The organism is Pseudonocardia sp. GCM10023141, from assembly GCF_042653605.1.
Window position 1 is genome coordinate 1 of the sequence record NZ_JBHSIR010000003.1, and the last position, 41,309, is coordinate 41,309.

Consider the following 41,309-nt stretch of genomic DNA (forward strand, 5'->3'; position numbering starts at 1 on the left):
TCCACCTCAAGATCATTCAGATCGTGTCGTCACACGACCTCAACCAACGTCTCCGGTCAGTACAACTAGCTACGCACACCCTCAGGGGGTCCCGCACACCGTCCACGGTGTGCGCCGGCACCTCGCGATGTGCGTGAGCGGGTCAGTGACCCGCGAGACCCGTCGAGAACTCCGCCCAGCGCTGCAGGAGCGTCTGGGCGGCGCCGGAGTCGATCGCTGCCGCCGCCCGTTCCAGCGCCGCGGGGAAGGCCGCAGCCAGCTGCTCCGGCGCGCCGTCGAACGCGATGAGCGCACCCGCCGCATTCAGCAGCACCGCGTCGCGCACGGGACCCTTGTCGCCTGCCACCAGCCGCCGGAACACCTCGGCGTTGACCTCGGGCGAGCCGCCGCGCAGGTCCTCCCGGGTGGCGCGGGCGATCCCGAACGCCGCCGGGTCGATGCTCTCCTGCCGCACCTCGCCGCCTGCCACCACCCATGCGGTGCTGGTGCCGGTGGTGGTGAGCTCGTCGAGGCCGTCGTCGCCGCGCACCACGAGCGCCGAGCTGCCGCGTCCCGCGAACACCTCGGCGAGCACCGGCGCGATCCGGGCGTCGGCGCACCCGACGAGCGCGGCCGCCGGCTGTGCCGGGTTGGTGAGCGGGCCCAGCACGTTCATCGCCGTGGGCACGCCCAGCTCGCGGCGCGGGCCGGAGGTGTGGCGGAACGACGGGTGGAACACGGGAGCGAAGCAGAACCCGATGCCGACCTCGGTGACGCACGACTCGACGCCTGCGGGCGGCAGGTCGATGGCGATGCCGAGTGCCTCCAGCACGTCGGCCGCCCCGCTGGCCGAGGAGGCCGCGCGGTTGCCGTGCTTGACCACCGGCGCTCCCGCGGCCGCGACGACGACAGCGGTCATGGAGGAGATGTTGACGGTGTGGGCCTGGTCACCCCCGGTGCCGACGACGTCCATGGCCCGGCCCGCGACGGTGACGCGGCGCGCGTGGCGCAGCATCGTGGCGGCGAGGCCCGCGATCTCCGCGGAGGTCTCGCCCTTGGCCCGCAGCGCGATGAGGAACCCGGCCAGCTGGGCGGAGGTGGCCTCCGCGTTGAGCACGCGGTCCATCACCCACGCCGTGTCGGACGTCTCGAGGTCCTCGCGGCGCAGCAGCCGCCCGATGAGCCCGGACCAGGTCAGCGCGCCGGCGTCGGCCACGGTGTCAGCTCCGGACGGCGGGGAGATCGCCCGCACGCGAGCGGCGCAGCACGTCGGCGACCGTCTCGGCTGCGGTGAGCGGGTCGAGCGGGTGCACGAGGACCGCGTCGGCCTGCGACCACGTGGCCAGCCAGCGGTCATCGCGGCGGCGGACCGTCACGACGATCGGCGGGCAGTCGTCGATCTCGTTCTTCAGCTGCCGGGACAGGCCCATGCCGCCGGTGGGCTGCGCCTCACCGTCGAGGATGCACAGATCGATCTCGCCGGCGTCGAGCGCCACGAGGACGTCGGCGATGGCCCCGGTCTCGTGGAACTTGATCCGGCCGAGGTCCGGCGCGGGCCGGCGACCGATGGCCATCGTGATGGCTTCCCGGACCTCCGGACGGTGGCTGAACACCAGCACGGTCAGTGTCTCGCTCGCGACAGGGCTGCTCATCGCTCTCCCTCGCTGCGCTCGGTCGGCGCTGCGCGCAGGCGCTGTGACTCTGATTCGCTCGCAAGCTCGCTCACGATGCGAACTCTAGTGGGGACTCCAGCGGAACTCGACGGGGCGCCCATCCGTTCTGTGACCGGGTCGTGTCCACCAACCGGGTAGCCCGACAGGCTGTAGAAGTTGGCCGGGGGTCATAATGCCCGGGTGACGACAGCCGCTCCCAACATCAGTGCGCGGATCCATTCGCTGAACCGCCCCAACCTGGTCAGCATCGGCACCATCGTCTGGCTGTCCAGCGAGCTGATGTTCTTTGCCGGGCTGTTCGCGATCTACTTCACCGCGCGGGCGCAGAATCCGCCCACCAGCACCTGGCCCCCCGAGCCCACCGAGCTGAACGTTCCCTACGCGCTCGTGGTGACGATCATCCTCGTGGCGTCCTCGTTCACCTGCCAGTTCGGCGTCTTCGCCGCCGAACGTGGCGACGTGTTCGGGCTGCGCCGGTGGTACCTCCTGACGCTGGTCATGGGCGCAGCCTTCGTGCTGGGCCAGGCCAACGAGTACCGCGTGCTGGTCACCGAGCACGCCACCACGCTCTCCTCGAGCGCGTACGGCACGGTCTTCTACCTCGCCACCGGCTTCCACGCCCTGCACGTCACCGGCGGCCTGATCGCGTTCGTCTTCCTGCTCATCCGCACCAAGCTCAGCAAGTTCACCCCACAGCAGGCCACCGCGGCGATCGTCGTGTCGTACTACTGGCACTTCGTCGACGTCGTGTGGGTGGGGCTGTTCGCCGTCATCTACTTCATCCGCTGACCCGCTCATGTTCCCGTTCGTGACGCTGCCGACCGCAAGGGCAGGAAGACGCAGACGATGACCACCACACTCCCGTCGGGCAAGGCGCCGCAACCCGCGCCGTCGACACAGAAGGCGCGGGGTCCGCGCACCCGGTTCCGTCGCAGGGTGGCGGGATTCGCCGCACTGGGCATCGGTCTGGTGACCGCAGGCGGCCTCTACACCGCGTTCACCCCGGCGCCCCAGGTCGCCACGGCGCAGGGCAACAGCGCGCTCGTCGCCAAGGGCCAGCAGCTCTACAACAACACCTGCGTCACGTGCCACGGCGCAAACCTGCAGGGTGTTGCCGAGCACGGCCCCAGCCTGATCGGTGTCGGCGACGCCGCCGCCTACTTCCAGGTGTCGTCGGGCCGCATGCCGCTGGCGCGCCAGGAGGCGCAGGCCACCCGCAAGCCCCCGATGCCGCAGTTCGACCCCGCCACCGAGGAGGGTCGGGCCAACCTCGACGCACTCGGCGCCTTCATCCAGGCCAACGGAGGCGGCCCGCAGGTTCCGGACAAGACCGGCGAGGAGCTGCGCGGCAACGACCCCGCCCGCGGCGGCGAGCTGTTCCGGCTCAACTGCGCGTCGTGCCACAACTTCACCGGCCGCGGCGGCGCGCTGTCCTCGGGCAAGTTCGCCCCGGACCTCGACCCCGCGTCCGAGACGCAGATCTACACGGCGATGCTCACGGGCCCGCAGAACATGCCCAAGTTCTCCGACCGGCAGCTCGGGCCGGAGGAGAAGGAGGACATCATCGCCTACGTCAAGTCGGTGACCAACGGTAACAACAACCCCGGCGGCAACGCGCTCGGCGGCATCGGACCGGTGTCCGAGGGGCTCGTCGCGTTCATCGTCGGACTGGCCGCCCTGATCGGGTTCACCCTGTGGCTGGGAGCGAAGCAGTGACCACATCGCACCAGGGCCCCCGCGTGCCCACGGCCGCCGAGGTCGACGACATGACGCAGGAGGAGCGGGCCCGGCTCGCCTCGGAGCTCGACGACGTCGAGATCCTGCACAACCGCCGCCCGTGGCCGGTACCCGGAACCCGCGCCGAGAAGCGTGCCGAACGTTCGGTCGCCTTCTGGTTCGCGCTGTCGGCCGTTGCCGGCCTCGCGTTCCTCGGGTCGTTCCTGTTCTGGCCGTACGAGTACAAGGCACCGTCGGACCCGGGGCACGGCATCTACGCGCTCTACACCCCGATCGTCGGCACGTCGTTCGGCCTCATGGTGCTGGCGCTGGGCATCGGCGTCATCGCCTACGTCAAGAAGTTCTTCCCCGCCGAGGTCTCGGTGCAGCAGCGCCACGACGGCGCGTCCGACGAGGTCGCCCGCAAGGCGATCGTCGCCCAGCTGGCCGCCGCCGGTCAGGACACCGGCATCGCCCGCCGCTCGCTGATCAAGCGCTCGGCAGGCGCGGCAGCGGGCCTGCTCGGCCTGGGCATCGGCATCGCCGCCATCGCGCCGCTGGTGCGCAACCCCTGGAAGGGCGGCAACGACGCCGCGCTGTGGACCACGGGCTGGAAGCCGGTCAACGGCGAGAAGGTCTACCTGCGCCGCGACACCGGCGACGCCCACGAGATCGCGCTGGTCCGTCCGGAGGACCAGGACGCCGGCTCCATGGAGACGGTGTTCCCCTTCCGCGAGTCCGAACGGGGCAACGAGGAGGCGCTCGCCGCCGCGCTGCGCCGCTCCGACAACCCGGTGATGCTGATCAGGCTGCGCCCCGCCCAGAACGTCATCCAGCGCCCTGGCCAGGAGAACTACCACTACGGCGACTACTACGCCTACTCCAAGATCTGCACGCACCTGGGCTGCCCGACGTCGCTGTACGAGGCGCAGACGCAGCGGATCCTGTGCCCGTGCCACCAGTCGCAGTTCCTGGCAACCGAGTACGGTCGGCCGGTTTTCGGTCCCGCCACCAGGTCACTTCCCCAACTTCCGATTACCGTGGACGAACGCGGTTATCTCGTGGCCACGGGCGACTTCCGTGAGCCGATCGGCCCGGCCTTCTGGGAGCGGAGGAACGTATGAGCGCGATTACCACGCCAACGTCGTCGTCGGCGGGTGCGGCCAAGGTCGCCTCCGCCCTCGACGAGCTCGATCAGCGGTACCACCCCGCGGCGGGCATGCGGAAGCAGTTCAACAAGGTCTTCCCCACGCACTGGTCGTTCATGCTGGGCGAGATCGCGCTCTACAGCTTCCTGGTCCTCCTGCTCTCCGGTGTCTACCTCGCGCTGTTCTTCGATCCCTCCATGGTCGAGGTCACCTACAACGGCGTGTTCACCAACCTGCGCGGCATCGAGATGTCGCAGGCCTACAAGACCTCGCTGGATCTCTCCTTCGACGTCCGTGGTGGCCTGTTCGTCCGCCAGCTGCACCACTGGGCCGCGCTGCTGTTCCTGGCCGCGATGGTCGCCCACATGATCCGCACGTTCTTCACCGGCGCGTTCCGCAAGCCACGTGAGGCCAACTGGATCATCGGCGTGCTGCTGCTGTTCCTCGGCTTCTTCGCCGGGTTCACCGGCTACTCGCTGCCTGATGACCTGCTGTCCGGCACGGGCCTGCGCATCGCCTCGGGCTTCATCCTGTCGGTCCCGGTGATCGGCACGTGGACGCACTGGGCGATCTTCGGCGGCGAGTTCCCCGGCACCGAGATCATCCCCCGCGTCTACATCGCGCACGTGCTGCTGATCCCGGGCATCCTGCTCGCGCTCATCGCCGTGCACGTCGGGCTGGTCTGGTACCAGAAGCACACGCAGTTCCCCGGCCCCGGCCGCACCGAGGGCAACGTCGTCGGCGTCCGGATCCTGCCCACGTTCGCGGCCAAGGGCGGCGCGTTCTTCGCCGTCACCGTCGGCGTGCTGGGCCTGATGGCCGGGCTCTTCCAGATCAACCCGATCTGGAACTTCGGGCCGTACAACCCGGCGCACATCTCGGCGGGGTCGCAGCCCGACTGGTACGTGCTGTTCACGGAGGGGATGCTGCGCATCTTCCCGCCGTGGGACATCTACATCGGCAACTACAACCTGCCGCCGGCGTTCTGGGCGAGCCCCGCGTTCCTGCCGATCCTCTACACGATCGCCGGCGCGTACCCGTTCATCGAGCGGAAGTTCACGAAGGACAACGCGCTGCACAACCTGCTGCAGCGCCCGCGGGACGTGCCGGTGCGCACCTCGCTCGGCGTCATGGGCATCGCGTTCTACGCGGTGCTGGTGCTCTCGGGCAGCAACGACATCATCGCGTACTTCTTCGACATCTCCCTCAACGCCACCACGTGGGCCGGCCGCATCGGCGTCCTGATCGTCCCGCCGATCGCCTACTACGTGACCTACCGGTTCTGCATCGGCCTGCAGCGCGGTGACCGCGCCGTCCTCGAGCACGGCATCGAGACCGGCATCATCAAGCGGCTCCCGCACGGCGAGTTCATCGAGGTCCACCAGCCACTGGGCGGCGTCGACGAGCACGGCCACGCCATCCCCCTGGCCTACCAGGGTGCCGCGGTGCCGAAGCGGATGAACCAGCTCGGCATGGGCGGGGCGCCGGTCTCCGGCTCGCTGCTCAAGCCGGACCCCGTGGAGCAGACCGCAGCGCTCGAGCAGGCCAGGGCCGATGACGCCGTGGCCGAGCACGAGTCCGTCGAGCAGCGCCGCGAGGTGCTCTCGGGACGGCCCAAGGACCTGGTCGACTAGATCGCACGCAGCACACGTCGAAGGCCCCGCCGATCGGCGGGGCCTTCTGCGTTGCGGGTACCTCTCACGGATGGCAGGAAAGCCACTTTCCCGCAACGTCGTTGCGGGAAAGTGGCTTTCCTGCAACCACCGCACCCACAGCCCCACGCCGGGCCCTCCTGTGCGCCTCGGCTCGCGCACGCCGGTGGTTGTTGTGCCCTCCCGCCGACCTGGCGCAGCCCGATCATGCGCCCGCCCCACGCGCAGCCCGGCGAGGGCGCACTGAAGCCGGGCACGCCCCCAACCGCAAGCGCCGATTCATGGCGGGCGTTCTTGCAACGCGATCAGCGAGTGGCCGCCACCCTGCGCACACTCCACCCCGCCACCACCAGCGTCACCACGAACAGCCCCAGGTAGGCGTCGGGCAACAGCGAGATCAGCCCGGTGCGTGGGATCGGCCCCACCCCCGGCCCGGGCAGCGCCGTGATCACCGCGGCCGTCACCACCAGCAGCCCGGCCAGCAGCACCACCGGCCGCCAACCACCCCGCACGACCGCCTGGTGGCCCACCAGCACGAGCAGCGGCACCGTCCACACCCAGTGGTGCGACCACGCGAACGGCGCCACAGCGGCCGTACCGAGCCCGCACAGCGTCACGGCGAGCAACTCCTGGTCCCGCCGGTGCGCCCGCAGGGCGACCCAGGCCGTGGCGGCGACGAGTACGAGTGCGCCCAGCAGGTACGCCCACGTCGTCTCGCCGAAGGCTCGCGCGATCAGGCCGTTGAACGAGTGGTTGGTGGTGGCGGCCGGTGGCGAGATCCGGTCGGCCGCCGCGAACCGGCCCTGCAGCCAGTACGCCACGGAGTCGGCGGGCGCGAGCACGAACCCGAGCGCGACGGTGGCGGCGAACACGCCCAGTGCGACACACGCCGCCCGGATCCGCCCGACCAGCAGCAGGTACCCGACGAACAGCAGCGGCGTCAGCTTCAACGCGGCCGCCAGCCCGACACCCACACCGCGCCAGCGGCTGTCGCGGCGGCCCAGCACGTCGCCGACGACGAGCGCGAGCAGCAGCAGGTTGATCTGGCCCAGGTACAGCGTGGTCCGCACCGGGTCCAGCCAGGTGGCGACCGCGACCAGCGCGACGGCGGCCGCGGTCAGCGCCGGCCCGGGCGGCACGCCGAGGGTGCGCAGGCAGCGCCGCACGGCGTAGGCCAGCAGCAGCAGCGACGCCGCCGTCCACGCGATCTTGAGCAGGGGCAGCGGGAGGACGGCGAGCGGCGCGAACAGCAGCGCGGCCGCTGGTGGGTAGACGAACGGGAGCGTCAGCAGCACACCGCCGTCGTAGAGCGGCTGCCCGTCCAGGACGTGCCGGCCACCGGCCTGGTAGACCTGCAGATCGATCAGGAGCAGGTGCGCGTCGGGCCAGACGGCGAGCACCACGGCGTGCCCCAAGAGCGCGAGCAGCACCACGAGCGGCGACCACCGCCGCACCCGCTCGGCCGCTGTCGGGCGGGTGGCGACGGTCCCCCGCGCTTCGGTCGGCACGGCAGAACGCTACCGGCGCCTGCTTCCCGATCCGCGCCGCGTCGGCGATGATCCGGGAAAGGCCGGAGCGGACGCACTCGTCAGGAGAGATCCATGCAGGTCGACGCCATGTCTCGCGGCAACGGGCTCGCGGAGATCGCCGCGGATGCACGCGAGCGCGAAGCGGCGGGGTTCAACGGGCTGTGGTCGGTGGAGACGGCGCACGACCCGTTCCTGGCGCTGCTGCCCGTGGCCGAGCACACCGAGAGCATCGCGATGGGCACCGCCATCGCCGTCGCGTTCGCGCGCAACCCGATGAGCACGGCCTACGTCGCCAACGACCTGCAGCTGTACTCGAAGGGCCGGTTCCTGCTCGGGCTCGGCAGCCAGGTCAAGCCGCACATCGAGCGCCGCTTCAACATGCCGTGGAGCCACCCGGCGCCGCGGATGCGCGAGTACGTGCAGGCGCTGCGCGCCATCTGGGACGCGTGGAACACCGGCGAGCGGCTCAACTTCCGCGGCGACTTCTACTCCCACACCCTGATGACACCGTTCTTCGATCCGGGTCCCAACCCGTACGGACCGCCCAAGGTCTACATCGCGGCCGTCGGCGACCACATGACGCGCACCGCGGGCGAGGTCTGCGACGGGATCCAGCCGCACGCGTTCACCACCGACCGGTACCTGCGCGAGCGCACGATCCCGCTGCTCAAGGAGGGGCTCGCGACGTCGGGCCGCACCCTGGAGGACTTCTCGATCGCGTTCTCCGCGTTCGTCGTCACGGGCGACACGGAGGAGCAGATGGCCGCGGCCGCCGCCGGGGTGCGCCAGCAGATCGCGTTCTACGGCAGCACCCCGAGCTACCGCGGCGTGCTCGAACTGCACGGCTGGGAGGAGGCGGGCGTCGAGCTCAACAAGCTCTCCCGCGGCACCGACGACGACCGCTGGGTGAAGATGGCCGACCTGATCGACGACGAGATGCTCGCTACGTTCGCGGTGGTGGCCGAGCCCGACCGGCTGGGGTCGGCGCTGCTCACCCGTTTCGGCGACTTCGTGGACCGCTTCCAGTTCTACGCGCCCTACGCGCATGCCGATGAGCTGTTCGCGCCGGCGATCGAGGTGCTGCGGGCGGCCTGAGCTCGCCTACCGGTCCATCGGTACCGGCACCCCCTCGATGCCGAAGTCCGACTCGGCCTGCTGGAGGACGGACTGGCGGGCGGCCCGCTCGGCGGCAGAGGCCGCGACCAACGGGCCGACGGACAGCTCGGCAAGGGTGATCGAGCTGATGACCGGCTCGTCGGGCAGGCCCTTCTCGGACCGCAGGGTCGGCAACGCGATCACCGTGCCAGCAGGGAGGTTGCGCTCAGCCGCGGTCTCGGCAGCGGTCGCAGCTCGGCGACCGGGCGTCCGTCCCGGGTGACGACCAGCGTCTCACCGCTCTCGACCCGGTTCAACACATCACCGCCGTGGTTGCGGAGGTCCCGGACGGTCACGTCGTCGGCACTCATGGCTGGATCGGATGACCGGTGAGACGCTTGCTACCCCCGCCAGCTGTGCTCCGGCTCGTAGCCCAGCACCCGGCGCGCCTTGTCGATCGACAGCATCGTCTCGTGCTCGCCCAGCTCCCGGGTGACGGGCACACCCGGGAACACCTCGGCCGCCAGCTCCGCGCTCGGGCGCGACATCACGGTGTCGGCGTTGGCGACGATGAACACCTCGGTGCCGGTCATCGGGTGCTCGAGCGCCTTGCGCACAGCCTGGGCGCCGTCTCGCCCGTCGATGTAGGCCCACAGGTTCCACTTCCGCGCCTGCGCATCGGCGTCGAAGGCGGGGAAGCGGGCGTAGTCGGCCACGTCCATGACGTTGGAGAAGCGCAGGCCGATCGCCTTGAGCTCGGGCACCCAGCGGCAGAACTGGCGGGCCAGCTCCTCCTCCAGCGTCTTGACCAGCGAATACGTGCTCTCCGGCCGCGGCGGGTAGGCCTCGTCCACCGGGATGTAGGGCGGCGGGGTGTCGAAGGGCAGACCCAGGACCGTCTCGCTGGAGGCCCAGACGAGGTTACGGATCCCCGCGGCGCGCACCGCGGCGAACACGTTGTAGGTGGCCGGCATGTTGTTGGCGAACGTCGCCGCATTGGTGGTCAGGCCGGGAGCCGGGATCGCGGCGAGGTGCACCACCGCATCGACGCCGGCATGGCGGTCGTCGACACCGGTGAGGGCCTCCAGGACCTGGCCGTAGTCGGTCAGGTCGACCCGCACGAACGCCGCCGCGACCGAGTCCGGGTCGGGGACCCGGTCGATCGCCACCACCCGGTATCCGTGGTCGGTCAGGTCCAGCACCACGTGCCGGCCGAGCTTGCCGCTGCTTCCCGTCACCGCAACCGTCGTCGTCATACCCGGCAGCTTCCCCGATCGTGACCGACGCGCAACGCGCGGCCCGCTGGCCTCCTCCGGATCGGCTTGCTACGGTGTCGCACATGCGCTCCCTCGCTCTTGCCCTCGACGCGGCCGTACGGCCGCGCGTCGGCTGAGCCAGGTCGTCGACGCGCGTTCCTCCTCCTCACCGAGGCCTGGCTCGGGTCACCCACCACTGTGGAACCCCTGGAGCCGATCATGACCGTTCTGGACGAATCCCCGCGCACCACCTACATCCCGCGCCAGCACCGCCGCCACGAGATCGTCACCACCGACGGCATGGCCGGCATCCTGTGCATCGGCTCGGCGCTCGCCACCTGCGGTTACCCGGTGCGCGACTTCGCGGCCGACGTTCGCGAGGGCGTCCCGTACAGCAGCATCACCTGCACGGTCTCGCTCACGGGCGCCGAGCTGGAGCGCTTCACCGCCCAGCTGCTCGCGCTGCCGGCCGTCGTCGCCGTCGACCCCTGCTGATCATCACGACCGGGGTGTTCCCCGGGACTCCACAAGATCCGGACGTTAGGGTCGCGGGGTGTCGATGCCACCCATGCCGGGCGTTCCCGGACAGGCACCGCAGTGGGGGCCGTCCCACCCGGTCCGGCCCTCTCCGATACAGCCCTATCCCGGTCCGATCCAGCAGTGGGGACCACCGCCCGCGGGGCTGGGCTACCCGCCGCTGGGTCCGCAGCCACGGCCGACGGTCAACGGGCTCGCCGTCGCCGCGCTGGTCGTCGCGATCATCAGCCTGTTCCCGATCGCGGCCGTTCTCGCGTTCGTCAGCCTGGGCCAGATCCGCCGCAACGGGCAGACCGGACGCGCGTTCGCGATCGCGGCGCTCGTGGTGTCGGCCGTCTGGGTCGTGGTCTGGGCACTGATCGTCGCGCTGATCACGATGCTGCCCGCGAGCGGCGCCACCGTGACGACGTCGGGCTACCACGCCGGTGACTGCGTCAACCGCAACAGCGGGAGCGGCAGCGGCACGTTGCCGTGCGCCCAGCCGCACGACGCCGAGGTCTTCGCCGTCTTCTCCCTGCCCGCCGGCACCTATCCCGGCGACCCGGCCGTCGAGGACACGGTCGAGAACGCGTGCAACGAGCGGCTCGACGCCTACGCGCCCTCCGCGGGCACCGACACCGCGATCGGCCTCGCCGCGATCAGCCCGGACGCCGCGAGCTGGCGCCGCAACGACCGTGAGGTGGTCTGCCTGGCCACCGCCCGCAACGGCAAGGTGACGGGCTCCATCCGCGGGCGCTAGAGGATGCCCGGCTCGACGTCGAGCGTGGTGCGGTCCAGGCTCTCCAGCAGCGCGAACTGCGGCCCGGTGCGGGGCAGCTCGTAGCGGAAGAAGTACCGGGCGGCGGCGCGCTTGCCGGCATGGAAGTCGCTGTCGTGGCTCCCGACGGCCAGCAGTTGCTCCAGCCAGATCCACGCCATGACGACGTGCCCGACGGCCTCCAGGTAGATCGACGAGTTCGCCAGCGCCACCGCGGGGTCGCCGGCGGCCCACAGCGTGCGGGTGACCTCGGCGATGCGCTCGGCCGCGGCCGCGAGCGCGTCGGCCTCCTCGGTGTGACCGGCCGCGCGGGCCCGCGTTGCCGTCGCACCGATCGTCTCCAGCAGCAGGGCGAGCCCGGCGCCGCCGTCCATCACGACCTTGCGACCGAGCAGGTCAAGGCCCTGGATGCCGTGGGTGCCCTCGTGGATCGGGTTGAGCCGGTTGTCGCGGTAGAGCTGCTCGACGGCGTACTCGCGCGTGTAGCCGTAGCCGCCGTGCACCTGGATCGCCAGCGCGTTGGCCTCCAGGCACCACTGCGACGGCCAGCTCTTCGCGATCGGGGTGAGCACGTCGAGCAGCAGGTGGGCCCGCGCCCGCTCGGCGTCGGTGGCCGCGGTGCGCTCCTCGTCGAGGAGCCGGGCGCAGTAGAGGATCAGCCCGACGGCGCCCTCCACGTAGGACTTCTGCGCCAGCAGCATCCGGGCCACGTCGGGATGGGAGATGATCGGGACCTGCGGCGCCGACGGGTCCTTCGCCCCCGCCGGACGGCCCTGCGTGCGGGTGCGCGCGTAGTCGAGCGCGTGCAGGTAGCCGGTGTAACCCAGCGCCGCAGCGCCCGCCCCGACGCCGACGCGGGCCTCGTTCATCATGTGGAACATGTAGGTGAGGCCGCGGTTCTCCTGCCCCACCAGGTGGCCGACGGCCCCCGGCTCCCCGCCGGGGAGGAACCGACCCTCGCCGAAGTTCAGCAGCGTGTTGACGGTGCCCCGGTTGCCCATCTTGTGGTTGACACCCGCGAGCACCACGTCGTTGCGGCCGCCGTCGGGCAGGACCCGCGGCACGAGGAAGAGCGAGATCCCCTTCACCCCCGGCGGTCCGCCCGGCACCTTGGCGAGCACGAGGTGCACGATGTTCTCGCTCAGCTCGTGGTCGCCCGCGGAGATCCACATCTTGTTGCCGAACAGCCGGTAGGAGCCGTCGTCACGGGGCTCGGCACGGGTCGTGATGTCGGCGAGCGACGAGCCGGCCTGCGGCTCGGAGAGGCACATCGTGCCGAAGAACCGGCCCGCGACCATCGGCTCGACGTACGTCGCGATCTGCTCGGCGGATCCGTGCGCGAGCAGCAGGTTGGCATTGGCGACCGTCAGGAACGGGTAGGCCGCGGTGCTGATGTTGGCGGCCTGGAACCACAGGAAGCACGCCTGCGTCACGGCCTGCGGCAGCTGCATGCCCCCGACCTCGGCGTCCATCCCGGCACCGACGATCCCGGCCTCGCCGAACACCCGCAGCGCGCGGGCGACCTCGGGGATCATGTGCACCCGCTCGCCGTCGAAGCGCGGCTCGTCGTTGTCGGCGGCACGGTTGTGCGGGGCGAAGTGGTCGGTGGCGATCTGCTCGGCGAGCTCCAGCACCGCGTCGAACGTCTCGCGGGAGTGCTCGGCGTAGCGGGACCGCTTCGTCAGCGACTCGACCTCGAGCCAGTCGTGGAGCAGGAAGTCAAGGTCCCGACGCGACAGCAGCAATGAGCGCACCGGGCAAGACTAGGTCGTGTTCCCGAGCCATCCCAGCACCGTCTGTGCGCCCTCCCGCACGGTTTCGTCGGTGTCGGTGCCGGCCAGTCTGGTGAGGAGCGGGCGCAGCGACTCGTCCAGGCCGGGTCGGACCACGCCCGCGAGCGCTGCCGCGCGAACGTCCTCGTGTGGGTCCGTGGTGGCGAGCTCGACGAACAGCGCCCGGTCGCGGCCATCAGGCTGCTGGCGCAGCAGGATCTCGATCGCCTTCTCCCGGACGGCCGCGTCCGGGTCGTTGCCGACCCGCCCGATCACCAGCTCCCTGGTGCGGTCGCCCCACCAGTTCCAGGCCAAGGCGTCGAGCGCCGTCACCCGCTCCGCCGCGCCGGTGCCGGCCACGACGCGCAGCGCGAGCAGAGCGCGCGTCCGGTCATCGGGCCAGATCCGGGCGACGCTCGCCAGCGCCGCCTCGCGCACCACCTCGTCGGGGTCGGACTCAACCCGTTCGACGAGCGTGACCCGGGTCGGTGTGTCCGGCCACTGCCTGGCGAGAACCTCGACGGCCGCGCGCCGCACCTCCGCACCGAGATCCTGCTGCACCCGATCGACGACGAGTGCGCGGGTGCGCTCGTCCGCCCACACCCGACCCAGTTCGATGAGCGCTGCCGCACGCACATCCGGTTCCGGGTCGTGGACGGTGCGCTCGTGCAGGAGCGCCCGGGTCCGCTCGTCCGCCCAGACCTGGACGAGCAGCTCGCACGCACGCTGTCGAACCTCAGCCGGCTGGACGGCGGGCGCGGTGGCCTCGACGAGCATCGCCCGGGTCTGCTCGTCGGGCCAGAGGTACGCCGCCGCCCCCAGGATCTCGCCGCGCGTGTTCTCGTCGGGCTCGGTCGTGGCACTCGCCGTGAAGAGGTCCCGGAGCCCGTCGTACTTCGATCGGAGCAAGCCCTCGAACGCCCGCTCCCGGACGGTCCCGTCGGGGTCTGCCGTCGCGCGGTCGAGCAGCATCGCGCGCACCGCGGTGTCGTGCCCGGCCGGATGGAGCAGCTCAACGGCCTTCGTTCGCGCATCCTCGTGGGGATCGGCAACGGCGCGCTCCGCCAGCAGGACCGCCGTCCGATCGTCCGGCCACCTCCACCGGAGCAGGTCCATCGCTTCCACCCGGACCTCGACGTCCGGATCATCGACGACACCCGCGGCAACCGTCTCACGAGATCGCGCGTCGGGCCACTGCCGCGCCAGCTCGTCCAGCACCGCCTGCCGGACCTCGGGGTCGGGATCCGCGTGCGCGGCCGCGACCACCGCACGGGTCTGCTCGTCGGGCCAGAACCGCACGACGACGTCCACGGCCTTCCGCCGGACGTCGGCATGCGGGTCGGTCGTGACGAGCGCGACCGCTCGGTCGCGGGTCGTCCGGTCGGGCCACGTACGAGCCAGCACCTCGAGCGCCGCAGCGCGGACGTCCTCGTCCACGTCGGCGACGACGCGGTCGGCGAGCAGTGCGCGGCTCTCGTCGTCGGGCCACTGCCAACCCAGCACACCCAACGCCGTGCGCCGGACGTACCCGGCGTCGTCCGTCGTGGCCGCCGAGCCCAGCAGCGCGCGGCCCCTTTCGGGGGTCCCGAGTCGGAACACCTCGATGAGTGCGCGCATCCGGACGTCCTCGTGCGGATCGGCGGCGACCCGATCCATCAACATCGCCCAGGTCCCGGCGCTCGGCGGATCCGCGGTCGTCAGCAGCAGGTCGATCCCTCGTTCCCGAACCTTCTCGTGGGGATCCGTCGCGATCCGGGCTGCCAAGACGGCTCGGGACCCGGGGTCCGGCCACTGCTGGGCGAGTAGCTCCAGCGCCGCGATCCGGACATCCTCGTGCCGGTCGGCGCCGGCCCGTTCGGTGACCACCGTGCGGGTCCGCTCGTCGGGCCAGCTCCCGAACAACTCCTGCAGCCCGCGGACGCGGACGTCCTCGTGCAGGTCGTCGACGGTCCGCGCGAGGATCAGCCCTCGGGTCGCCGCATCGGGCCGGGCCCAGGCGAGGATCGCCAGTGCATCCTTGCGGACGGCCTCGGCCCCGTCGGAGGTGGCGACGGCCGCGAGCCACGAGCAGTCCGCTGCGGTGAGTCCCGGCAGAGCAAGGAGCTCCAGACCGCGCACGCGGATGTCCTCGTCCGGGTCCGCCGTCACACGCGACGCGATGAGCGTCCGGGTCCGCTCGTCCGCCCAGCCCTGCGCCAGCAGTTCCAGCGCCGTGTTGCGAACGTCCTCGGCCGGGTCGGTCACCGCCCGGTCCTCGAGCAGCTCGCGGGTCGGCCGATCGGGCCATGCACCGGCGAGCGTCTCGAGAGCACTGCCCCGCACGCCCTCCCCCGGATCCACCGCCGCACGGTCACGGAGCACCGCGCACGTCGCGCCGTCCGGCCGGAGCCGGGTGAGGGCGGCGAGCGCGGTCTGCCGGACCTCGTCGTCCGGGTCGGCGGTCACCCGGGACGTGACCATGGCGAGCGTTCGCTCGTCGGGCCAGATCCGGGCCGCGATGTCCAACCCGGCCGACCGAACGGACTCGGCGGGGTCTGCCCGGACGAGATCCGCGACGTCGGAGCGTGTCGGCTCGTCCGGCCACGCGTGGGCGAGGGCCTCGGCCGCCGCCCGGCGGACGGTCGGATCGGAGTCAGCCCTCGAACGGTCCTGCGCAAGGGCTCGGGATCGGTCGTCCGGCCAGCTCCCGACGACGACCACCAGCGCCGCGGATCGGTTGTTCTCGTCCGGGTCCTCGGCGGCGCACGTGGTCAGCAGCGCGCGGGTCTGCTCGTCGCGCCATCCCCGCATGAGCCCGTCCATGGCGCATCGCCGGTCGTACTCGTCCGCATCGGCGCGCGCCCGCGTCACCAGGAGCGCCCGAGTTCGATCATCGGGCCATCGCAGTACCAACTCGTCGAGCGCCTCCGCACGGACGACCTCGTCGCGATCCGTGGTGGCGCGCGCTGTGAGATGCGCCCGAGTTCGATCATCGGGCCAGTGCCGGCCCAGCGCCACCAGCGCAGCGGAGCGGACCGACCAGTCCTCATCACGCGTGGACGCCGACGCGATGCGCGCCCAGGAGTCCGCGTCCGGCCAGGCGGCCGCGAGCACCTCGACGGCCGACGCACGCACCTCCGCATCCGGGTCGGCCGACAGGGATGCGGTCACCAGTGCCCGGGTCCGGTCGTCGGGCCAGCCGCCTGCCAGTGCGAGCACGATGGTGCGGCGGACCATCTCGTCCGGCTCGCTGCGCATCCCCGCCAGCAGGAACTGATGCGTCGTCGCGTCCGGCCAGGTCTGCACGACGGCGTCGACTGCCGCCAACCGGACCGACCAGTGCGGATCGGCGGTGGCTCGCGACAGGAGAAGGGCACGGGTGCGGTCGTCCGGCCAGACCCGTGCGACGACCTCGACCGCTCCTTTCCGGACGTCCTCGTGGATGTCCGTCGCTGCGCGCGACTCGATCAGGTCGCGGCAACCGTCATCGGACCATCCGGTTCCGAGGGCCGCGACCGCCGCCGCACGGACCAGCTCGTGGGGATCCGCGGTGGCCCGCACCACCAGCAGGTCTCGGGTGCGGTGGTCCGGCCAGCGCTGGGCGAGCTCCTCGGCGGCGGCCTTCCGCACATCGTCGTCGTGGTCGGTGGTGGCGCTGCGGACGAGCACGTCACGGGTTTCGGCATCCGGCCATCCCGCCGCCAGCTGCGCCAGGGCGAGCTGCCGGATCGCCCAATCCGGGTCGGAGCCGGCACTGGTGTGCAGGAGGGCCCGCGTCCGGGCATCGGGCCACGCCGACACCATGGCATGGATCGCGGCCCGCCGGACCCTCCCGTCGTGCCCGGTGGCGAAGCAGCGTGTCACGACAGCGCGGGTGCGGGCGTCCGGCCACCGGCCGGCGAGTGCCTCCACCGACGCCGCGGCGACATCAGGACGAACGTCCCTGCTGGCCCGCTCCATCAGCAGCGTCCGCGTGGATTCGTCGGCCCAGCCCGCGGTCAGCTCATCGATCGCGGCCTCGCGCACGTGCACGTCCGGGTCGTCGATCCGGCCGACGAGCAGCGCCCGCAGGTCCGGATCGCCCGGGAACAGCGCACAGGCGATCTCGGTGGTCGTCCTCGCGAACCGCCACCGCTCCGCGTTGTCATAGGTCTCGGGAGGCACCGGGCAACCGCGGAACCAGTCGAGGTAGCGGTTGCGGGCGGGCAGCTGCGGCCCGATGTCCTGCACCACGATCACCACGGCGCGGAGCGCGTAGTGCAGGCCGAGCGTGTTCCAGGTCCTCCTGGTCACGATCGTCGTCCGGATCACGGTCAGGTTCTCGATCAGGCCGTCGACGATGCGCTCCGACTGCGCCTGCAGCATCGCGGCGCTGCGGGCCTCGGCAAGGCAGCGCGCCGCGAGGATCCAGTGCCGGCCGACGGTGTCGGGATCGACCCGGACGCCGGGCGCGTTCCCCAGCTCCAACAGGTGGTCGATGATCTTGGCGAGGAACCGCTCGTGGATCATCCCGGCGATGAGCAGGAGCACCTCCTGCCAGGCCGGATCACCTGCGTGGCCGCCGAACACGACCGTGACGAGCTCCTCGGTCGGCAGGTCCCGCGACTCCTTGAACCGGTAGACGATCTCGTCGGCGCAGCAGTACTCGAGGAAGGCCCGGTGCACGAACCCGTAGGTGCCGGGGCCGAACCGCGACAGGATGAAGTTGCGATCGCGGAACTGCTCCAGCATGGCCTTGGCCACGATCTTCGCCTGATCCAGCGGCTGCTGGTACCGCTCCTGCAGGTAGTCGCGGAACTCCGCGAGCAGGTCGTCGCGATGGATGTGGTTGCCGGCGATGCCGCCGCGGCCCTCCTGCATGCGGCGCGCGATCCGGCGCAACAGCTCGCGCTTGTCCTCCTCGTCGATGTAGTCCATGGCGACCCTCGTATCGCGCACCGCGCGGTTGAGGTCCCAGTGCTGGGTCAGTACCTCCACCGCGTGGCGATAGACCCGATGGCGTTCCTTCGGCAGCTCGCGGCGCCTGCCGATCACGGCGAGGATCGTCAGCAGCATCGGGTTCCCGGCCAGATCCGCCGCCGAGGGTGAGCGGTCGATCGACGTGCGGAGCCGCGCCGATCGGCTGTCGGCTTCCACCTGGTTGCCGCGGGAGGCGAGGCGGTACCACTGATCGATGAAGGTGCCGATCTGCTCGGCGTCGAGATCCTCGAGCTGGTGCAGCCGGAAGCCGGCGCCGTCGAGCACCCCGCGGCGGTAGCCGATCACCCGTGATGTCACGACGACCCGCACCCGGGGGAACCGTCGGGAGAAGGCGGCGATCCGCTGCGCGGTCTCCTCGCGCTGGGCGGCGTCGAACAGCTCGTCGAGGCCGTCGAACATCACGACGGCCCGGCCGTCGGACGAGAGGTACTGCTCCAGAACCTGCCGGGGCAGCCCCAGCCCCTCGTTGGCGTGCTGATGGTCGAGGAAGTCCAGCAGCGTCCCGTCCGCCCAGCGCCCGACCCGCCATCCCGGCCCCGCGTAGGAGCGCAGCTCGACGATCACCGGGAGCCACCCGGCCAGCCCGGAGAGCTCGTCGGGGACCTGCTCGCCCGACAGGGCCAACGCGAGGTAGCGCAGCAGCGACGACTTGCCCGCTCCGGGATCACCGAGCAGCGCGACGAGGCGCTGCGCGGGATCGCTCAACAACTGGGTGATCGCGCGCGGGACCTGGGCGGCGTGCGACGCGCGAGCCCTGGCCAGCAGCTCGCGATCGAGGTGCTCCATCTCGTCGGGGAGCTCGGCCGAGCCGACATCACCGGTTTCGACGAGACGTCGCCACAGGTCCCGGGGCAGCTCGACCGGCGCCGGATCGGCCCGGACCGTCTGCGGCACGAACACCTGTCGCAGCAGGACCGGGAGGTGCTCGTCCTCGCTCTCCGGTGTCAGCGCCGAGAGGTCCAGCACCCGGTAGCGCGCGGTGACGGCTGCCAGGTACCCCGCTCGGTCCTGCGGGGTCAGCGGGGCCGGCCGTTCGGTGGCACCGCCGAAGACGACCGTGAAGTCCCCGCCGACGTAGACGTCGTCCAGCGCGACGTTGCCGCCGCTGCGCGGCACCGGCGCGCGCGGATCGCCCTCCAGCGACGCGGTGGGAGCGGGCCGCCCTACCGCGCCGAGGGGTCCGGCGACTCTCCCGCCCGGACGCCCTCGATGGTGATGCCGCCGCTGAACGTGGCACCGTCGACCTTCACACCGGTTCCGCTCGCGGACACCGAACTGATCTTGAGGAACTCCGCCTGCACGTCGTGCAGGTCGATGCCGATCGCCGGGGCCGCGCCGGCATCGTTCGCGGCGACCGCGTCGGTGACCCGCCGGGCCGCGGCGAGCAGCTCGTCGTCGGGCACGTCGGGCACGTCGGCGAGGTTCTCCTCCAGCGCGCTCCGTTGCGCAGCCGAGTCGGGGCGACGCTCGACCCCGGACACGTCGACCCGGCGCCGACCCAGCAGCGCCTTGAGCGCGGCGTAGGCGTCCTTGACCGCTGACGCGGCGGTGTCCTTCAAGCCGGCTGATGCACCCAGTGCTACGGCCGTCACGATCAGTGTCACCGGATCCACGCGCCGAATCCTGTCCGGATCGGGAGAATCGGTCAACCGCCCCGCTCAGCGGAGCTGCTCAGGTGCCGTGGGCCATCTCCAGCATCTCGGCCAGGTCGGCCACCTTGACGCGCTCGGCCTCCCGCATGCCGCCGCGGCGGATCTCCTCGGCGTCCAGGCGCAGCCAGCCCGTCCAGTCGACGGGGCGGATGCCCGCAGCGGCCAGCGCCTCCCGCAGCTGTGCGGGCTCGGGACGGGTGGGGGGCGGGAGGCCGGGGAGGTCGGCCAGCAGCGCTGCCACGGTCTCGTTGGCGTCGCCCTTGTTGGTGCCGATCACGCCGGTGGGCCCGCGCTTGATCCAGCCCGTGACGTACTCGCCGGGCACCGGCACGCCGTCGGCGAGCACGCGGCCGCCGTCGTTGGGCACGGTGCCGGTGGCCGCGTCGAACGGCAGGCCGGGGATCGGCTCGGCGGCGTAGCCGATGGCCCGCACGACGAGGCCGACGGCGAGCGTCTCCTCCTCGCCGGTGCCGACGACGCGCCCGTCCTCGTCGATGCGGTTGCGCTCCACGACGATGCTGCTGACGCGCCCGTTCTCCCCGTTGAGCCGCACCGGGCTGCGCAGGAAGCGCAGGTGCACCCGCCGGGGAGCGGTGCCGCCCGCCCCGCCCGCCCACTCCGTCAGCATGGCGAGGTTCTGCTTCTGGCGCCGGTCCTCGGGCTCCGCGACGCCCGCGGCGAGCAGCCCGTCGTCGTGCACGATGACGTCGGCGTCGGCGAGGTCACCGATCTGGCGCAGCTCGGCCGGGGTGAACCGCACGTGCTGCGGGCCGCGGCGGATCAGGATGTGGACGTCGCGCACGGCGCTGCCGCGCAGCGCGTCGAGCACGCGGTCCGGCACGTCGGTGGCGGCCATCTCCGCCGCCGAGCGGGCCAGCACCCTGGCCACGTCCAGCGCGACGTTGCCGGCGCCGACGACGGCGACGCCGGGGTGGTCGAGCGGTGGGTCCAGCTTCACGAAGTCGGGATGGCCGCAGTACCAGCTGACGAACTCACCGGACCCGTAGGAGCCGGCCAGCTCCTCCCCCGGCACGCCGAGCCCCCGGTCGACGGCGCTGCCCGTGGCGTGGACGACGGCGTGGAAGTGCTGGCGCAGCACGTCCAGGCCGATGCCGCCGGTGCCGACCCGGACCCCGCCGAGGAACTCGACGAGCGCCGGGTCGAACGGCTTCTGCAGGACCCGGATCACCGACTTCATCTTGACGTGGTCCGGTGCGACGCCGTAGCGCACCAGGCCGTAGGGCGCCGGGAGGCGGTCGAGCACCTCGACGCTCACCGGCACCTCGGACGTGAGCAGCGCCGCTGCGGCGTAGAGGCCGGACGGCCCGGCTCCGATCACGGCGACGCGCGCCGGGTCCTGAGACATATGGCGGTCAACTCCTGCGTGGTGGTGAGCCGATCCTGCCGCGTGGAGCGCCCGTTCGCGAGCGAGTGTGCTGTGTTCGGAGCGGCGTGTCCCGGCCGCGCGCTCAGTCCAGCTTCGCCGTGGCCGTTCCCGTGAGCACCGTGGCGCCCTCCGCGTTCACCGTGACGAGCGTGAACGCCGCCGTGCCGTCGGTGACCCCCGCGACGGTGACGGTGGTGGTCAGCGTGTCGCCGGGCCACACCTGCGCGGTGAAGCGCACGCCGTAGTCCAGCAGGCGTTCCTCGCCCCCGACCCAGTCGGTGACGGCGCGGCCGGCCAGCCCCATCGTCAGCATGCCGTGGGCGAAGACGCCGGGATAGCCGGCCACCTGCGTGGCGAACGGCTCGTCGGTGTGCAGCGGGTTGTAGTCGCCGGACGCGCCCGCGTACTGGACGATCCGCGTTCGCGTCAGGTCGGCGACCACCACCGTCTCGCGGGTGTCACCGACCGCGATCGGCTGCCCGTTCACGCTGCTCATGAGCTCTCCTTCAGCACGCCGATGCCGCGGGCGGTCACGACGAGCTCGCCGCTCTCGTCGTGGTACTCGGTGATCGTCTCGAAGAACTTCAACGTGCCGGAGCGGCCGACCTTCTCCCAGCGCTCGCCCTCGCGGACCGTGGCGTGCAGGACGTCACCGACGCGCACCGGCCGGTGGTAGGTGTAGTGCTGTTCGGCGTGCAGGCCGCCACCGCCGCCCCCCGCGCCTGCGGGCGGCGCGCCCGGGCCGGCTGCCGACCCCCACCAGTCGACCCCGTCGCGCGGCCGCAGCCGGTACTCGGGATCGAACTGCGCGGAGGCCTGCACGAACGTCGGCGGCGCGAGGTCGGTCTCGCGCTCGTCGCCGATCGCCCTGCGGAACATCAGCACGTGCCCGGCTTCCACCGGGAACCTCTCGACGGCCACGGATCAGTCCTTCCTCGTCAGCGGCGCGAACCGCGGTGGACGCTTCTCCAGGTACGACGACACCCCTTCGGCCAGGTCCGGGCTGCCGATGGTCGTGTCGACGAGGTCCCAGGCGCGCTCGAGCGAAGCCTCGAACGTCACATCGAGGTCGTCGAGCACCTGCCCGGCGATCACCGCGAGCGAGTTCGGGGCGCAGTTGCGGGCGACGTCGCGCGCGTAGTCCTGCGCGGCGCCGAGCACGTCCTCGCGCGGCATGATCCGGTTGACCAGGCCGAGCCGGTGCGCCTCGACTGCCTCGAACGTGCGGGCCGACAGGAGCAGGTCCATGGCGTTGCCGACGCCGATCAGCCGCGGCAGCGTCCAGGCGATGCCGTACTCGGCGACCAGCCCGCGGCGGGCGAACGCGGTGGAGAACCGCGCCGAGTCGGACGCGAACCGCACGTGGCACCACAGCGCCTGCACCAGACCGACCCCCGCGCAGGCGCCGTTGATGGCGGCGATGAGCGGCTTCGGGAACCGTCGCGGGACGTCGACGGGCAGGTGCGGCAGCGTGGCACCCGGTTCGGCCAGCCCGGTCAGGCGCGTCATGTCGGCGCCGGGGCAGAACGTGGTGCCCGCCCCGGTCAGGACGACCGCGCGCACGTCCGGGTCGGTGGCCGCCGCTTCCAGGTGCGCGTAGTACGCCTGTTGCATGTCGTCGCCCCAGCCGTTGCGGCGCTCGGGGCGGTTCAGGGTCAGGGTGAGGACGCCGTCGGCGTCCCTCTCGGCAAGTACGGCTTCGGTGCCCACTCCTGAACGATAGTTCAGGAACCCGCGATCGCCAGGCCTCCCTGGAAGGTGCGCCGGTAGTCCGCGGGGGCAACGCCGACGACCTTGCGGAAGTGGTGGCGCAGCAGCGCGCCGCTGCCGAACCCGCAGCGGGTGGCGACGGAGTCGACGCCCAGATCGGTGTCCTCCAGCAGCCGCTGGGCGAGCAACACGCGCTGCAACGTCATCCAGCGGTGCGGCGTGGTGCCGGTCTCGGCGACGAACCGGCGGGCGAAGCTGCGGTCCGACATCCGGGCGCGCCGCGCGAGCTCCGCGACGCTGTGCTCGACGTCGAGGTGCTCCAGCACCCACTCCAGCACCGGGGCCAGCGCGTCGGCGGAGCACTGCGGGATCGGCTGCTCGACGAACTGGCGCTGCCCACCGTCGCGCTGGGGCGGCACGACCATCCGGCGGGCGATGGCGTTGACCACGGCGCTGCCGAGCTCGCGGCGCACCACGTGCAGGCAGGCGTCGATGCCGGCGGCCGTGCCGGCGCTGGTGACGATGTTGCCGTCGTCGACGAACAGGACGTCGGGGTCGACGAGCGCCTGCGGATACGTGGCACGCAGGTCGTCGACGTGCATCCAGTGCGACGTGCACCGCCTGCCGTCGAGCAGCCCGGCGGCACCGATCACGAACGCGCCGGAGCAGATGCCGAGGATCGTGGCGCCGTCGGCCGCTGCCGCGCGCAGCGCCTCGAGTGCGGGTTCGGGGAAGGTGCGCCACCGGGTGGCCGAGACGGCCACGAGATCCGCGCCGACCAGCCCGTCGAGCCCGAGCGCGGGGGTGATGGACGCGCCGTTGCCGGTGTCGAGCGGCTCGCCCGCGACCGGGCCGCAGACCCGGAACTCGATCGGGGGCACACCGTCGGCGGTGCGGTCGGTGCCGAAGACCTCGCACAGCGTGCCGAACTCGAAGGGCGAGACGGCGGGTAGCAGCAGCGCGGCGACCGTGGAGAGCATGCCCCGAGCATAGTGGCAGGATCTTGCCGTGAGCGGTCTTCTCTGCCACTGTTGGCAGCTTCTTGTCGAGCGAAGACTCTCTGCCATGGACACCGCATTGCTCGTTCTGCTCGGCGTCGCCTTCGCCGTCTGGCTCTCGGCGGCCCGCCCCCAGCTGTTCCCGCAGACCCCACCCGCCGACCGCGAACGGGAGCGCCAGCTCGCGGAGCTGCGCGCCCACCGCACCTACTCGGCCGACATCACCCTGCCGCCGCACTAGCGAACGCCGCCAGCCGCTCTCCCTCGGCGGCGAGCTCGCGCAGCACCGGCGGCGCCAGCTCGTGGAACGGGTCGAGGGCGACGCCACCGCCGTCGAAGCGCCAGGTGCCCGCGACCTGCCCGTCGACGAGGAACGTGGGCACGGACTGCGGCATCGTGGCGGCGAAGACCCGGCTGCGGTACGCCTCCGGCAGGATCTGGCCGCGCCGGGCGTGCACCAGCAGCACGGCGTCCCACTGGCCGAGGAACCGCACCGGTGCCGGGGTGTCGGCGTCCGGCAGCGGTGCCCGCGGCAGGTCCACCAGCTCGCCACCGGACTCGTCACGGAACCGCCGCAACGAGATCCCGGCGAGCACCGCGCGCGTGACCGTCAGGTTCCAGCCGCAGAACAACGCCACGTCCTTCACCGACGCGGGACCGAAACCGCGCAGGTAGCGGGTGACGAGCAGCTCGCGCGCGACCGGCTCCGACGGGGCGGACGTGCGCACCGTCTGCTCGGCGAGGCCGTAGACGTGGGCCCGTGGCAGCTCCCAGGTGCCGGCGGGCGGCACCCGGACCAGGTCGACCCACAGCTGGGCACCCGACCAGGCGTCCCGGTCGAACCCGTCGGCGACGAGGCGCTTCTGGATCTCGGCCTGCTTGAGCGGGCCGTCGGCGAGGTAGCCGCGGACCGCGTCGGCGACCGGCTCCATCGGCAGCTCGGCGCGGCTCTTCGCGGAGCGCCGCCACCACTCGCGGCGGGGCATCCGCACGGCCTCGGAGATGGGCGCGTAGTCACGTGCCGAGAGCATGTGGATGGTGCAGCGCATGGCCCAGCCCTGCACGATGCGCCCGCTCAGCAGCGCGTCGGTGAGGTGCTCCCTGCGGAAGCCGTCGGTGCGCGACCACATCCCGACGTAGCCGGCCGGCGCGTACTGCGTCTGCAGGCAGGCCACCCGCTCGACCACCCGCTCGGGGGCGAGCGGGGAACGCTCCAGGAGGAGCTGCCGGGCCAGCACGGCCCGGTTGATCTGCCGGGTGGTGAGGACGCGTTCGGGCATGGGGTGATCCTGCCCCGGGCCCCCTGACGTCCCGGAGCGGCGACCCCGCATGACATTCGTCAGCATCGGGTGCTGACGCCGTCCACTGCCTCCCGACCGGCTCGCAGGGCAACCTTCTCCCCATGACCGAGGACGCAAGCCCCCCAGCAATGAGGATCGCGGGCGTGAGCCACCGCTACGGCGCCGTGGCGGCGCTCTCGGGTGTCGATCTCACCGTCGCCCCCGGCGAGTGCGTCGCCCTGCTGGGCCCCAACGGCGCGGGCAAGACGACCCTGATCGGGCTCGCGACCGGGCTGCTCGCCGCGCAGGAGGGCAGCGTCGCGGTCTGCGGCGGCGATCCCCGCCGAGCCGCGACCCGGCGCGCGCTGGGTGTGGTGCAGCAGGAGATGGGCTTCCCCCGCACCGCGACGGTCGACGAGCTGGCGCGCGGCGCGGCCGTGCGGGCCGGGCAGCCCGCGAGCGCCGCGGCTCCGGTGCTCACCGAGGTCGGCATCACCGACCTGCGCGGGCGCCGCGCCGGCAAGGTCTCCGGTGGCCAGCAGCAGCGCGTCGCGCTGGCGATGGCGCTGGTCGGCGATCCCGAGCTGCTCCTGCTCGACGAGCCGACGGTCGGGCTCGACATCGCGGCTCGTCGCGCGTTCTGGCAGACGCTCGCCGCGCGCCGGGACGCGGGCGTGGGCATCCTGCTCACCACCCACATCATCGAGGAGGCCGCGGCCGTCGCCGATCGTGTCGTGGTGCTGCACCGCGGCCGCGTGGTGGCCGCCGACACGCCGGCGGGGCTGACGTCGCGCCTCGCCGACCGCACGATCACCGCCCGCACCGCGCTCGACGACAGCACGCTGCGGGCGCTGCCCGGCGTGCTGTCGCTGCGCCGCGACGCTGACCGGGTGCGCCTGGCCACCACCGCACCGGAGGAGGTGCTGCGCCGCTGGCTCGCTGCCGACGCCGGGCTCGCCGACCTGCGTGTCGAGGGCGCCGGACTCGAGCAGGCCCTGTTCGCGCTGACCGGCGAGGACCACGAGAAGACCGACGCGAAGGTGCAGGTCCCGGCATGACCACGATCGACTCGTCCACGACACCGCAGCGGGTGCTCCACGCCCGCGTCATGGGCGTGGAGTTCGCGGAGGGCATCCGCGCGATCCTGCGCGAGCCGACCGCCCTGTTCTTCTCCGTGCTGATGCCCGTGATGCTCTTCGCCCTGTTCATCTCGCTGTTCGGCAACCAGCCCTCGCCCGACGGCATCACCTACGGCGCCCGGATGCTCGCGACGTTCGGCACGTTCGGGGTGGTGTCGGTGATGCTGATGAACCCCGGCATCGGCGTGGCCAACGACCGCGCGAGCGGCTGGCTGCGCGTCAAGAAGGTGTCGGCGGCCCCGATCGGCGCCACGATCGCCGGGAAGGTGCTGGCCGCGCTGCCGTACGCGCTGTTCGCGATCCTCGCCTACACCGCGCTGTCGCTGGTGATCTCCGGCGTGTCGATGGACCTCGGGACGTGGCTGCGGCTGGTGGCCGTGCTGATTCTGGGCAGCCTGCCGTTCGCGCTGCTCGGCCTCGCCGTCGGCTTCGTGACCTCGGCGAACGCCGCGGCCGCCGTGCTCAACGCGATCTTCTTCCCGCTCTCGATCGCCTCGGGGCTGTGGATGCCGCTGGAGATGATGCCCGCGTTCATCCAGAACATCGCGCCCTACCTGCCGACCTACCACCTCGCGCGGCTCGCGGTGGCGCAGCTCGACGGCGGGCCGGCACTCGGCCACCTGCTCGCGCTGCTGCTCACCACCGTTGTCGCCGCGGGGCTGGCCGGGTGGGCCTACCGTAATCTGCGGGTGTGACCGTGCCGGCCGAGGAGCGCCCAGCGCACCCGTTCCGCGGTGTGACGCTCTGGCACCTGTTCTGGCTGTCGGTGCTGCTCTACCAGCCGGTGTTCGACGGGAACGCCCCGCTCCTGCAGTGGGTCGGGCTGGTCGTCATCGTGGCGCTGTTCCTGCCAATCTACCTGCTCGCGCAGGTCCGGCCCGCGGTCCGGCGCCGGGCGCCGCTGCTGATCACGGTGCTCGCGGTGCTCAGCATGCTGATCAACGCGGGTGCGGCCATCCTGCTGGTCTTCGCCGCCGCGTTCGTCGGCGAGCTGGAGTCGCGGCGCAACACGCTGCGCTGGCTCGCGCTCTACAGCGTGCTGATCGCCGGTTTCGGACTCTGGTCGCTGCAGCAGTCGTCGCTGTGGGCGCTGCTGTCCTACATCCCGTGCCTCGTGCTCGTCTGGGCGCTCGGAATGATCACCTTCGAGCACTCCGAGCAGGACCGCGTCGACCGCATGCACAACGCGCAGGTCGAGCACCTGGCCACGCTGTCCGAGCGCGAGCGCATCGCCCGCGACCTGCACGACCTGCTGGGCCAGACCCTCACCGGGATCGTCGTGCGCTCCCAGCTCGCCCAGCGGCTGGCCCGCGTCGATGTGGAGGCGGGGATCGGGGAGATGGCGCTGGTCGAACAGGCCGCCCGCGCGGCCCTCACCGAGGTGCGCGCCACCGTGTCGGGCTGGCGCCAGGTCGACCTCGATGAGGAGATCACGGTCGCCAGCGACGCGCTCGCCGCCGCGGGCGTGCAGATCGCGGTGCAACGCGATCCCGATCTCGTGCTGACCCCGATGGCCGAGACCGCGCTCGGGTTGGCGCTGCGCGAGGGCGTCACCAACGTCGTGCGCCACGCCCACGCGTCTCGCTGCACCCTCACGTTGCGCAGGGTCGGCGACGACGTCGTGCTGGAGGTCACCGACGACGGCGTCGGTGGTGGCACCGGCGAGGGCAACGGGCTGCGCGGGATGCGCGAGCGGATCGGCGCGCTCGGCGGCGACGTGCAGCGGCTGGCCACCGCAGGCACCGCGCTGACGGTGGCGGTGCCCGCGACGGTCGCCACGTGACGATCCGGTTGGTGCTGGCCGAGGACCAGACGATGGTGCTGGGGGCGTTCGCGGCGCTGCTCGGGCTGGAGCCCGACCTGGAGGTCGTCGCCACCGCGGCCGACGGCACCGCGGCGCTGGCCGCGGTGCTCGAGCACGACCCGGACGTGCTGGTCACCGACGTCGAGATGCCCGGACTCACCGGCCTGGATGTGGCGGCCGAGCTCCGCCGTCGCGGAGCCCGCACCCGCCTGGTGATCGTCACGACGTTCGCCCGGTCCGGCTACCTGCGCCGGGCCCTCGAGAGCGGGGTGTCGGGCTACGTGCTCAAGGACGCGCCGATCGACCAGCTCGTCGACACCGTGCGGCGGGTCCATGCCGGCCAGCGCGTGGTGGATCCCGCGCTGGCCGTCGCGGCCTGGGACGGTGCCGACCCCATGACCGACCGGGAGCGCGACGTGCTGCGGCTGGCCGCCGACGGGCTGCCCAACGGCGACATCGCCACGCAGCTGCACCTGGCGGAGGGCACTGTGCGCAACTACCTCTCCACGGCCATCACGAAGCTGGGCGTGCGCAACCGGATCGAGGCGGCCCGGGTGGCGCGGGACCGGGGCTGGCTGTAGCCGACTCCGTCAGAGCTGCTCGATCTTCACCTGCGTCGCCTCGTCGTCGGGGGTGAAGGTGGTCAGCCGGATCTCGGAGCGCCGCCCGAACCACAGGTGCGAGCAGTGGAACCGCAGCTCGCCGACCGTCGAGTGGATCACCCGCTTGCTCTGGTTGTACATCGGCTGCACGTCGTGGCGGTTCCAGAGCTCCTCGAACGCCGGCGACTCGGCCCGCAGCCGCTTGACCAGCGACTTCCAGCACGGATCGGCCACGTGGTCGGCCATCGAGGCGCGGAACTGGGCCACCGAGCGCGGCATGCCGGCCGCCCAGTCGGGCAGCTGGGCCTGCCAGGCGGCGTTGGTGAAGCACTGCAGCATCGCGTTGCGGTCGTCCGCCGGGATCGCGTCGACGTCGAACAGGGCGTTGTAGGCGCGGTTCCAGGCGAGGATGTCGGTGCGCGCGTTGTAGACCACCGCCGGGAACGGGTCGAGTTTCGCCATGATCGCGTGCACCTCGGCGGGCACCGCGTTGCTCTCCTTCTCCACCGTCGGCTCCGCCGCGCCGCCGAGGCGGTACAGGTGCGCGATCTCCTGCGGATCGAGGCGCAGCGTGCGGGCGATGGCATCGAGCACCTGCTCGGAGGCGTTGATGTCGCGGCCCTGCTCCAGCCAGGTGTACCAGGTGACGCCGACCCCGGCGAGCTGCGCCACCTCCTCGCGGCGCAGGCCAGGGGTCCGGCGGCGCCCCAGCTCGGGCAGGCCCACCTGCTCGGGGGTGATGCGTTCGCGGCGGCTGCGCAGGAAGGCGGCCAGTTCACGACGCCGTACACCGTGCTCGAGTGCGGTCACCGCGGTGCTCATGGCTCCACTGTTGCATCCCGCCCAGCCGGGTACCAGGTAGTGCGGGTACCCGGATGAGCAGGCTCCTGGTACCAGGTTCTGCAGCGGCCGATCGTGGTACCCATGGCCGTCACCTCGCTATCGGCACCCCCTCGAACCGATGGGCTCACCCGCGCCGGTCTCGGCACCGTGCTGCTGGGCGCCGCGCTGGCACCCATCGACCTGTTCATCGTCAACGTCGCGCTGCCCACGATCGGCGCCGACCTCCACGCCACCGCGGCCACCCTGGAGTGGATCGTGGCCGGCTACGGCATCGCCTTCGCCGTGCTGCTCGTGGTCGGTGGCCGGCTCGGCGACGCGTTCGGCAGGCGCCGGCTGTTCCTGATCGGGCTGGCCGCCTTCACCGTCACCTCGCTGGCCTGTGGGCTCGCTCCGGACGCCGGCGTGCTGGTCGGCGCTCGGATGTTGCAGGGTGCCGCGGCCGCGCTGCTGGTGCCCCAGGTCCTGTCGATCGTCCAGTCCGCGACGACCGGCGAGCGCCGCTCCCGCATCCTGGGCTACTACGGCGCCACCGGCGGGATCGCCATGGTGATCGGGCTGCTGGCCGGCGGACTGCTCGCCACGGCCGACATCGCCGGCACCGGGTGGCGCATGATCTTCCTCGTCAACGTGCCGATCGGGCTGGCCGGACTGGCGCTCGGCCGCCGGACCCTGCCCGAGACGCGCGCCGCCGACCCGCTCAGCATCGACCGCTGGGGCACCCTCCTGCTCGGCGTCACGCTGCTGGCGCTGCTGGTGCCCGTGCTGGAGGGGCGCGCGCTGGGCTGGCCCGCCTGGTGCTGGGTGCTGCTCGCCGTCGCCCCGCTCGCGGCGGTCGCCTTCGTCGCCGTCGAGCGTGCGCGCGAGTCCGGTGGCCGGGCCACGCTGCTGCCGATGTCGCTGCTGGCCGTGCCGAGCCTGCGCCGCGGCCTCCTGCTGGCCGTGCCGTTCTTCGCCGGTGTCGGCGGCTTCATGTTCGTCTACGCACTGACGCTGCAGGACGGGCTGGCCCTGAGCCCGCTCGCGTCGGGACTGGCGCTCACCCCGTTCGCGGCGGCCTTCCTCGCCGCGTCGCTGCTGAGCAGCAGGCTCGTCGCACGCCACGGCATCCGGCTGATCTCGATCGGTGCGCTCGTGCAGGCACTCGGGCTGCTGGTGCTCATCGGGGCGGCGCTGCTCGCGTGGCCCGACCTCAACGTCGTCGACCTCGCGCCGGGCACGATCCTGTGCGGCTTCGGCCAGGGTCTGAGCGGGCCGACCCTGTTCCGCGCGGTGCTCTCCGACGTCCCGCACAGCAGCGCCGGGGCGGGCAGCGGGGTGCTCACCACGACGCAGCAGTCCTCGCTCGCCCTCGGGGTCGCCGTGCTCGGCACGGTGTTCGCCACCGTCTCGGCGGCGGCCGGGATCCAGGTCGCGGTGATCACGGTGACGGCCGTCCAGGCCGTGCTGGTGGCGGCGATCGCGGTCGGGGCCACCCGGTTCACCCGCGCGTCGTGACGGACGGGGGCCGACCCCCGTTGCGTGTTCGGGCACACCGGGGTGCCGGCCGGGCACGAGCTGAGGATCATCTGCAGGGTGCTGGACTGGTCACTGCTCGCCGGACCGCTGCCGCTGGCGCTGCTGGCGCTCGGGGTGGCGGCCGGCGTACTGCTGCTGTGGCCGCGGGGCAGGCCGCGGCGGTGGTGGGCGCTGGCCGTGCCGATCGCGGTCGTGGCCGGGCTCGTCGGCACCGCCGGGACGGGTCTCGTGCTGTTCGAGGTGCTGCATGAACGGATCCCGCTCACGGTCCTGGCCTGGATCATGGCCCCGCTCGTGGCCGTCGGGCTCGCCGTCGCCGCATGCCTGGCCAGGGCCCGCTGGTGGCCGGTGTCCCTCGCCGCGGTGCTGGTGCTGCTTGCCGGCGCGTCCGGCGTCAACGTCTACTACGAGCAGTTCCCGACCGTGCGCACCGCGCTCGGTCTGAGCCCGGCGGGGCAGGCCGCGTTCGCCGACGTCGCACCGCAGGCCGAGAAGGTGATCCGCGGACGCGCCGGCGCGCCACTGGAGACGCTGTGGACGCCACCGGCGGACATGCCCGCCGCCGGCAGCGTGTCGGAGGTGCAGATCCCGAGCCCGGCGTCGGGGTTCCCGGCCCGCTCCGGCTGGGTCTACCTGCCGCCCGCCTACCTGACGGGAGTCCGTGCGGAACTGCCGGTGCTCGTGCTGCTCTCGGGGCAGCCCGGCAATCCCGGCGACTGGCTCACCGGCGGGCAGCTCACCGCCCGGATGGACCGCTACGCCGCCGCGCACAAGGGCCTCGCGCCGGTCGTCGTCATCCCCGACGACCTGGGCGCCGAGTTCGCGAACCCGCTCTGCCTCGACTCCCGGCTCGGCAAGGCCGCCACCTACCTGACCGTCGACGTGCCGGCCTGGATCCGCAAGAACCTCCAGGTGGACCCGGATCCGGCGGACTGGGCGATCGCGGGCCTGTCCCACGGCGGCACCTGCGCGCTGCAGATGGCGGTGACCGCGCCGCAGGTCTACCCCACGTTCGTCGACATCGCCGGGCAGCTCGAACCGATGCTCGGCAGCCGCGCCGACACGGTCGCGGCCGCGTTCGGGACCGGACCGGAGGCGGCGGCGGCGTTCCGGGCCGTGAACCCGATCGACGTGCTGAAGACCCGGCGCCTCCCGCAGAGCGCCGGGGTGCTGGTGGCCGGTGCCGCCGACGGCGAGTACCTGCCGCAGGCGAAGACGGTGCTCACCGCGCTGCAGGGAGCCGGGGTCAGCGCGACCCTGACCGTGCTGCCCGGGGTGCACACCTGGGCGGTCTGGGGCCCGGGGCTTGAGTCGGCGCTGCCGTGGCTGGGCACGCGGCTGAACCTGACGCGCTGAGGCCCCCCGCCCGCCCCTCCCCCGCGCGCCCGCCCCTCAACATCGCAGCATGGTGGCTTTCCTAGCGTTGAACCGCAGGATGGCCACCATGCTGCGATCCCGGCAGGGCCCTGTGGCTCACCCCGCCGAAAGATCGATACCCCCACCCAGCCGCAGATCCCCCTCGATCCCCGCCGCACAGGCCCGCAGCGCCGGCAGGACGTCACGCACCAGGTCCACCGAACCGGCGCGCGACGAGACGTTGGCCGCCGCCACCACCGCCCCCGAGCCGTCCCGCACCGGCACCGCGAGCGAGCGCAGGCCCAGCTCCAGCTCCTCGTCCACCACGCAGTATCCGGCGTCGCGGACCGTGTCGAGCTCCACGGCCAGCGTGGCGAGGTCGGTGAGGGTGCGGTCGGTCAGCGGCTCCGGCGGGCGTTCGGCGAGCAGCGCCCGCCGCTGCGGGTCCGGCTGGGCCGCGAGCAGCACCCGTCCCATCGACGTGGCGTAGGCCGGGAGCCGAGTGCCGATGGTGATCGCCACCGTCATGATCCGCGACGTCGGCACGCGGGCGACGTAGACGACGTCGGGCCCGTCGAGCACCGACACCGACGCCGACTGGTGCACCCGCTCCACCAGCGCCTTCAGGTGCGGGCCCGCCACCTCGGGCAGCGACAGGCTCGACAGGTACGCGTACCCCAGCTCCAGCACGCGCGGGGTCAGCGCGAACTGCCGCCCGTCGGCGCTGACGTAGCCCAGCTCGGCCAGCGTCAGCAGGAACCGGCGAGCCGAGGCCCGGGTGAGCCCGGTGCGGCGCGCGACGTCGCTGAGCGTCTGGCGCGGGTGCTCCGCATCGAAGGCCCGGATCACCTCCAGGCCCTTGACCAGCGACTGGACGCGGTCCATCAGGCCCGATCCGCCAGCAGGGTGTCGGCGAGCTCCGCGGCGTGCCCGGTGTCGACCGTCCCGGTCGGCAGGTGCGCCGCCATCCGGTCCGGGTGCACCCGCAGCCCTTCCAGCGACGTGCGCAGGCGGGCGGCAGCGCCACCGGTGGCGCGCAGCAGCTCGGCCAGCGGTTGCCACTCGGCGTGCCACGGCCCGGCACCGCGCTGGTGCTCGTGATCGGCCGCGGCGAGCAGCGTGGCGGCGAGGCCGGGGGCCTGCCGGGCCGACGCCCTGGCGGTGACCGCTGCGATCGGGTTGCGCTTGTGCGGCATCGAGGACGAGTCGCCGGGCGCCGCCTCCGACACCTCCCCCAGCTCCGTTCCCGCCAGCAGGACGACGTCGGTGGCCGGCTTCGCGCAGGCACCCGCCGCGACGGCCAGCGCGCCGGCGAGCTCCCCGATCCGCGTCCGTTCGGTGTGCCACGGGGGCGCGGGCGCCAGCCGCAACGCGCGGGCCAGCGACGCCGCGACGGCCGGACCGTGCGGGTGCAGCGCGGCCAGCGTCCCGGCCGCCCCGCCGAGCTGGACGGGCAGCGTGGCCAGCACGTCGGCCAGCCGGGACCGGGACCGGTCGAGCCCGGCGCACCAGCCGGCCGCCACCAGCCCGAACGTGGTGGGCAGCGCCTGCTGGCCGAGGGTGCGCCCCATCATCGGGGTGGTGCGGTGCGCAGCGGCGAGCACGGCGGCGGCATCGGCGGCGCCGCGCAGGTCGTCGAGCACGACCTCGCCCGCCCATCCGACGAGCAGCACGGCCGCGGTGTCCATGACGTCCTGGCTGGTGGCGCCCGGGTGCACCGACGGCCCGGCCTCCCCGGCCGCGGCACGCAGCAGCCGTACGAGCGGGATGACCGGGTTCCCGCCGGTGACGGCGTCGCGGCCGAGCGCAGCGATGTCGATGTCGAGCCCGGCAGCCGCCGAGGCGATCAGATCGGCGTGCGCCGCGGGCACGACCCCGTGCTCGGACGCGGCGTGTGCGAGCGCCACCTCCACCGCCACGAGCGCCGCCACCCAGGACGCGTCGTCGAGCCGGGCGGCGACCCGGTCGGCACCGAAGAGGGGGTCGAACAGCGTGCTGGCCATGGCGGCAACCTACGGCCACCGTGACGTTGTTCGCAATGCGCACACCTGTACGCGATACGAACACATGTCGTACGCTGCGGGGGTGCTGGACAAGGTGGTCGACTCAGCGGCAGCGGCGGTGGCCGACATCCCCGACGGGGCGTCGCTCGCCGTCGGCGGGTTCGGGATGTCCGGGGTGCCCGCGGTGCTCATCGCGGCGCTCATCGAGCACGGCTCGAGCGATCTGGAGATCATCAGCAACAACCTGGGCATCGACGGCTACGGACTGGGCACGCTGCTGTCCGCGGGCCGGATCCGGCGCACGATCGGCTCCTACGTCGGCAACAACAAGGAGTTCGCGCGCCAGTACCTGGCGGGCGAGCTGGAGCTGGAACTGACGCCGCAGGGCACGCTCGCCGAGCGGCTGCACGCGGGCGGCTCCGGGGTGCCGGCGTTCTTCACCCCCGCGGGCGTCGGCACGCTCGTCGAGACCGGCGGGCTGCCGTGGCGCTACGCCCCCGACGGCAGCGTCAGCGTGATGTCGCCGCCCAAGGAGACACGCGAGTTCGACGGCACCACCTACGTGCTCGAGCGCGCGATCGTGCCCGACTTCGCGCTGGTGCACGCCTGGAAGGGCGATCGGCACGGCAACCTCGTGTACCGGCGCAGCTCCCGCAACTTCAACCCGGTCGCCGCCGCCGCGGGCCGCATCACCATCGCGCAGGTGGAGCACCTCGTGGAGCCCGGGGAGATCGACCCGGACGCCGTGCACACGCCCGGCATCCACGTGCAGCGCGTGGTGCACGTGCCGGATGTCGCGAAGCCGATCGAGATCAGGACGGTCCGATGACGCTCACCCGTGCCGAGCTGGCGGCCCGCGTGGCCGCGGAGCTGCCCGACGGCTCCTACGTCAACCTGGGCATCGGCATGCCCACGCTGGTGCCCGACCACATCCCGGCCGATCGCACCGTGGTTCTGCACTCGGAGAACGGGATACTCGGCGTCGGGCCCTACCCGGGCGAGGACGAGGTCGACCCGGATCTGATCAACGCCGGCAAGGAGACCGTCACCGTCCTGCCGGGCGCGAGCTACTTCGACTCGGCCACGAGCTTCGGGATGATCCGCGGCGGGCACGTCGACGTCGCGGTGCTGGGTGCGATGCAGGTCAGCGTGCGCGGCGACCTCGCCAACTGGGCCGTTCCCGGAAAGATGATCAAGGGCATGGGCGGGGCCATGGACCTGGTCCACGGCGCCGCGCGCGTGATCGTGATGATGGACCACACGGCGAAGGACGGCTCGGCCAAGATCGTCGAGGAGTGCACGCTCCCGCTCACCGGCGCGGCGTGCGTCGACCGGATCATCACCGAGCTGGCCGTGATCGACGTGACGCCCGACGGCCTGCGGCTGGTGGAGACGGCCCCCGGCGTGACGCGCGCGCAGGTCGAGGCCGCCACCGCGGCACCGCTGGCCTGACGGCCGCCGGGACCCGGGCCGCCCCCACGACGAGGAGCCGCGATGAACAGGTAGCGGATCACTCGTGTGCCACGGCGGGTCCCCCTGCGAATCTCTGGCGGAAGGAAGGCCCGGCCTCACCGCACGAGAACTCGTCGAGGGGACAGATGAGCGAATCCGATGACGTCCTGCGCACCGCCTCCGGCCAGGAGATCGAGATGCACCCGCTGCTGGCGGAGCTGGCTACGGAAGGCCCGCCCGCGGTGCAGGTCTTCTCCGGCTACTTCGGCCCGTCGGCGCGGGGTGGGACCGTGACCCTCTACCGCAGCCTGCGCAACCTCGACGCCACGATCGACATCGCCGCCGCTGACATCCTGCACGTCGCCGACATCCCGGAGTCCATCCTGCCCTTCGGCGCCAAGATGGTCTGGGTCGCCGCAGCAGCGGAGATCGCGGTCCGGCAGACGGTCACCGGCCGCCCGGCGCGAGCGTTCGACGATCCGGACCTCGCGGAGACGCGGGTCGGCCGGCTCCGCATCCGGAAGGCTCGCCCGATGGCAGGCGCCGCGGCGGAGTGCGTCTGCATCTCCTACTGCTCGTCGTACTGCTTCAGCGTCTGCAAGGCACCGTGCACGTCCGAGTGCCACTGCACGTCGAACTGCCGGGTGGTGTCGTCGTGACGACGATCCCGGTCGAACAGGTCATCGCTCGCCCGACGCCCCCGCCGCACCCGGCGCTGGACTTCGAGGCGCCCTACGTCGCCGAGAAGCTCCTCGATGAGCACCACGTCGCCTCGCTCGACGAGGGCAGCGCGCTGTTCGAGGAGGTGAAGAGGTACCTCTTCCTGAGCCAGTGCGACCCGTCGCGGTCGTGGCAGATGTACTCGCTGCGGGTCGACCAGGCATGGCACCAGTTCGTGCTCTTCACCGCCCAGTACGTCAGGTTCTGCATGGATCACTTCGGCCGGTACCTGCACCACGCCCCGAGCAACTCCCCGCCGTCCGCGGATGCGGGTCCCGTAGCGGTCCCGGGCGCGCCCGCGGGCCCGGCACGGCCCGATTCGACGTTCCCGGAGTTCCGGCAGCGGTACGAGGAGCTGTTCGGTGTCGAGCTGCCCGATCTCTGGTACGACCACCGGGGGCTGGGACTGCACCAGCGACTGGTCAACCAGCATGTCGACGGCTTCACGCTGGCGGCGGCCGACGACATGATCCAGATCGTGCACCCCTCCGGCCGCGTCGTCCTCGAGGTCGACCTGCTGGCCGCGGACGCGCTGCTCTTCGCGCTGCGGACACCCGCGTTCCACGTGCGGGAGCTCGGCGGGGACCTGCACGACCAGGAGAAAGTCGCGCTGGCATCAGCGCTCGTCGAGTGCCGCCTGCTGCGGATCAGCGGCTAGCTGGTGACCGTGTCCCGACCGTCCTACGCGGCGCTGCAGTCCGGCCACCGCACACCCAGCGACCTCGTCGTCCGAGCCGCCGCCCGGGCGCGCACCGGCCGTGCGCTCGATGTCGGCTGCGGGGCACTGCGCAACACGGAGTTCCTGCTCGGCGCGGGATTCGCCGTCGATGCGGTCGACCGGGACCCCGTCGTCGCGACGATGGCGGCCCGGATGCACCATCCGCGGCTCCGGTTCGTGCACGCCCGCATCGAGCAGTGGTCCATGCCGAAGGCGACGTACACGCTCGTCGCCGCGATCCACGTGCTGCCGATGCTGCCCCCGGACGTGCTCGGTCGGGTGCTCGCCTCGATCCGATCCGCGCTGGTCGTCGACGGCCTGCTGGGCGCGACCCTGCTGGGAGACCGGGACGGGTGGGCGGGCGACCACCCGCTCATGACCTTCGTGAGCCGCACGGGATGCGCAGATCTGCTGCGCGGATTCGAGGTGCGGGCGCAGGACGAGATCGAGTACGACGGCCTCGACGCCACGGGCGCACCCAAGCACTGGCACGTGCACCGCCTCCTCTGCAGCGCCCACCCGACCTGCTGAGGTGTCGGTCGCTCCGCGCACGCGCCATCGGGAACCCAGCGGCCGTGTCCACGAACGACGACGAGGTTCCCGTCGGCGCGTTGCGGATCGGCGCGCGTCGAGCGGGCTGGTAGTGCTTTGTCAGGTGTGTCGCTGCGCTTGTTTGATCGCGCTATGTGACCTCCTGCGCTTGGCCCTGGACATGCTCGATCAGATCACTCAACCGCCAGGCCCCGCCACCACACCCGCACCCGCACCCGCACCCGCGACAGCTCTCACGACCGCATGGGGACTGAACCGGCTCCCGGTCGTCGCCGACGCCGGCTACGGCGACGTGACCGAGTTCCGACTCGGACTGACCGCACGGGGATACACCTACTCCGTCGACGTGAAAGCCACAACCAGCGCCTACCCCGCAACCGCAATACCCACCACGTTGCCCTACGCCGGTACCGGTCGACCCTCGACACCGCGCTACCGCGACGAGCCCACCAACCTCACCGAACTCGCCATCGCCGCCGGACGCAGCCAACTGCGTCGCATCACCTGGCGCCACGGCTCCCGCCACGACACCCGCAACCCGACCGCCGCGATGCGCTCACGATTCCTCGCGATACGCGTTCGCCCGGCCAACCACAACATCCCCCGCGATCCCGACGGCACCCTGCCGGAATGCTGGCTGATCGCAGAATGGCCACCCGGACAATCCGAGCCCACCGACTACTGGCTCTCCACCCTGCCCGCCGACACCCCACTACGCGAACTCGTCCGACTAGCGAAGATCCGCTGGCGCATCGAACACGACTACCGCGAACTCGAAGACGGACTCGGACTCGACCACTTCGAAGGCCGCAGCTACCCCGGCTGGCACCGCCACGTCACCCTCACCACACTCGCCAAAGCATTCTGCACACAACTACGGAACCCAAAAGCCCCTGCGCCGGCCTGACCCTCTACGCCGTCCTCCGCGGACTCCAGACCCTGCTCGCCATCCGGACCGGCGCATGCCGAACCTGCCACCAGCCCTACCCCGCACCGACCTAACGAAGTACTACGAGGAGCGCGCTGAAGAACTCGGGCCGCCTGCGCGCTACGGCCGGAGTTCTTCAGCACCCTCCTCGGCCGCCGGGCCGAGATCGACCGGGAGCTCCTTCAGCCCGCGGATGATCGTGCTGCGGCGGTAGAGCAGCTCCATCGGGTCCACGCCCAGCGCCAGCTCCGGGCGCTGCTCGAGCAGCAGGCCGATGGCCTCCTGGCCCTCGATGCGGGCGAGCTGGGCGCCGAGGCAGTGGTGCAGGCCATGGCCGAACGCGACGTGGCCGGACGCGTCCCGGTCCACCTTCAGCTCGGCGGCGTCGTCGAAGCGGGTGTCGCGGTTGGCCGCGGCGAGCGAGAGGCTCACGACGGCGCCGGCCGGGATCGTGACACCGGCGTACTCGACGTCCTCGGCGGTGAAGCGGATCGGCGCCGTGTGCACCGGGGAATCCCAGCGGAGGAACTCCTCGACGGCCGAGGACATCAGATCCGGCTTCGCACGCAGCAGCGCGAGCTGCTCGGGGTGGGTGAGCAGCGCGAGCAGCCCGTTGCCGACCAGGTTGACGGTGGTCTCGTGGCCGGCGATGAGCAGGATCATCGCCATCCCGACGAGCTCCTGCTCGGAGAACCGGTCGCCGTCGTCGACCTCCTCGATCAGCGCGCTGATCAGGGCGTCGTCGGGGTTCTCCCGCTTCTTGGCGATCAGGGCGGAGAGGTACTCGGCCAGCTTCGCGGCCGCCGCCATCGACTGGTCCTGCGTGGACTCGTCGATCATGACGTTGGACCATGACGCGAAGTCGTCGCGATCCTCTGGCGGCACCCCGAGCAGCTCGCAGATCACGAACACCGGCAGCAGGAACGCGTACTCGGCCATGATGTCGACGGTGCCGGTGGCCGGCAGGTCCGCGAGCAGGCGCGCGGCGATCTCGCGGACCCGCGGGCGCAGCGCCTCCATCCGGCGCAGGGTGAACGACCGCGACACCAGCTTGCGCAGGCGCGTGTGGCCGGGCGGATCCATCAGGATCATCATCGGCAGCGGCGACTCGGGCGCGGCGGCGCGCTCCTCGACGGGCAGCGTGTGGCGCCAGTCCTTGGACAGCCGCTGATCGGCCAGTGCCGCGCGCACGTCGGCGTAGCGGGAGATCATCCACACCTCACCGCCGGGCGTCGCGACCTTGCGCACGGGTGCGTCGTCCCGCATCGCCGTGTAGGCGGGGTACGGGTCGTTCCAGAACGCGCCTTCGAACAGCTCCGTGGTGGTGGTCACCGTGCTCCTTCAGCCCGTTGGTCCTCTGATGTAAGCACGAGCTTACAGACGTCCGGGGCTGAGCGCCGCCGCAGCGAGCGCCACATCCGCAGGCAGCGGTGAGCCGGTGATCACAGCAGCCGCGAACGCGCTCAGTGCGGGCGCCGTCTCGATGCCGGCGCCGCCCTGACCAGCCACGAAGGCGAACCCGGGATGGTCGGGACGCTCCCCGACGACCGGACGACGGTCCGGCACGAACGAGCGCAGGCCTGCCCAGCTCGTCCGGATCGAGCGCAGTCCGAGCTCCGTCACGGCCTCCACCCGCTCCAGCGCGAGTGCCACGTCGAGCTCGTCGGGGCGCGCGTCGCAGGGCGGCATGGGCGTCTCGTCACCGGGGCAGACGAGCAGGTCCGCACCGTCGGCCTTGAAATAGAACGCGTAGTCGGCCTCGATCACCATCGGCGACCGGGACGGCCCGCGCAGCCGCGTCGGGTCGGGCACCCGCGCGACGGCGATGGTGCGGCGCATCGGGACGAGCCCGATCCGGCGCACGCCGGCGAGGTCGGCCACCTCGTCGGCCCACGCCCCGGCCGCGTCGACGACGAGGGCGGTGTCGATCACGTCGCCCCCGGCGTCCACCCGCCACCCCGCTCCCCGCCTGGCCAGCGCCGCGACCCGCGCGCCGGTGCGCACCGCGCCACCGCGCCGTCGCAGCCCGCGGACGTAGCCCTGGTGCAGCGCGTCGACGTCGATGTCGGCCGAGCCCGTCGCGACCGCGGCAGCCCGGACGTGGCCCGGTGCGAGCGCGCGGCAACGGCGCAGCGCCTCCGCGGCGTCGATCGCCACCGGTTGCTGCGGCTCGCCTGCCCGGTCGGCGAGCAGGCGGGCCAGCTCGACCTCACCCCGGTCGTCGACCGCGATCCAGATGACGTCGCGCGGCGCCAGCAGGGGCGGGGTGTCGAGCTCCGCCTCCAGTTGCGCGAACCGCGGTCCGCTCGCCGTGATCAGCGCCCGCATCGCGGAGCCGCCGTGGCCGGGCACGTAGGTGGCCGCCGAGCGCGCCGTCGAGTGCCGGGCGAGCTCGGACTCCGCCTCCAGCAGCAGCACCGAGCGGTCGGCCGCGAGCTCGTAGGCCACCGAGGCACCCGCGATGCCGCCACCGATCACCACGACGTCAGGAGAGTCCATGGCAGCGACGCTAGTAGAGCGTCGCTTCTAAGATTCGGGGTAGAGGTGTCGGAGTTTGGTGCGGGCGTCGCTGGCGGT

General features: G+C 72.2%; 40 protein-coding genes. 20 read left to right on the plus strand and 20 right to left on the minus strand.

Annotated features, from left to right (window positions below; all coding sequences use genetic code 11):
• Positions 1–142 precede the first annotated feature (142 nt).
• The gene (trpD, locus tag ACFPFQ_RS00475) at positions 143–1,195 is read right to left on the minus strand and encodes an anthranilate phosphoribosyltransferase (RefSeq protein WP_379613515.1); all 1,053 of its coding nucleotides are present in this window, start codon (positions 1,193–1,195) and stop codon (positions 143–145) included.
• Between the two features lie 4 nt (positions 1,196–1,199).
• Positions 1,200–1,631: a hypothetical protein gene (locus tag ACFPFQ_RS00480; RefSeq protein WP_379613517.1), complete on the minus strand. Its 432-nt coding sequence runs from the start codon at positions 1,629–1,631 to the stop codon at positions 1,200–1,202.
• 234 nt (positions 1,632–1,865) lie between these two features.
• On the opposite strand from ACFPFQ_RS00480, the gene ACFPFQ_RS00485 reads away from it, so the two are divergent.
• From ACFPFQ_RS00485 to ACFPFQ_RS00500, 4 genes are read left to right on the plus strand one after another with little or no spacing between them, the layout of a single operon-like run.
• Entirely contained in the window at positions 1,866–2,441 is a 576-nt protein-coding gene (locus ACFPFQ_RS00485; RefSeq protein WP_379613582.1) for a cytochrome c oxidase subunit 3, read from the plus strand.
• Positions 2,442–2,498: 57 nt separating this feature from the next.
• Entirely contained in the window at positions 2,499–3,368 is an 870-nt protein-coding gene (locus ACFPFQ_RS00490; protein ID WP_379613519.1) for a c-type cytochrome, read from the plus strand.
• A complete protein-coding gene (locus tag ACFPFQ_RS00495; protein ID WP_379613521.1) occupies positions 3,365–4,492 on the plus strand; it encodes a ubiquinol-cytochrome c reductase iron-sulfur subunit in 1,128 nt (375 codons plus the stop codon). The genes ACFPFQ_RS00490 and ACFPFQ_RS00495 overlap by 4 nt, the downstream gene beginning before the upstream one ends.
• Positions 4,489–6,150, plus strand: coding sequence for a cytochrome b (locus ACFPFQ_RS00500; RefSeq protein WP_379613523.1), 1,662 nt, complete (start codon positions 4,489–4,491; stop codon positions 6,148–6,150). The genes ACFPFQ_RS00495 and ACFPFQ_RS00500 overlap by 4 nt, the downstream gene beginning before the upstream one ends.
• A 323-nt stretch (positions 6,151–6,473) precedes the next feature.
• Here ACFPFQ_RS00500 and ACFPFQ_RS00505 read toward each other — a convergent pair whose 3' ends face one another.
• The gene (locus ACFPFQ_RS00505) at positions 6,474–7,676 is read right to left on the minus strand and encodes a glycosyltransferase 87 family protein (protein WP_379613525.1); all 1,203 of its coding nucleotides are present in this window, start codon (positions 7,674–7,676) and stop codon (positions 6,474–6,476) included.
• A gap of 93 nt (positions 7,677–7,769) precedes the next feature.
• On the opposite strand from ACFPFQ_RS00505, the gene ACFPFQ_RS00510 reads away from it, so the two are divergent.
• The gene (locus tag ACFPFQ_RS00510; RefSeq protein ID WP_379613527.1) at positions 7,770–8,792 is read left to right on the plus strand and encodes an LLM class F420-dependent oxidoreductase; all 1,023 of its coding nucleotides are present in this window, start codon (positions 7,770–7,772) and stop codon (positions 8,790–8,792) included.
• A 6-nt stretch (positions 8,793–8,798) separates the two neighbouring features.
• On the opposite strand, the gene ACFPFQ_RS00515 is transcribed toward ACFPFQ_RS00510, so the two are convergent.
• From ACFPFQ_RS00515 to ACFPFQ_RS00525, 3 genes are read right to left on the minus strand one after another with little or no spacing between them, the layout of a single operon-like run.
• Positions 8,799–8,987 (minus strand): hypothetical protein, encoded by a 189-nt coding sequence (locus ACFPFQ_RS00515; RefSeq protein ID WP_379613529.1) that lies wholly within the window; start codon positions 8,985–8,987, stop codon positions 8,799–8,801.
• A 5-nt stretch (positions 8,988–8,992) separates the two neighbouring features.
• Entirely contained in the window at positions 8,993–9,163 is a 171-nt protein-coding gene (locus tag ACFPFQ_RS00520; protein ID WP_379613530.1) for a type II toxin-antitoxin system Phd/YefM family antitoxin, read from the minus strand.
• Positions 9,164–9,193: 30 nt separating this feature from the next.
• Complete coding sequence (locus ACFPFQ_RS00525) at positions 9,194–10,048, minus strand: NAD-dependent epimerase/dehydratase family protein (protein ID WP_379613532.1); 855 nt, start codon at positions 10,046–10,048, stop codon at positions 9,194–9,196.
• 219 nt (positions 10,049–10,267) lie between these two features.
• On the opposite strand from ACFPFQ_RS00525, the gene ACFPFQ_RS00530 reads away from it, so the two are divergent.
• A complete protein-coding gene (locus ACFPFQ_RS00530) occupies positions 10,268–10,543 on the plus strand; it encodes a hypothetical protein (protein ID WP_379613534.1) in 276 nt (91 codons plus the stop codon).
• Positions 10,544–10,607: 64 nt separating this feature from the next.
• Positions 10,608–11,324: a DUF4190 domain-containing protein gene (locus ACFPFQ_RS00535; protein ID WP_379613584.1), complete on the plus strand. Its 717-nt coding sequence runs from the start codon at positions 10,608–10,610 to the stop codon at positions 11,322–11,324.
• Here ACFPFQ_RS00535 and ACFPFQ_RS00540 read toward each other — a convergent pair.
• From ACFPFQ_RS00540 to ACFPFQ_RS00575, 8 genes are all read right to left on the minus strand, one after another.
• Positions 11,321–13,096 (minus strand): acyl-CoA dehydrogenase, encoded by a 1,776-nt coding sequence (locus ACFPFQ_RS00540; protein WP_379613536.1) that lies wholly within the window; start codon positions 13,094–13,096, stop codon positions 11,321–11,323. The two genes, ACFPFQ_RS00535 and ACFPFQ_RS00540, sit on opposite strands and share 4 nt — an antisense overlap.
• 9 nt (positions 13,097–13,105) lie before the next feature.
• A complete protein-coding gene (locus tag ACFPFQ_RS00545) occupies positions 13,106–19,189 on the minus strand; it encodes a HEAT repeat domain-containing protein (protein ID WP_379613538.1) in 6,084 nt (2,027 codons plus the stop codon).
• Positions 19,190–19,236: 47 nt separating this feature from the next.
• The gene (locus ACFPFQ_RS00550; protein WP_379613540.1) at positions 19,237–19,686 is read right to left on the minus strand and encodes a hypothetical protein; all 450 of its coding nucleotides are present in this window, start codon (positions 19,684–19,686) and stop codon (positions 19,237–19,239) included.
• 58 nt (positions 19,687–19,744) lie between these two features.
• Positions 19,745–21,091, minus strand: coding sequence for an FAD-dependent oxidoreductase (locus tag ACFPFQ_RS00555; RefSeq protein WP_379613541.1), 1,347 nt, complete (start codon positions 21,089–21,091; stop codon positions 19,745–19,747).
• A 103-nt stretch (positions 21,092–21,194) separates the two neighbouring features.
• Positions 21,195–21,608 (minus strand): MaoC/PaaZ C-terminal domain-containing protein, encoded by a 414-nt coding sequence (locus ACFPFQ_RS00560; RefSeq protein ID WP_379613543.1) that lies wholly within the window; start codon positions 21,606–21,608, stop codon positions 21,195–21,197.
• Positions 21,605–22,033 carry an FAS1-like dehydratase domain-containing protein gene (locus tag ACFPFQ_RS00565; RefSeq protein WP_379613545.1) on the minus strand — a complete coding sequence of 143 codons (429 nt, stop codon included), beginning with the start codon at positions 22,031–22,033 and terminating at the stop codon, positions 21,605–21,607. Before ACFPFQ_RS00565 ends, ACFPFQ_RS00560 begins: the two co-directional genes overlap by 4 nt.
• 3 nt (positions 22,034–22,036) lie before the next feature.
• On the minus strand, positions 22,037–22,822 hold the full coding sequence (locus tag ACFPFQ_RS00570) for an enoyl-CoA hydratase-related protein (RefSeq protein ID WP_379613547.1): 786 nt from the start codon (positions 22,820–22,822) through the stop codon (positions 22,037–22,039).
• Between the two features lie 14 nt (positions 22,823–22,836).
• Positions 22,837–23,802, minus strand: a complete 966-nt coding sequence (locus ACFPFQ_RS00575) for a GlxA family transcriptional regulator (protein WP_379613548.1) — start codon at positions 23,800–23,802, stop codon at positions 22,837–22,839.
• Between the two features lie 85 nt (positions 23,803–23,887).
• Here ACFPFQ_RS00575 and ACFPFQ_RS00580 point away from each other — a divergent pair, with 85 nt between their 5' ends.
• Positions 23,888–24,061, plus strand: a complete 174-nt coding sequence (locus ACFPFQ_RS00580; RefSeq protein ID WP_379613549.1) for a hypothetical protein — start codon at positions 23,888–23,890, stop codon at positions 24,059–24,061.
• Here the strand turns inward: ACFPFQ_RS00580 and ACFPFQ_RS00585 are convergent.
• Positions 24,042–25,100, minus strand: coding sequence for a winged helix DNA-binding domain-containing protein (locus ACFPFQ_RS00585; RefSeq protein ID WP_379613550.1), 1,059 nt, complete (start codon positions 25,098–25,100; stop codon positions 24,042–24,044). The two genes, ACFPFQ_RS00580 and ACFPFQ_RS00585, sit on opposite strands and share 20 nt — an antisense overlap.
• A gap of 122 nt (positions 25,101–25,222) precedes the next feature.
• Between ACFPFQ_RS00585 and ACFPFQ_RS00590 the strand changes: the two genes are divergently transcribed.
• The 4 genes from ACFPFQ_RS00590 to ACFPFQ_RS00605 are packed head-to-tail and all read left to right on the plus strand — an operon-like array spanning position 25,223 to position 28,624.
• Complete coding sequence (locus ACFPFQ_RS00590; RefSeq protein WP_379613551.1) at positions 25,223–26,158, plus strand: ABC transporter ATP-binding protein; 936 nt, start codon at positions 25,223–25,225, stop codon at positions 26,156–26,158.
• Entirely contained in the window at positions 26,155–26,934 is a 780-nt protein-coding gene (locus ACFPFQ_RS00595) for an ABC transporter permease (RefSeq protein ID WP_379613553.1), read from the plus strand. The genes ACFPFQ_RS00590 and ACFPFQ_RS00595 overlap by 4 nt, the downstream gene beginning before the upstream one ends.
• A complete protein-coding gene (locus tag ACFPFQ_RS00600) occupies positions 26,931–28,022 on the plus strand; it encodes a sensor histidine kinase (protein ID WP_379613555.1) in 1,092 nt (363 codons plus the stop codon). The genes ACFPFQ_RS00595 and ACFPFQ_RS00600 overlap by 4 nt, the downstream gene beginning before the upstream one ends.
• The gene (locus tag ACFPFQ_RS00605; RefSeq protein ID WP_379613557.1) at positions 28,019–28,624 is read left to right on the plus strand and encodes a response regulator; all 606 of its coding nucleotides are present in this window, start codon (positions 28,019–28,021) and stop codon (positions 28,622–28,624) included. The genes ACFPFQ_RS00600 and ACFPFQ_RS00605 overlap by 4 nt, the downstream gene beginning before the upstream one ends.
• Positions 28,625–28,633: 9 nt before the next feature.
• On the opposite strand, the gene ACFPFQ_RS00610 is transcribed toward ACFPFQ_RS00605, so the two are convergent.
• A complete protein-coding gene (locus ACFPFQ_RS00610; RefSeq protein ID WP_379613559.1) occupies positions 28,634–29,467 on the minus strand; it encodes a helix-turn-helix transcriptional regulator in 834 nt (277 codons plus the stop codon).
• 102 nt (positions 29,468–29,569) lie between these two features.
• On the opposite strand from ACFPFQ_RS00610, the gene ACFPFQ_RS00615 reads away from it, so the two are divergent.
• A complete protein-coding gene (locus tag ACFPFQ_RS00615) occupies positions 29,570–30,982 on the plus strand; it encodes an MFS transporter (RefSeq protein WP_379613561.1) in 1,413 nt (470 codons plus the stop codon).
• A 78-nt stretch (positions 30,983–31,060) separates the two neighbouring features.
• A complete protein-coding gene (locus ACFPFQ_RS00620; RefSeq protein WP_379613563.1) occupies positions 31,061–32,359 on the plus strand; it encodes an alpha/beta hydrolase in 1,299 nt (432 codons plus the stop codon).
• A gap of 117 nt (positions 32,360–32,476) precedes the next feature.
• On the opposite strand, the gene ACFPFQ_RS00625 is transcribed toward ACFPFQ_RS00620, so the two are convergent.
• Both ACFPFQ_RS00625 and pcaB read right to left on the minus strand, forming a co-directional pair.
• Complete coding sequence (locus ACFPFQ_RS00625) at positions 32,477–33,244, minus strand: IclR family transcriptional regulator domain-containing protein (protein WP_379613565.1); 768 nt, start codon at positions 33,242–33,244, stop codon at positions 32,477–32,479.
• Positions 33,244–34,362 (minus strand): 3-carboxy-cis,cis-muconate cycloisomerase, encoded by a 1,119-nt coding sequence (gene pcaB / locus ACFPFQ_RS00630; protein ID WP_379613567.1) that lies wholly within the window; start codon positions 34,360–34,362, stop codon positions 33,244–33,246. Before pcaB ends, ACFPFQ_RS00625 begins: the two co-directional genes overlap by 1 nt.
• Positions 34,363–34,444: 82 nt before the next feature.
• Between pcaB and ACFPFQ_RS00635 the strand changes: the two genes are divergently transcribed.
• From ACFPFQ_RS00635 to ACFPFQ_RS00660, 6 genes are all read left to right on the plus strand, one after another.
• Positions 34,445–35,191, plus strand: a complete 747-nt coding sequence (locus ACFPFQ_RS00635) for a CoA transferase subunit A (protein WP_379613569.1) — start codon at positions 34,445–34,447, stop codon at positions 35,189–35,191.
• A complete protein-coding gene (locus tag ACFPFQ_RS00640) occupies positions 35,188–35,814 on the plus strand; it encodes a CoA transferase subunit B (RefSeq protein WP_379613570.1) in 627 nt (208 codons plus the stop codon). Before ACFPFQ_RS00635 ends, ACFPFQ_RS00640 begins: the two co-directional genes overlap by 4 nt.
• 146 nt (positions 35,815–35,960) lie before the next feature.
• Positions 35,961–36,473, plus strand: coding sequence for a hypothetical protein (locus tag ACFPFQ_RS00645; RefSeq protein WP_379613572.1), 513 nt, complete (start codon positions 35,961–35,963; stop codon positions 36,471–36,473).
• Positions 36,470–37,192: a glycine-rich domain-containing protein gene (locus ACFPFQ_RS00650; RefSeq protein WP_379613574.1), complete on the plus strand. Its 723-nt coding sequence runs from the start codon at positions 36,470–36,472 to the stop codon at positions 37,190–37,192. Before ACFPFQ_RS00645 ends, ACFPFQ_RS00650 begins: the two co-directional genes overlap by 4 nt.
• A gap of 3 nt (positions 37,193–37,195) precedes the next feature.
• Entirely contained in the window at positions 37,196–37,783 is a 588-nt protein-coding gene (locus ACFPFQ_RS00655) for a class I SAM-dependent methyltransferase (protein ID WP_379613576.1), read from the plus strand.
• A gap of 181 nt (positions 37,784–37,964) precedes the next feature.
• On the plus strand, positions 37,965–38,711 hold the full coding sequence (locus ACFPFQ_RS00660; RefSeq protein WP_379613586.1) for an IS701 family transposase: 747 nt from the start codon (positions 37,965–37,967) through the stop codon (positions 38,709–38,711).
• Between the two features lie 141 nt (positions 38,712–38,852).
• Here ACFPFQ_RS00660 and ACFPFQ_RS00665 read toward each other — a convergent pair whose 3' ends face one another.
• Both ACFPFQ_RS00665 and ACFPFQ_RS00670 read right to left on the minus strand, forming a co-directional pair.
• The gene (locus ACFPFQ_RS00665; RefSeq protein WP_379613578.1) at positions 38,853–40,064 is read right to left on the minus strand and encodes a cytochrome P450 family protein; all 1,212 of its coding nucleotides are present in this window, start codon (positions 40,062–40,064) and stop codon (positions 38,853–38,855) included.
• Positions 40,065–40,106: 42 nt separating this feature from the next.
• Positions 40,107–41,231 carry an NAD(P)/FAD-dependent oxidoreductase gene (locus ACFPFQ_RS00670; RefSeq protein ID WP_379613580.1) on the minus strand — a complete coding sequence of 375 codons (1,125 nt, stop codon included), beginning with the start codon at positions 41,229–41,231 and terminating at the stop codon, positions 40,107–40,109.
• Positions 41,232–41,309 lie beyond the last annotated feature (78 nt).

Excerpts from the sequence above, each read along its gene's own strand:
- ACFPFQ_RS00580 (WP_379613549.1), top strand. The coding sequence starts at position 23,888 with ATGGACACCGCATTGCTCGTTCTGCTCGGCGTCGCCTTCGCCGTCTGG.
- ACFPFQ_RS00640 (WP_379613570.1), top strand. The coding sequence starts at position 35,188 with ATGACGCTCACCCGTGCCGAGCTGGCGGCCCGCGTGGCCGCGGAGCTG.
- ACFPFQ_RS00585 (WP_379613550.1), bottom strand. The coding sequence starts at position 25,100 with ATGCCCGAACGCGTCCTCACCACCCGGCAGATCAACCGGGCCGTGCTG.
- ACFPFQ_RS00500 (WP_379613523.1), top strand. The coding sequence starts at position 4,489 with ATGAGCGCGATTACCACGCCAACGTCGTCGTCGGCGGGTGCGGCCAAG.
- ACFPFQ_RS00560 (WP_379613543.1), bottom strand. The coding sequence starts at position 21,608 with ATGAGCAGCGTGAACGGGCAGCCGATCGCGGTCGGTGACACCCGCGAG.
- ACFPFQ_RS00490 (WP_379613519.1), top strand. The coding sequence starts at position 2,499 with ATGACCACCACACTCCCGTCGGGCAAGGCGCCGCAACCCGCGCCGTCG.
- ACFPFQ_RS00535 (WP_379613584.1), top strand. The coding sequence starts at position 10,608 with ATGCCACCCATGCCGGGCGTTCCCGGACAGGCACCGCAGTGGGGGCCG.
- ACFPFQ_RS00595 (WP_379613553.1), top strand. The coding sequence starts at position 26,155 with ATGACCACGATCGACTCGTCCACGACACCGCAGCGGGTGCTCCACGCC.
- ACFPFQ_RS00610 (WP_379613559.1), bottom strand. The coding sequence starts at position 29,467 with ATGAGCACCGCGGTGACCGCACTCGAGCACGGTGTACGGCGTCGTGAA.
- ACFPFQ_RS00520 (WP_379613530.1), bottom strand. The coding sequence starts at position 9,163 with ATGAGTGCCGACGACGTGACCGTCCGGGACCTCCGCAACCACGGCGGT.
- ACFPFQ_RS00615 (WP_379613561.1), top strand. The coding sequence starts at position 29,570 with ATGGCCGTCACCTCGCTATCGGCACCCCCTCGAACCGATGGGCTCACC.
- ACFPFQ_RS00645 (WP_379613572.1), top strand. The coding sequence starts at position 35,961 with ATGAGCGAATCCGATGACGTCCTGCGCACCGCCTCCGGCCAGGAGATC.
- ACFPFQ_RS00530 (WP_379613534.1), top strand. The coding sequence starts at position 10,268 with ATGACCGTTCTGGACGAATCCCCGCGCACCACCTACATCCCGCGCCAG.
- pcaB (WP_379613567.1), bottom strand. The coding sequence starts at position 34,362 with ATGGCCAGCACGCTGTTCGACCCCCTCTTCGGTGCCGACCGGGTCGCC.
- ACFPFQ_RS00480 (WP_379613517.1), bottom strand. The coding sequence starts at position 1,631 with ATGAGCAGCCCTGTCGCGAGCGAGACACTGACCGTGCTGGTGTTCAGC.
- ACFPFQ_RS00510 (WP_379613527.1), top strand. The coding sequence starts at position 7,770 with ATGCAGGTCGACGCCATGTCTCGCGGCAACGGGCTCGCGGAGATCGCC.
- ACFPFQ_RS00660 (WP_379613586.1), top strand. The coding sequence starts at position 37,965 with ATGCTCGATCAGATCACTCAACCGCCAGGCCCCGCCACCACACCCGCA.
- ACFPFQ_RS00525 (WP_379613532.1), bottom strand. The coding sequence starts at position 10,048 with ATGACGACGACGGTTGCGGTGACGGGAAGCAGCGGCAAGCTCGGCCGG.
- ACFPFQ_RS00590 (WP_379613551.1), top strand. The coding sequence starts at position 25,223 with ATGACCGAGGACGCAAGCCCCCCAGCAATGAGGATCGCGGGCGTGAGC.
- ACFPFQ_RS00575 (WP_379613548.1), bottom strand. The coding sequence starts at position 23,802 with ATGCTCTCCACGGTCGCCGCGCTGCTGCTACCCGCCGTCTCGCCCTTC.
- ACFPFQ_RS00625 (WP_379613565.1), bottom strand. The coding sequence starts at position 33,244 with ATGGACCGCGTCCAGTCGCTGGTCAAGGGCCTGGAGGTGATCCGGGCC.
- ACFPFQ_RS00670 (WP_379613580.1), bottom strand. The coding sequence starts at position 41,231 with ATGGACTCTCCTGACGTCGTGGTGATCGGTGGCGGCATCGCGGGTGCC.
- ACFPFQ_RS00555 (WP_379613541.1), bottom strand. The coding sequence starts at position 21,091 with ATGTCTCAGGACCCGGCGCGCGTCGCCGTGATCGGAGCCGGGCCGTCC.